The 57,671-nt window shown below is 53.5% G+C and carries 51 protein-coding genes, 2 tRNA genes and 1 rRNA gene (1 of these 54 running past the window's edge); 32 read left to right on the top strand and 22 right to left on the bottom strand.

Annotated elements, in window-relative coordinates:
• Nucleotides 1–1,097 carry the 3' portion of a lyase family protein gene (locus tag D467_RS0109255; RefSeq protein WP_018917230.1) on the top strand. The gene continues 280 nt to the left of window position 1, outside the view, so 1,097 of the gene's 1,377 nt are visible here — the last part of the coding sequence; its start codon lies beyond the left edge, outside the window; its stop codon occupies nt 1,095–1,097.
• Nucleotides 1,098–1,139: 42 nt separating this feature from the next.
• On the opposite strand, the gene D467_RS0109250 is transcribed toward D467_RS0109255, so the two are convergent.
• Complete coding sequence (locus D467_RS0109250; RefSeq protein ID WP_018917229.1) at nt 1,140–2,213, bottom strand: endonuclease/exonuclease/phosphatase family protein; 1,074 nt, start codon at nt 2,211–2,213, stop codon at nt 1,140–1,142.
• A 180-nt stretch (nt 2,214–2,393) separates the two neighbouring features.
• Between D467_RS0109250 and D467_RS0109245 the strand changes: the two genes are divergently transcribed.
• The 3 genes from D467_RS0109245 to D467_RS0109235 all read left to right on the top strand — a co-directional run bounded on the left by D467_RS0109245 (nt 2,394) and on the right by D467_RS0109235 (nt 3,135).
• Nucleotides 2,394–2,470, top strand: a tRNA-Val gene (locus D467_RS0109245).
• A 19-nt stretch (nt 2,471–2,489) separates the two neighbouring features.
• Nucleotides 2,490–2,566 (top strand) — tRNA-Val (locus D467_RS0109240).
• A 293-nt stretch (nt 2,567–2,859) separates the two neighbouring features.
• Nucleotides 2,860–3,135, top strand: coding sequence for a hypothetical protein (locus D467_RS0109235; protein ID WP_018917228.1), 276 nt, complete (start codon nt 2,860–2,862; stop codon nt 3,133–3,135).
• On the opposite strand, the gene msrC is transcribed toward D467_RS0109235, so the two are convergent.
• The 4 genes from msrC to D467_RS0109215 form a co-directional block, all read right to left on the bottom strand.
• The gene (gene msrC, locus D467_RS0109230) at nt 3,132–3,599 is read right to left on the bottom strand and encodes a free L-methionine (R)-S-oxide reductase MsrC (RefSeq protein ID WP_018917227.1); all 468 of its coding nucleotides are present in this window, start codon (nt 3,597–3,599) and stop codon (nt 3,132–3,134) included. The two genes, D467_RS0109235 and msrC, sit on opposite strands and share 4 nt — an antisense overlap.
• Before the next feature lie 67 nt (nt 3,600–3,666).
• On the bottom strand, nt 3,667–4,458 hold the full coding sequence (locus D467_RS0109225; RefSeq protein ID WP_018917226.1) for a MetQ/NlpA family ABC transporter substrate-binding protein: 792 nt from the start codon (nt 4,456–4,458) through the stop codon (nt 3,667–3,669).
• Between the two features lie 104 nt (nt 4,459–4,562).
• A complete protein-coding gene (locus D467_RS0109220) occupies nt 4,563–5,216 on the bottom strand; it encodes a methionine ABC transporter permease (RefSeq protein WP_018917225.1) in 654 nt (217 codons plus the stop codon).
• The gene (locus D467_RS0109215; RefSeq protein ID WP_018917224.1) at nt 5,197–6,240 is read right to left on the bottom strand and encodes a methionine ABC transporter ATP-binding protein; all 1,044 of its coding nucleotides are present in this window, start codon (nt 6,238–6,240) and stop codon (nt 5,197–5,199) included. The genes D467_RS0109220 and D467_RS0109215 overlap by 20 nt, the downstream gene beginning before the upstream one ends.
• 468 nt (nt 6,241–6,708) lie before the next feature.
• Here D467_RS0109215 and D467_RS0109210 point away from each other — a divergent pair, with 468 nt between their 5' ends.
• From D467_RS0109210 to moaE, 10 genes are all read left to right on the top strand, one after another.
• The gene (locus tag D467_RS0109210) at nt 6,709–7,335 is read left to right on the top strand and encodes a riboflavin synthase (protein ID WP_018917223.1); all 627 of its coding nucleotides are present in this window, start codon (nt 6,709–6,711) and stop codon (nt 7,333–7,335) included.
• A gap of 198 nt (nt 7,336–7,533) precedes the next feature.
• On the top strand, nt 7,534–8,832 hold the full coding sequence (locus tag D467_RS0109205) for an NCS2 family permease (protein ID WP_018917222.1): 1,299 nt from the start codon (nt 7,534–7,536) through the stop codon (nt 8,830–8,832).
• Between the two features lie 38 nt (nt 8,833–8,870).
• On the top strand, nt 8,871–9,416 hold the full coding sequence (locus D467_RS0109200) for an adenine phosphoribosyltransferase (RefSeq protein WP_018917221.1): 546 nt from the start codon (nt 8,871–8,873) through the stop codon (nt 9,414–9,416).
• An 8-nt stretch (nt 9,417–9,424) separates the two neighbouring features.
• On the top strand, nt 9,425–9,913 hold the full coding sequence (gpt, locus tag D467_RS0109195) for a xanthine phosphoribosyltransferase (RefSeq protein ID WP_018917220.1): 489 nt from the start codon (nt 9,425–9,427) through the stop codon (nt 9,911–9,913).
• A complete protein-coding gene (ung, locus tag D467_RS0109190) occupies nt 9,906–10,589 on the top strand; it encodes a uracil-DNA glycosylase (RefSeq protein WP_018917219.1) in 684 nt (227 codons plus the stop codon). The genes gpt and ung overlap by 8 nt, the downstream gene beginning before the upstream one ends.
• Nucleotides 10,590–10,686: 97 nt before the next feature.
• Nucleotides 10,687–11,316: a uracil phosphoribosyltransferase gene (gene upp, locus D467_RS0109185; RefSeq protein WP_018917218.1), complete on the top strand. Its 630-nt coding sequence runs from the start codon at nt 10,687–10,689 to the stop codon at nt 11,314–11,316.
• Between the two features lie 105 nt (nt 11,317–11,421).
• The gene (locus D467_RS0109180) at nt 11,422–12,654 is read left to right on the top strand and encodes a uracil-xanthine permease family protein (protein WP_018917217.1); all 1,233 of its coding nucleotides are present in this window, start codon (nt 11,422–11,424) and stop codon (nt 12,652–12,654) included.
• A gap of 41 nt (nt 12,655–12,695) precedes the next feature.
• Entirely contained in the window at nt 12,696–13,244 is a 549-nt protein-coding gene (mobB, locus tag D467_RS0109175; RefSeq protein WP_018917216.1) for a molybdopterin-guanine dinucleotide biosynthesis protein B, read from the top strand.
• Between the two features lie 29 nt (nt 13,245–13,273).
• Nucleotides 13,274–14,074, top strand: coding sequence for a cyclic pyranopterin monophosphate synthase MoaC (gene moaC / locus D467_RS0109170; RefSeq protein ID WP_018917215.1), 801 nt, complete (start codon nt 13,274–13,276; stop codon nt 14,072–14,074).
• A 3-nt stretch (nt 14,075–14,077) separates the two neighbouring features.
• Nucleotides 14,078–14,533 carry a molybdopterin synthase catalytic subunit MoaE gene (moaE, locus tag D467_RS0109165; RefSeq protein WP_018917214.1) on the top strand — a complete coding sequence of 152 codons (456 nt, stop codon included), beginning with the start codon at nt 14,078–14,080 and terminating at the stop codon, nt 14,531–14,533.
• Between the two features lie 53 nt (nt 14,534–14,586).
• On the opposite strand, the gene D467_RS0109160 is transcribed toward moaE, so the two are convergent.
• Nucleotides 14,587–16,164, bottom strand: a complete 1,578-nt coding sequence (locus D467_RS0109160) for a ribonuclease J (protein ID WP_026285692.1) — start codon at nt 16,162–16,164, stop codon at nt 14,587–14,589.
• Between the two features lie 336 nt (nt 16,165–16,500).
• Between D467_RS0109160 and purU the strand changes: the two genes are divergently transcribed.
• On the top strand, nt 16,501–17,355 hold the full coding sequence (purU, locus tag D467_RS0109155) for a formyltetrahydrofolate deformylase (protein WP_018917212.1): 855 nt from the start codon (nt 16,501–16,503) through the stop codon (nt 17,353–17,355).
• 175 nt (nt 17,356–17,530) lie between these two features.
• Here the strand turns inward: purU and lexA are convergent, their stop codons facing one another.
• Nucleotides 17,531–18,205 (bottom strand): transcriptional repressor LexA, encoded by a 675-nt coding sequence (lexA, locus tag D467_RS0109150; protein ID WP_018917211.1) that lies wholly within the window; start codon nt 18,203–18,205, stop codon nt 17,531–17,533.
• A 317-nt stretch (nt 18,206–18,522) separates the two neighbouring features.
• Here lexA and D467_RS0109145 point away from each other — a divergent pair, with 317 nt between their 5' ends.
• The 4 genes from D467_RS0109145 to D467_RS0109130 all read left to right on the top strand — a co-directional run bounded on the left by D467_RS0109145 (nt 18,523) and on the right by D467_RS0109130 (nt 21,415).
• The gene (locus D467_RS0109145) at nt 18,523–19,200 is read left to right on the top strand and encodes a TetR/AcrR family transcriptional regulator (RefSeq protein WP_018917210.1); all 678 of its coding nucleotides are present in this window, start codon (nt 18,523–18,525) and stop codon (nt 19,198–19,200) included.
• Nucleotides 19,178–19,720 carry a L,D-transpeptidase gene (locus tag D467_RS0109140; RefSeq protein WP_018917209.1) on the top strand — a complete coding sequence of 181 codons (543 nt, stop codon included), beginning with the start codon at nt 19,178–19,180 and terminating at the stop codon, nt 19,718–19,720. Before D467_RS0109145 ends, D467_RS0109140 begins: the two co-directional genes overlap by 23 nt.
• A 62-nt stretch (nt 19,721–19,782) precedes the next feature.
• Nucleotides 19,783–20,787, top strand: a complete 1,005-nt coding sequence (gene nagZ, locus D467_RS0109135; RefSeq protein ID WP_018917208.1) for a beta-N-acetylhexosaminidase — start codon at nt 19,783–19,785, stop codon at nt 20,785–20,787.
• Nucleotides 20,788–20,836: 49 nt separating this feature from the next.
• Complete coding sequence (locus D467_RS0109130) at nt 20,837–21,415, top strand: hypoxanthine-guanine phosphoribosyltransferase (RefSeq protein ID WP_018917207.1); 579 nt, start codon at nt 20,837–20,839, stop codon at nt 21,413–21,415.
• A gap of 26 nt (nt 21,416–21,441) precedes the next feature.
• Here the strand turns inward: D467_RS0109130 and ppsR are convergent, their stop codons facing one another.
• Nucleotides 21,442–22,275, bottom strand: a complete 834-nt coding sequence (gene ppsR / locus D467_RS0109125; RefSeq protein ID WP_018917206.1) for a posphoenolpyruvate synthetase regulatory kinase/phosphorylase PpsR — start codon at nt 22,273–22,275, stop codon at nt 21,442–21,444.
• A gap of 229 nt (nt 22,276–22,504) precedes the next feature.
• Here ppsR and ppsA point away from each other — a divergent pair, with 229 nt between their 5' ends.
• Nucleotides 22,505–24,880: a phosphoenolpyruvate synthase gene (ppsA, locus tag D467_RS0109120; protein ID WP_018917205.1), complete on the top strand. Its 2,376-nt coding sequence runs from the start codon at nt 22,505–22,507 to the stop codon at nt 24,878–24,880.
• A 118-nt stretch (nt 24,881–24,998) separates the two neighbouring features.
• A complete protein-coding gene (gene ggt, locus D467_RS0109115) occupies nt 24,999–26,789 on the top strand; it encodes a gamma-glutamyltransferase (protein WP_018917204.1) in 1,791 nt (596 codons plus the stop codon).
• Between the two features lie 55 nt (nt 26,790–26,844).
• Here the strand turns inward: ggt and D467_RS0109110 are convergent, their stop codons facing one another.
• Nucleotides 26,845–28,731, bottom strand: a complete 1,887-nt coding sequence (locus tag D467_RS0109110) for a glycerophosphodiester phosphodiesterase family protein (protein WP_018917203.1) — start codon at nt 28,729–28,731, stop codon at nt 26,845–26,847.
• Nucleotides 28,732–28,922: 191 nt separating this feature from the next.
• Entirely contained in the window at nt 28,923–31,526 is a 2,604-nt protein-coding gene (gene acnB, locus D467_RS0109105) for a bifunctional aconitate hydratase 2/2-methylisocitrate dehydratase (RefSeq protein WP_018917202.1), read from the bottom strand.
• Nucleotides 31,527–32,051: 525 nt separating this feature from the next.
• On the opposite strand from acnB, the gene D467_RS0109095 reads away from it, so the two are divergent.
• Together D467_RS0109095 and D467_RS0109090 are read left to right on the top strand one after the other, a co-directional pair.
• Complete coding sequence (locus tag D467_RS0109095; protein WP_018917200.1) at nt 32,052–32,708, top strand: MiaE family protein; 657 nt, start codon at nt 32,052–32,054, stop codon at nt 32,706–32,708.
• A gap of 30 nt (nt 32,709–32,738) precedes the next feature.
• On the top strand, nt 32,739–36,638 hold the full coding sequence (locus tag D467_RS0109090) for an ATP-binding protein (protein WP_018917199.1): 3,900 nt from the start codon (nt 32,739–32,741) through the stop codon (nt 36,636–36,638).
• Nucleotides 36,639–36,663: 25 nt separating this feature from the next.
• Here the strand turns inward: D467_RS0109090 and D467_RS0109085 are convergent, their stop codons facing one another.
• Genes D467_RS0109085 through queC form a run of 4 tightly spaced genes read right to left on the bottom strand, consistent with a single transcriptional unit; the run spans nt 36,664 to nt 39,135 of the window.
• The gene (locus D467_RS0109085; RefSeq protein WP_018917198.1) at nt 36,664–36,948 is read right to left on the bottom strand and encodes a YkgJ family cysteine cluster protein; all 285 of its coding nucleotides are present in this window, start codon (nt 36,946–36,948) and stop codon (nt 36,664–36,666) included.
• Nucleotides 36,945–37,778, bottom strand: a complete 834-nt coding sequence (locus D467_RS0109080; RefSeq protein WP_018917197.1) for a 6-pyruvoyl trahydropterin synthase family protein — start codon at nt 37,776–37,778, stop codon at nt 36,945–36,947. The genes D467_RS0109085 and D467_RS0109080 overlap by 4 nt, the downstream gene beginning before the upstream one ends.
• Nucleotides 37,778–38,422: a 7-carboxy-7-deazaguanine synthase gene (queE, locus tag D467_RS0109075; protein WP_018917196.1), complete on the bottom strand. Its 645-nt coding sequence runs from the start codon at nt 38,420–38,422 to the stop codon at nt 37,778–37,780. The genes D467_RS0109080 and queE overlap by 1 nt, the downstream gene beginning before the upstream one ends.
• A complete protein-coding gene (gene queC / locus D467_RS0109070; RefSeq protein WP_018917195.1) occupies nt 38,422–39,135 on the bottom strand; it encodes a 7-cyano-7-deazaguanine synthase QueC in 714 nt (237 codons plus the stop codon). Before queC ends, queE begins: the two co-directional genes overlap by 1 nt.
• 246 nt (nt 39,136–39,381) lie before the next feature.
• Here queC and D467_RS0109065 point away from each other — a divergent pair, with 246 nt between their 5' ends.
• A complete protein-coding gene (locus D467_RS0109065) occupies nt 39,382–39,798 on the top strand; it encodes an SRPBCC family protein (RefSeq protein ID WP_026285689.1) in 417 nt (138 codons plus the stop codon).
• Nucleotides 39,791–40,456: a VTT domain-containing protein gene (locus D467_RS0109060; RefSeq protein ID WP_018917193.1), complete on the top strand. Its 666-nt coding sequence runs from the start codon at nt 39,791–39,793 to the stop codon at nt 40,454–40,456. Before D467_RS0109065 ends, D467_RS0109060 begins: the two co-directional genes overlap by 8 nt.
• Nucleotides 40,457–40,477: 21 nt before the next feature.
• On the opposite strand, the gene D467_RS0109055 is transcribed toward D467_RS0109060, so the two are convergent.
• The 8 genes from D467_RS0109055 to D467_RS0109020 all read right to left on the bottom strand — a co-directional run bounded on the left by D467_RS0109055 (nt 40,478) and on the right by D467_RS0109020 (nt 48,933).
• Entirely contained in the window at nt 40,478–40,717 is a 240-nt protein-coding gene (locus D467_RS0109055) for a DUF2789 domain-containing protein (RefSeq protein ID WP_018917192.1), read from the bottom strand.
• A 69-nt stretch (nt 40,718–40,786) separates the two neighbouring features.
• Complete coding sequence (locus tag D467_RS0109050) at nt 40,787–41,857, bottom strand: asparaginase (RefSeq protein WP_018917191.1); 1,071 nt, start codon at nt 41,855–41,857, stop codon at nt 40,787–40,789.
• A 57-nt stretch (nt 41,858–41,914) separates the two neighbouring features.
• Complete coding sequence (locus tag D467_RS0109045; protein WP_018917190.1) at nt 41,915–43,114, bottom strand: MFS transporter; 1,200 nt, start codon at nt 43,112–43,114, stop codon at nt 41,915–41,917.
• Between the two features lie 6 nt (nt 43,115–43,120).
• Entirely contained in the window at nt 43,121–43,624 is a 504-nt protein-coding gene (locus tag D467_RS0109040; protein WP_018917189.1) for a hypothetical protein, read from the bottom strand.
• A gap of 78 nt (nt 43,625–43,702) precedes the next feature.
• Nucleotides 43,703–44,956 (bottom strand): DEAD/DEAH box helicase, encoded by a 1,254-nt coding sequence (locus tag D467_RS0109035; protein ID WP_018917188.1) that lies wholly within the window; start codon nt 44,954–44,956, stop codon nt 43,703–43,705.
• A gap of 335 nt (nt 44,957–45,291) precedes the next feature.
• The gene (locus D467_RS0109030; RefSeq protein WP_018917187.1) at nt 45,292–45,906 is read right to left on the bottom strand and encodes a PqiC family protein; all 615 of its coding nucleotides are present in this window, start codon (nt 45,904–45,906) and stop codon (nt 45,292–45,294) included.
• Between the two features lie 13 nt (nt 45,907–45,919).
• Nucleotides 45,920–47,593: an intermembrane transport protein PqiB gene (gene pqiB, locus D467_RS0109025; RefSeq protein WP_018917186.1), complete on the bottom strand. Its 1,674-nt coding sequence runs from the start codon at nt 47,591–47,593 to the stop codon at nt 45,920–45,922.
• Nucleotides 47,593–48,933 (bottom strand): PqiA/YebS family transporter subunit, encoded by a 1,341-nt coding sequence (locus D467_RS0109020; RefSeq protein WP_018917185.1) that lies wholly within the window; start codon nt 48,931–48,933, stop codon nt 47,593–47,595. Before D467_RS0109020 ends, pqiB begins: the two co-directional genes overlap by 1 nt.
• Before the next feature lie 187 nt (nt 48,934–49,120).
• On the opposite strand from D467_RS0109020, the gene D467_RS0109015 reads away from it, so the two are divergent.
• The 7 genes from D467_RS0109015 to D467_RS0108985 form a co-directional block, all read left to right on the top strand.
• Complete coding sequence (locus tag D467_RS0109015; protein ID WP_018917184.1) at nt 49,121–50,095, top strand: calcium/sodium antiporter; 975 nt, start codon at nt 49,121–49,123, stop codon at nt 50,093–50,095.
• A 204-nt stretch (nt 50,096–50,299) separates the two neighbouring features.
• Nucleotides 50,300–51,715, top strand: a complete 1,416-nt coding sequence (locus D467_RS0109010; RefSeq protein WP_018917183.1) for a cytochrome ubiquinol oxidase subunit I — start codon at nt 50,300–50,302, stop codon at nt 51,713–51,715.
• A gap of 2 nt (nt 51,716–51,717) precedes the next feature.
• Nucleotides 51,718–52,719, top strand: coding sequence for a cytochrome d ubiquinol oxidase subunit II (cydB, locus tag D467_RS0109005; protein WP_018917182.1), 1,002 nt, complete (start codon nt 51,718–51,720; stop codon nt 52,717–52,719).
• 15 nt (nt 52,720–52,734) lie between these two features.
• Nucleotides 52,735–54,399, top strand: a complete 1,665-nt coding sequence (cydD, locus tag D467_RS0109000) for a thiol reductant ABC exporter subunit CydD (protein ID WP_018917181.1) — start codon at nt 52,735–52,737, stop codon at nt 54,397–54,399.
• On the top strand, nt 54,389–56,116 hold the full coding sequence (gene cydC / locus D467_RS0108995) for a thiol reductant ABC exporter subunit CydC (RefSeq protein WP_018917180.1): 1,728 nt from the start codon (nt 54,389–54,391) through the stop codon (nt 56,114–56,116). The genes cydD and cydC overlap by 11 nt, the downstream gene beginning before the upstream one ends.
• Nucleotides 56,117–56,147: 31 nt before the next feature.
• Nucleotides 56,148–57,149, top strand: coding sequence for an adenosine deaminase (locus D467_RS0108990; RefSeq protein ID WP_018917179.1), 1,002 nt, complete (start codon nt 56,148–56,150; stop codon nt 57,147–57,149).
• Nucleotides 57,150–57,499: 350 nt separating this feature from the next.
• Nucleotides 57,500–57,671 (top strand): 16S ribosomal RNA (locus D467_RS0108985); the annotation flags it as partial.

Raw genomic sequence — 57,671 nt, 5'->3', positions numbered from 1 at the left:
AAACGGGGTCAGGCACATCGACCAATATGAACGTCAATGAAGTGTTGGCTACCCTGGCAAGCCGTGAAGGTGTTGAAGTAACACCTAATGATCACGTGAATATGGGGCAGTCAAGCAACGATGTGATCCCGACGGCTATTCATGTTTCAGCGGCAGTTGCCGTGAATGAGTCGCTACGGCCTGCGCTTGAGCATTTAAAAGCGTGTATTGATCAGCGCGCGAGCGAACTTAAGCATGTTGTTAAAACAGGGCGTACGCATTTGATGGATGCCATGCCGCTGCGTATGGACCAGGAGCTTGGGGCATGGTCAAGCCAGTTAGGCCAAGCCATTGAGCGTTTTGATAGCGCGATGAGTCGTCTGTGTCGTTTAGCGCAGGGCGGAACGGCAGTGGGTACCGGTATTAATGCGCCGGAAGGCTTTGCCGATCAGATTGCCAAGGAGCTAAGTGAGCAAACCGGATTAAGCTTTGCCCCTAACGATAGCTTTTTTGCCAGCCTCTCCTCCCAGGATGCGGCCGTTGAGCTTTCCGGCCAATTAAAGGGCTTGGCCTGCGTCATCATGAAAATTGCCAATGATCTGCGCTGGATGAATTCAGGTCCTTTAGCAGGCTTGGGTGAAATAGAGCTTGAAGCGCTGCAGCCGGGAAGCTCGATCATGCCGGGCAAGGTCAACCCTGTGATCCCAGAATCGGCTGCCCAAGCGGCGGCTCAGGTCATTGGCCTTGATACGGCCATTACAGTGGCGGGCCAGAGCGGCAACTTCCAGCTAAATGTCATGCTGCCGCTGGTGGCGACCAATCTGCTGACCTCCATTACCTTGATGAGCAATACCTCACGGCTGCTTGCGGACCGGGCAATTGCAACGTTTAAGGTGCGGGAGGACAACCTGCAGGGGCCTCTGGCGCGTAACCCTATTTTGGTGACGGCGCTCAACAGTGTGATTGGCTATAACGCGGCGGCCGCCATCGCTAAAAAAGCCTACCAGGCAGGGCGTCCGATTATTGATGTGGCGGAAGAGCAAACCGACCTGGATCGGGAAACGTTGGAAAGATTGTTAGACCCAACGGTGCTGACCCAGGGTGGTATTCCTGAATAGATTATCGAGAAGAAGTAACCCCTTTTAGATCGCCAGTGGGACTCAGGTTTTCTGTTTTTCTGTTTTACCCTGTTGTATGGTTTCGCTGGCCTCTTTGCGCTCTTCGTTGTCTGCTTGAGGCTTCTCCTGCTCAGCCTGCCGCGAAGGCTGGTAGCAAAAGGTTGCCAGGATAGGGAAGTGGTCAGATCCAAACGCTCCCAGCCGCTGCATGTTTACCAGCGTGAAATGGTTGGTCACGAAAATATGGTCAAGCGGCCAGCGCAACAGTCGATTCTTGGCGTGAAAGGTACTAAACATACCGCGGCCCCGCCGCGGGTCGAGCATACCGCTAATACGGCAGAATAACTGCGTGGTTCTTGACCAAGCCACATCGTTAAGATCACCCGCCACTAGCGTAGGCTGAGGTTTTTTGTGGACTTCTTGGCCCACCCATAAGAGCTCGGCATCCCGCCATAACGATTTTTCACTTTCCGCCGGGGCAGGGGGGCGGGGGTGAACGCCATACAGACGAATAGAGTCGCCATTTTCAAGCGTTACCATGGTATGAATGGAAGGAATATCTTCCTGAATTAGCCATTTAACCGAGGTGTTTTCCAGCGGGAGGCGTGAATAAAGGTGCATGCCATAGAGATTGTCGAGCGGTACTTTAACGCTATAGGGCCATTTTTCATCGAGTTTGGGATCTAGCTGATCCTGCCACCACTGATCTGATTCCAGGGTTAAAATGATATCCGGCTGATGCTGTTGAATCATTTCTATCAACCCCTCAACGTGCCGGTTGGGAGTCAAGACATTGGCAATTAAGAGCGTAATGTGGCGAGTACGGGAGGTTTCTTTAGCAGCTGTTTTAACTTGAACGCGCCAAAGGCGTGTCCAGGGTAAAATATAGCGACCCTGCAAGCCCACCGTAATAAGAACGATAATCCAGGCGGCTGAGCGCCAATCGCTGGGTTCTAAAAACACTAATGCCATTAGACCGCAGAGGAGTGAGAGGAGCGCTATTTGCACGCGAGGAAATTCAAAACACCGTATCCACCACCAGCGCAGTGGTACGCGTGCGACCATTGTCGCCAGTAAGGGCAACAGTGCAAGGCACGTAATCAGTGGAGCAAGCATATTTGGTCTTCCTAGTGAGTAAGGTAACTAAAATTAATTTTATTAGTTGTTTATAAATATTAAACACGCTATCAAGCCATGATTTTATCGAGATATACAGCGTAAATCTGGTTATTGCATAAGAAAAAAGTTTCTTGCAATACCGTGATAAATAAGTAGAATACGCATCCGTTGCACGACAGGACCATAGCTCAGTTGGTTAGAGCGCCACGTTGACATCGTGGAGGTCGGCGGTTCAAATCCGCCTGGTCCTACCATTCTTGCAACCCATTTTTCAGGACCATAGCTCAGTTGGTTAGAGCGCCACGTTGACATCGTGGAGGTCGGCGGTTCAAATCCGCCTGGTCCTACCAAATTGTTAGCCCCGTGCTTTTTAAGCGCGGGGTTTTTGTTCGTTTAGCGTTGTTTTCATACCGTATCCGTTTATTTCGCGCAGCAATTTGATTCAGGCATCCTCATCATCAGACTTAGCGTCTGGTGATGAGGATGCCTGGCAAGGGGTAGTTACGTGCGTGAGATGGCGCCTGTCACGATAACGTCATGCTGTATAATGTATAATACGCGTATAGAAATTAGTACGAAGTTGTACTGGAATTCGCGCTGTGATGAACTATTTTACCTATGAACATAATTCAAGGATGAAGCTATGTACCTTAATTTAATGCCCAGCTGGGCCTCTGCTTTGGGTGGCTTAAAATCAGGCCTCAAGTCATCAAACAAACCGTCGCTAATGCGTGATGGCGTTGAGAGTGCGGAGCTGGATGAATATTTCCATACGGCCCAAGAGCTAGGGTTGAGTCGCTATAAGGCAGAAGAAATATTCAACCATACACTTAGAAAAGCGCGCCGCCGCTCTGATCTATCTATGAGCGACGTTATTTTTCGCGCTTACTGCACCATCCACCTGCATACTTATCATTAATGGGGCGACAGATCCGTTTGGCGCTGAAAAGTAGCTATTAGTGCTTCGATTCCAGCCTGGTCGTCTTCAGTAAAGCGGGCAGGTAATGGGCTATCCAGGTCTAGAACGCCCCACAAGTAGCCTTCAAGAACGACAGGAATCACCAGTTCGGAGCGAGAGTCCGCGTCGCAGGCAATATGGTCTGCGACGGCGTGAACATCATCGACCCGCTGTGTTTTCTGCTGGCGCGCTGCGGCTCCGCATACGCCTTTACTAAAAGGGATCGGGTGGCAGGCCGGTTTGCCCTGAAAAGGCCCGAGTCCCAAGACCTCAGGTTGGCGCTGAAGATAGAACCCCACCCAGTTCAGGTTAGGCACTTCCTGCTGAATAAAAGCGCAGGTTTGCGCGCTATTGGTAAGCCAATCGCGTGTATCAAGCAGGGCTTCAAGCTGGCGGTTGAGTAGTGCGTAATCAGTGGTCGGCATCATCATCTCGTCATAAACGCATCAGGCCGACGCTAAGGTCGGCCTGAACAAGTGCTTTCTAAAGGGGTTATTCAGTCCAGCCCGGTACGGCAGCGCCTTTAAACAGCTCTTCGGCTTTAGCCGCTACTTCATCGCGCTGATAGGCATCAACCAGTTGGCGAATGTCCTCACGCTCTTCATCACCACCGCGTACGGCAATAAGGTTCACATAGGGTGATTCAGGGCCTTCTTTGATCAGGGCATCGTCAAGCTTCAAGCCTGCGGGCTGGGCGAAGGTGTTATTAATAAACGCCATATCCACATCGCGCAGTACGCGGGGAAGCTGGGCGGCCTCAATTTCACGGAAGCGGAAGTTGCGCGGATTCTCGGCGATATCGATTGGCGTGGCTTCCAGGTTTTCCGGATCGTTCAGCGTGATCAGGCCTTCGTTATGCATCAAAATCAGCGCGCGACCTTCGTTGGACGGGTCATTGGGCAGTGCAATCTGCGCACCGTCGGGCAAATCTTCAATGCTATCGAATTTTTCTGAATAAGCACCAATCGGGTAAACAAAGGTATAGCCCGCAACGGCAAGATCATAGCCGCGATCGTTAACCATCGCATTCAGGTAGGGTGCGTGCTGGTAAGCATTGGCATCAAGGCTGCCGTCTGCTAGCGCCACATTGGGCGTTACGTAATCGGTAAATTCGATAATTTCGACATTAAGGTCGTATTCTTCTTTAGCAATACGCGCCGCTACTTCCATGACTTCGGTTTCAGGGCCAGCAACGGTGCCCATCTTGATCGTACGGGTTTCTGCATTTGCAACGTTTACTGCCAGTGCCAAGGCTGTCAGGCTACCAATTATCAGTTTTTGCATGTAAGTCTCCTAATGCGTTTTGTCATCATGGTTTGATAATGCTGGAATAAGAAAAATAATTCTAATGTTTTTTTGTTATAAGTCCGTATAGGCAATGGCTATCATTATTTACGATCGCTTTTACGCACCAGGTAGTCACCCAGGCTTTGAAAGCCTTGCACTAGGACTACCAAAATAACCACGGTAATCAGCATGATAGTCGGATTAAAGCGGTTATATCCGTAGCGGATGCCTAGATCTCCCAGGCCGCCGCCACCGACCGCGCCCGCCATTGCCGAGTAGCTGACAAGCGTTACCAGGGTAATGGTAAGGCCCGTAATAATGCCGCCCCGCGCCTCCGGGATAAGCACCTTGCGAATAATTTGCCAAGGGGTTGCGCCCATGGATTGCGCAGATTCAACCAAGCCTGGGGATACCTCATTAAGCGCACCTTCTATCAGGCGCGCCACAAAAGGAATGGCCGCAATGGTCAGTGGAACCGACGCGGCATTGATCCCTATAGAGGTGCCCACCAGCATGCGCGTGAAGGGGATGATGGCTACCATCAATATAATGAAGGGAATCGAGCGGCCAATATTGGTAATAATGCTTAACGTCTGATTAAGCACCGGCTGGGCTAGAATTTGGCGTGGGCGCGTTACGTACAGCAATACGCCTAACGGTAGGCCGAGCAGCGTCGAAATGACGCCGGAGATAGCCACCATATACAGCGTATCCAGCGTGGCCTGTAAAATAAGGTCAAACATTGCGCTGGACATAACCAAGTACCTCGACTTCTAACTGGTGAGACTGAAGATAATTCATCGCTTTTTGCGTCTGCTCGGTGGTGCCGAGTAGTTCCGCAATCATAAGCCCTAAGGTACGGTCCTGAATGGACTCCACCTTGGCCTGTAGAATGCTGACATCTACATTGCATTCACGCGCCAGGCGCGAAATAAGCGGTGTCGAAACGGCATCGCCCGAGAACGTCAGGCGCACCACAGGATGAGTGGCCTCGTTTGGCGTTGCGCTCAAGCGCTCAATAAGCTCCTTGGGCGGGCTGAGTTGAAGAAAATCGTTCAGGAACTCACGACCCAGCTGGGTGCGTGGCGCGGTAAAGAAGTCGCCGACTTCCGCATCTTCCACCAGTTTGCCGTTAGAGATAAGGCTCACTCGGTGGCAAATTGACTTAACCACTTCCATTTCATGGGTGATCAATAAAATAGTGATACCCAACTGCTGGTTGATATCGCGCAGAAGCTCAAGAATGGAGCCGGTGGTTTGCGGGTCGAGCGCTGACGTTGCTTCATCGCACAGCAGGACGTTGGGCTTGCTGGCCAGGGCGCGAGCGATAGCAACGCGCTGCTTTTGGCCGCCCGAGAGCTGAGCAGGATACTGTTTGGCTTTATCAGCCAGCCCTACCATTTCAAGTAATGGCAGTACGCGGCTTTGAATGGCGCTGCGCTTTTCACCCATCAGTTCAAGCGGCAGGGCAACGTTATCAAACACGTTACGCGTGGTCAGTAAGTTGAAATGCTGGAAAATCATGCCAATGCGATGACGCGCCTGGTTCAGGGCGCCGCCGCTCAAGCGGGTCATTTCCTGGCCATCTACCGTGACGCTGCCTTGGGTAGGGCGCTCAAGAAGGTTCACGCAGCGAATTAGCGTTGACTTGCCCGCACCGGATAAGCCGATAACGCCATGGATAGTGCCTTTGGGCACACATAAATTAACATCGCTCAGAGCATGAACGGCACTGTCGCCGCTGCCATAGGTTTTACTAACGTTACTAAGTTCAATCATAGCGTCTGCCTTAATGGGAGGCCTTAGACGGAGTGCGAGGGAGCAAGCGTAGGGCGGGATATAAAAAAAAGGCCACCCTTACGGGTGGCCATCAACGCTGGACACACCCTTTTAGCTGCACTTCACCAAATCATTGATTTGGTGGACGCCCGCAATATGGGTACAAATCGGCGTCATTACATGGGCCAAAAGTCTAAAGAGCAGCCCCCAAGTTGTCAATTGAAACCGGCTGGTTTTACGTTGGGCGTCGCTTCGTCAGAAGTATTTGGCAAATTTAGCCACTGTTTTGGTGTATTTAACTTTTCATAGCTCAATCAAAGCTGATAATTATCGCCAGAGCGAGCCATATATTCTTAGGCTTATTAGCCGCGCGATAAGCGCATTATTCTCTTCAGGAGCGTAAACTTGCGCCTTTGTTAATTCATGTTTGAATAAGCGCTTTCAAGATGACGTACTAGAGGATTCATTATGTTTACCGGCATCGTGCAGGGTATCGCGACCGTAGTAGAGGTGCATGAGCTTGACGAGTTTCGAACCCATGTAGTGGCTATGCCTGCGGCCATGCGCGAGGGATTGGAAATTGGTGCCTCAGTGGCCCATAACGGGGTGTGCCTCACCGTTACCGGGATTAACGGTGATAACGTTAGTTTCGACTTGATGCGGGAAACCCTGCGATTGACTAATCTTGGTGCACTTGCACCGGGAGGAGGCGTCAATATTGAGCGTGCCGCCCGGTTTGGTGATGAGATTGGTGGACACTCCATGTCTGGCCACATTATTTGCATGGCAAACGTAGTGGCCATTGAGGAAGCACCTAATAATCGTCGGCTATGGTTTGCCTTACCTGACACGATTGGCCGCTTCGTTTTTGAGAAAGGCTATATCGGGGTGGATGGTATTAGCTTAACGGTTGGGGATGTACGTCGTGCATCAGACGACAGCGGTATTGAGTTCAGCGTTAATCTGATTCCGGAAACGCTTTCTCGCACGATGCTCAGCGAGCGTCTGCCTGGTGATGACGTCAATATTGAGATTGACCCGCAAACCCAGGTCATTGTTGAAACCGTTGAGCGTGTGTTGGCTAAGCGCCCATAACGATTTGGAACCAAGCTAACTGACCGATTGGTTAGTTGATGGCCTGAAGATTGCTAGCGTTATTACTGGCGGAGGCTCTTCCGCCTCAACTGGCTGCGCGTTTGGTACTCGCATCACACGGTACCTTTCGGTAACATGTGCGGCTTTTCTCGCTCCAAGGGGACGCATTTTGCGTTTGCGCGAAGGATAAAAACATTCATGAAACTTCTGGATAACTATTTCAATCTGACCGAGCTGAACACGAATGTGAAGACGGAGGTTGTTGCCGGGATCACAACGTTCCTAACCATGGCCTATATCATATTCGTGAACCCCAGCATTTTGTCAGAAGCGGGCATGGACTATGGTGCTGTCTTTGTGGCGACCTGCTTGGCGGCGGCGATTGGCTGCTTCGTAATGGGGTTTTGGGCTAATTACCCCATCGCTCAGGCACCCGGCATGGGGCTTAACGCCTTTTTCACCTATGGCGTGGTACTGGGCATGGGCTACACCTGGGAAGCCGCACTGGGCGCGGTCTTCTTTTCGGGCCTGACCTTTTTCTTGCTGAGTATTTTTAAGATTCGCGAGTGGATCATTAACTCCATTCCCATGTCGCTGCGTTTAGGGATCGCGGCGGGGATTGGTCTTTTCCTGGCCATGATTGCGCTTAAAAACTCCGGCATTGTGGTCGCTAACCCAGCGACCTTTGTCTCAATGGGCGATCTTTCACAGCCTGCGCCTTTATATGCCCTGCTAGGCTTTTTTGTGATCACTGCTCTGTCTTACCTGAGGGTCAAAGGTGCAGTGTTGATTGGTATCCTGGGTATTACTCTGACAGCGATGCTGTTGGGTCACAATGAGTATGCAGGGTTGATGTCAATGCCGCCGTCTATCGCGCCTACCTTTATGGCGATGGATTTGATGGGCGCATTGGATGTGGCGATGCTCAGCGTTATCTTCGCGTTTTTGTTCGTGGATCTGTTTGATACATCCGGCACGCTGGTGGGCGTTGCTCACCGGGGCAAGCTGCTGGATAAAGATGGTAAATTGCCGCGTATTGGGCGTGCCATGATGGCGGATAGTACCGCGTCCATGGCAGGGGCGGCGCTGGGCACCTCGACCACCACCAGCTATATCGAATCAACCGCGGGTATCGCCTCTGGTGGACGAACCGGGTTAACCGCTGTAGTGGTTGGCGTGCTGTTTTTAATCAGCCTTTTCTTTGCGCCTCTGGCGGGCTCCATTCCCGCGTATGCCACGGCAGGCGCGCTATTGTATGTGGCGGTTCTTATGGCCGGCAGTTTGGCCCATGCGAACTGGGAAGATCCGACCGATGCAGCACCGGTACTGATTGCTGCACTGGCAATGCCGCTCACGTTCTCTATTGCTGACGGTATTGCCTTAGGGTTTATAAGTTTTGTAAGTATTAAAGCGCTGTCTGGCCGGTTTAGTGACCTGAACCCGGCCGTTGTGATTCTTGCATTGCTGTTTGCAGCGAAGTTTCTATTCTTGGGTTAAATGCCCAGGCTACTTATTATTAATCTATGAGAGACGCGATGAGCATCTACGGCGACTACATTAAGTCGGTTATTCGCACCGTTCCTGATTGGCCTGAGCAGGGGGTGAACTTTCGTGATATCACTCCGTTGCTACAAAACAGTGCGGCGTTTCGCAAATTGATCGACAGTTTTGTGCATCGCTATCAGGAAATGAACCTAGATGCCATCGCGGCGGTTGATGCGCGTGGTTTCATTATTGGTGCGCCGCTTGCCTATGAGCTGGGCTGTAGCTTTGTACCGGTTCGCAAAAAAGGCAAACTGCCTTTTAAAACGATCAGTGAAACCTACAAGCTGGAATACGGTCATTCTGAAGTAGAACTACATTCTGACGCTTTTCAGGAAGGCGACCGGATCCTACTGATGGATGACCTGATTGCCACCGGTGGCACCATGTTGGCCGCCGCCAACCTTATTCAGCGCTCTGGCGGGCAGGTAGTAGAAACCGCCACTATTATTGACCTACCCGAGTTGGGCGGTTCTCAGAAAATTCGCGATGCTGGTTTTAGCGTATTCGCGGTATGTTCTTTCAACGAAGACGAGTAACGCCTCTCATGAGCAGCGAACGCTATCACCAGCATTTCACCATTTCCTGGGACCAGTTGCACCGCGATGTGCGCCAGCTTTGTCATCAGATGATCGAGCGGGACTTCAAAGGCATTGTAGCGATCACCCGGGGTGGATTGATTCCAGCGGCACTCATTGCCCGCGAATTGAACGTGCGCCTGATTGATACGATCTGTATTAAAAGCTATGACCATATGGATCAAGGCGGCCTGAATATCATGAAGGGCGTTGACCATGACGGCGAAGGTTGGCTGTTGGTCGATGACTTGGTGGATACCGGCAAAACCGCGCGTGCAGTGCGTGAAATGATGCCGAAAGCCCATTTTGTGACTATCTATGCTAAGCCAGAAGGGCGTCCTTTAGTGGACCAATATCTCACTGAAGTGGCTCAGCAATGCTGGATTCAGTTCCCTTGGGATATGGGCGTTGCGTATGTAGAGCCACTTGTTGACCAAGTAAAAAGGAATTATGACTAATCCACTGACGAACGACTGGGGCCAATGGCTCGGTGATGAGTTTCAAGCCGACTATATGAAGGCTTTGAAACAGTTTTTGGCCCAAGAGAAAACGGCTAAAAAAGTTATTTATCCCCACTCTTCCAATTGGTTTCGGGCGTTTGAGCTGACTCCATTGAAAGATGTAAAAGTCGTTATCCTCGGTCAGGACCCCTATCACGGGCCTAACCAGGCGCATGGATTAAGCTTTTCCGTTCAGTCGGGGGTGAAAATCCCCCCGTCACTTGTCAATATTTATAAAGAGTTGGCAAGCGATGTAGGCTTTAAGCCGGTACGCCATGGCAGCCTGGTTAGCTGGGCTACCCAGGGCGTGCTGCTGTTAAACACGGCCTTGACCGTTGAGCAGGGTAATGCCGCATCTCACCGGGGAAAAGGCTGGGAGCAATTTACGGATCGAGCAATCGAAACGGTAAGTCAGCATGCTCCGCCGTGCGTGTTTTTATTGTGGGGCAGCCATGCGCGCCAGAAAAAAGCGCTAATCGATCAGCAGCGCCATTTGGTATTGGAGTCGCCCCATCCTTCGCCGCTGTCTGCCCATCGTGGCTTTTTTGGCAATCACCAGTTTTCTCAAGCGAATCAGTTCCTGATAGAGCAGGGGCGTTCGCCTATTGACTGGCAACTGCCCGAAAGCGCTTAACCTGATGGTCAGATACAGGTAGAATGGCGCGCAATTTTGTATGCCTGAAGATGCGACGTACGTCGCCATCCTGATATCCCTGCAGTGAGGAAGCCCCATGAGTGTCTACGCCATTAACCATCCGCTTGTTCAACATAAGCTGGGACTGATGCGCGAAGTTGATTTAAGCACTAAGAGCTTTCGTGAACTGGCAGGTGAAGTGGCCAAGCTCTTGACCTATGAGGCGACCAAAGGGCTGGAGCTTGAAGACCATGAGATTCAAGGTTGGAATGGCGAACCTATCGCCACGCGCCGCCTTAAAGGTAAAAAGGTCACCGTAGTGCCTATTCTGCGCGCCGGTCTAGGTATGCTTGAAGGCGTGACGGATCTGATTCCCAGCGCGCGTGTCAGCGTTGTGGGCCTTTATCGTGACGAAGAGACTCTGCAGCCGGTTCCTTACTTTGCGAAATTCGCCAACGATATTGAAGAGCGTATGGCACTGGTCATTGATCCGATGCTGGCAACTGGCGGCTCGATGGTCGCAACGCTTGATATGCTGCGCGAGCGTGGCTGCGAGCATATGAAAGTGATTGTTCTTGTCGCGGCACCAGAAGGGATCAAACGGGTGCAGGAGGCTTATCCCGATGTTGAAATTTATACTGCGTCGGTAGACGACCGGTTGGATGAAAACGGCTATATCGTTCCGGGCTTGGGAGATGCCGGAGACAAGATTTTTGGAACGCGCTAAGCGCTCCGTCTGATATTGCCCCTTGCGCTTCGCGCTAGGGGCATTTTTTTGCCTTCTCAATTTTTGCCCCCTCAATATGAATAACAAATCCTTAGGAGTTGTGTGATGAGTGATGCTGTCAGTCAGCCAGAGTCATGGCCAAAGGTACTGCTGACCGGTGCGCAAATGCTGTTTGTCGCCTTTGGCGCGTTGGTGTTAGTGCCGCTATTAACCGGGCTGGATCCAAGCGTCGCGCTCTTCACTGCCGGTGTGGGTACGTTGGTATTTCACGCGGTCACGAAAAAGACGGTGCCGGTATTTCTGGCCTCCTCGTTTGCCTTTATCGCGCCGATACAGGGCTCCATTGCAAGCTTTGGGGTATCGGCCACCATGGGCGGGTTAATGGTGGCAGGCTTGGTGTATGTCGCCATTTCTCAGGCCGTGCGTCTGCGCGGTGTCGGCTGGCTTAACCGCTTACTGCCTGCTGTCGTGGTTGGGCCGGTCATCATGGTGATTGGCTTGGCGCTGGCGCCTGTCGCGGTAAGCATGGCAACCGGTGAAACCAGCGATAACATCAGCTATGGACAAGCCATTTTCTTATCGATGGCTAGTCTGCTGGTCACCTTGGTCTTGGCGGTCTTCGGCCGTGGCCTGTTACGCCTGGTGCCCATTATGGGAGGGATTTTTACCGGTTATACGCTGGCGTTGATTATGGGAGTCGTCGATTTCACCCCGGTTCGCGAAGCGGCCTGGCTGGCGCTACCCAGCTTTACCGCGCCCAGTTTTCATTGGGCGGCCATTTTATTCATGATTCCTGTCGCCATTGCGCCTGCGGTCGAACATATCGGTGATATGGTCGCGATTGGCTCGGTAACGCGGAAAAACTATCTGGAAAAACCGGGCCTGCATCGCACGTTATTAGGCGATGGTTTGGCGACGACAGTCGCGGCGCTGTTTGGCGGGCCACCCAATACAACGTATTCCGAAGTGACCGGAGCGGTAACGCTAACCCGTGCCTTTAACCCTACCTATATGATTGTGGCAGCCGTACTTGCCATCGTACTGGCGTTTGTGGCCAAGCTGGGGGCGCTTTTGCAAACCATCCCTGGCCCCGTGATGGGCGGTATCATGACACTGCTGTTTGGCTCAATCGCCGTGGTGGGAATGAATACGCTGGTACGTGCCGGGCAGTCGTTAACGGCGCCACGTAATCTGGTGGTGGTCTCCTTGATTTTGGTTTTCGGTATTGGCGGCATGCAGTTTGGCGAAGGCCAATTCACGCTACAGGGCGTTAGCCTGGCCGCGCTTGTGGGTATTGCGTTAAATTGGCTGCTACCCCGCGAGCGGGAAGGTGAGTAAGCGGCGCTACGCTAAACCCTGTTAAAAGGAGTGCGGGTAGAATGGTAGGCAAAATAACCACGACGTTTCCTGTGCTAGGCATTGCCGCCTGGAGTGGCACAGGTAAAACCACGCTACTTACGCAATTGCTGCCGCGATTACGCGAGGCAGGGCTGAATGTGGGCGTTATCAAACACGCCCATCATGACTTTGATATCGATAAGCCCGGCAAAGATAGCTACCGGCTGCGCAGTGCCGGGGCATCGCCTATGTTGATCGCATCACGCCAACGCTTTGCACTGATGCAGGAAACGCCCGACCAGGAGGAGCCTGACCTGAACGCATTATTGGCGATGATGGCGCACCACCAGCCGGATCTGGTCATCGTGGAAGGGTTTAAAGCGTGGCCCATTCCCAAGCTTGTGCTGTATCGTGCAGGTATTGGAGAGGCATCAATTCTCGCTGATGTGACGGTGCAAGCCGTTGCGCTCGACACAGAGGCTCCGATTGAGCTTAGCCCGTCAGTGGCTCAGTTAGACCTGAATGATCTTGATGCGATTACCCGCTGGGTGCTTGCCTGGGCGAGCACCCAACTCAACAGCCCAGCTTAAAACGATAGCGTCAAACGATAGGTGAAAACATGCAGCTAACCCACCTCAATACGCGTGGTGAGGCTAATATGGTCGATGTTGGTGACAAGCGTGAAACGCGCCGTGAGGCAGTCGCCTCGGGGCGGATTATCATGCAGCCTGAAACGCTCAAGCTGTTAAGTGACGGCGAGCTTCCCAAAGGCGATGTTATTGCTACCGCACGCATTGCCGGCATTCAGGCCGCCAAGCGTACCCATGAGCTGATTCCGCTTTGCCACTCGCTGGCGCTTTCCAAAGTATCGATAGAATTTGAGATTGACCAGGAGGGCAGCTGCGTCAACGTGACGGCGCTTTGCCGTTTGAATGGGCGTACCGGCGTTGAGATGGAGGCGCTGACCGCGGTATCGGTTGCGTGTTTGACCCTTTATGACATGTGCAAAGCCGTCGATAAGGATATGCGCATCGATGCAGTCCAGCTGGAAAGCAAACACGGCGGCGTGCGGGGAGATTATCAGCGTGATGCTCGCCCAGCGATGCCTATCGTGACAGGTGAAGGGGCGACGGGAGAGGTGACCTTGGGAGAGCGCTGTGCATCGCCCTGCGTTCGGGTGAAGTTCTTGGCCGAACTGCGTGAGCGTGTAGGCGTGAGTGATATCGTGCTCGATCTGGAGCAAGTGCCCAGCTGCGATATTGCCGGCTTAAAAGCTGCGCTAAGCCAGCGTGATCCGCGCTTTAGCGTGCTTGCCGACCAGCGTACGCTATGCGCGATTAACCAGGTCATGGCCAACGACAGTGCGCGTATTACCAACGAGGATGAGGTGGCGTTTTTTCCACCGGTGACCGGAGGCTAGATCATGAATATCCGGGTGTATGTTCAGGCTACGCCATTTGCGTTAGCGGATGGCTATGAGCAAGTGCTGGCACAGCGTACCGACATTGGCGCTGTCGTGAGTTTTACCGGCTTGGTGCGTGATTTCAATGAAACCCCCGATGTGACGGGGTTGACCCTTGAACACTATCCGGGCATGACAGAGCGAACGCTGGAAAGTATTGGTGAGCAGGCCTGGCAGCGTTGGTCGCTGCAGGCCGTGTACATCGTTCATCGCGTTGGGTATCTCACGCCAGGCGACCCGATCGTACGCGTGCTAGTTGCCAGCGCCCATCGCCGCGAGGCGTTTGAAGCGTGCGATTTTATAATGGATTTTTTAAAAACCCAGGCGCCATTCTGGAAGAAAGAGCACTCGGGACAAGGCGAATACTGGGTAAAAGAGCGCACCACAGATACCCAGGATGCGGCTCGCTGGACGTAGCTCAGATTTAGCGCTTTGAAAATCAGCTTTCAGCCCATGAGCAGGGCTTAAGTTCATAGCGGCGCTTCGGCAGCCATAATTTGCAGATGTACCTCAGGCATATGCTGCATATGTTCTGCCAGCCAATGAATCAAGCGTGGCTGGAGTGCAAAGCGCAGGTCAGCCAGCGTATCGGCTTCAATATCCTCAAGCTGGTCGTCCAGCCATTCACTAAAGCTATCTTCATCCAGGGGGCTTGCGCTGCTGGTATCCAGCATCAGGCGGCCTATACGCCACCAGCCTGTCTCACTTGCCGTGACCGGTAGTGCAAGATACAAACTTCCTCGGCGGGCCGTGGCTTTAGCGTTTTCCAAACCTGGATGCGGCACAACGCTATTTTGATTAACGATGCAGGGTGGTTGTGGGTGGCGGGCTTCACAGCGGAGTCCCTGACCATCCAGCACGATAATGTCGCCATTCACGGGCGCTAAAGGCGCGCTAATATCGAGGGCTTGGGCAATGGCCTGATGCGCCTGCTGATGACGAGCCTCACCGTGTACCGGAATAAGATGTTTTGGCCGTACCCACTGATAAAACTTGGTTAGTTCTTCCTGCGCCGGATGTCCGGTAGCATGCAGCTCCGGGTGATTTATCTCATCAAAAATCGTCACACCTAACTGCTTTAGACGCCGCTTTAGCTGCTCAATAGGGCGTTCGTTACCCGGAATGGCTTTGGCGGAGAAAATAACGTTATCGCCGGGCTCAAGGTCAATAAACGGATGGCGCCCTTGAGCAAGCCTTTGCAGGGCTGCACGCGGTTCACCTTGGCTGCCTGTAGCGATAATGACCACTTCATCTGGAGGTAAATAGCCAAGATCATGCGATGGAACGAGGGCTGGCAAGTCATCCATATAGCCAAGGCCTCGTGCAATGCCCACCATCCGCTCCATGGAACGACCCATTAAACTAATTCGGCGTCCACACTGATGCGCCGCCCGGCCAATGGCTAATACTCGCGCTAGGTTGCTTGCAAAACAGGAAACCACCACGCGCCCCTTGCACTCACCCAAGGTTTTAGCCAGCGCTTTAGCCACATCGCCTTCACTGCCCGAGTGGCCCGGCAGAGGGGCGTTGGTTGAATCTCCAACCACTAAATCAACCGGAGCGAGCGCCCGAAAATGGGCCGCATTAATGGGATCACCAATAATAGGGTTAGGGTCCAGCTTCCAGTCACCGGTATGCAGTACTCGGTAGCCGCCAATCAGTATCATCAGCGCGCAGCTTTCAGGAATCGAATGGGTCAGAGGCATGTAGCGTACCGAGAACGGCATGCTTTCCATTGCTTCGCCGGGCTCGATTACCTTGATGGCCGTACTGCTTAACTGGTGTTCGGCGAATTTTAAGCGTAACAGGCCCGCGGCTAGCGGCGTGGCATAAATTGGGCAGTTCCATTTGGGCCATAGCCAGGCAACCGCGCCAATATGGTCTTCGTGGCCATGGGTGATAAATAGCGCCTGGGGAGTAATACCCAGTGCCTCCGGGGTATCCAGATTGGGCACTTGAAGCGGCGAATTGGGCAGATCCTGGCGAATCATCATGCCGCAGTCGACCGCGATCCAATGATCGTCGTATCCATATAGCGTTAGATTCATGCCAATTTCACCACACCCACCCAGCGGCAGTAGGCGCAGAGGAGGGCGACGGCGGGGACGAAGTTGAACGCGTGGTGGATGCATCAGTTATGAAAAGCCTAAAAAGTAATGTCTTAACTATACGGGAAGGCAGGGGCGGCTAACAATGACCAGAGCATTTGATATCGGTGCTTCGCGAAAGGTGTTCCGGTACACTAGGCGATCTTATTGGCGGAGCGGTTATAGGTGTGTTCGCTGCGCCGTTGCACTGCCTTTTGCATTATCCTTTGCGTTATCCATTGAACTATCTACTGCTTTACGTCAGAAGTATTTCGCAGGTTGTCAAGAGTATCCCGTATGTCTCACTATTATCGTTTAGTCGTTTCCTGCCCTGATCAGGTAGGCATTGTTGCCCGTGTATCCAGTTTTATAGCTCAGCAGGGCGGTTCGATTACCGAAGCCAGCCAACACTCTGACTTGCAAACGGGCCGGTTTTTTATGCGTTACGAAATATTGGCCGATTCACTGGGTATGTCCGCCGAAACGTTGCGCAGTGCCTTTGAGCCAATCGCTCAAGAGTTTTCTATGCAGTGGTCGCTGGTCGATACCCAGAAACGCCGTCGGGTGGTGCTGATGGTCTCGCGTGAGTCCCACTGCCTGGTGGATCTGCTGTATCGCTGGCAGGCGGGTGAGCTGGATTGCGATATTGCCGGTGTGATCTCCAATCACGAAGACATGCGTTCAATCGCCGAATGGTACGGTATTCCTTATCACCATGTGCCGGTTGATCCGAACAATAAGGAAGCGTCGTTTGCCCAAGTGCAAGAGCATATCGATCATGCGCGTGCGGATTGCATCGTGCTGGCACGTTATATGCAGATTCTGCCGCCCTCACTATGCGAGCGGTATGCCGGTCAGGTGATCAATATTCACCACAGTTTCCTGCCCTCTTTTGCGGGTGCCAAGCCTTATCATCAGGCCTATGAGCGCGGTGTAAAACTGATTGGCGCGACCTGTCACTATGTGACCGAGGAGCTGGATGCGGGGCCGATTATCGAGCAGGATATCCATCGCGTGAGCCATTGCCATACGCCCACTGATCTGGTTCGTTTTGGCCGTGATGTGGAAAAAGCCGTGCTGGCACGTGGCCTGCGCTGGCACCTGGAAGACCGCGTATTGATTCACGGTAATAAGACGGTGGTATTCAGCTAAACGCTCGTAGTTGCGTGTAAGCCACCAAAAAAGCGGGTGGCCATGGAAGTGGCCACCCGTTTGAAAGCTATCAAGACGCTGTATTCTCAATACGCTATGTTCTTAAGAAATTATGTTCTTAAGAAATTATGTTTTTAACACGATGCTCTGCCGCCAACTCACCACAAGCGGTACATTAGCCGAGGGCTTGACCGTTGCCACCCCGGATAACGCCCACCCCAACTCCTTCAATATCCAGCGCCTGGGTGCGCAAGTCGATTTCGATAGGGGCAAAGTCAGCGTTTTCGGCCATTAACGTTACCTGATGGCCCTGACGCTTAAAGCGCTTCACGGTAACCTCATCTTCCAGACGCGCGACAACGATTTGCCCGTCGCGTACGCGGTCAGTGCGATGCACTGCCAGCAAGTCGCCTTCAAGAATGCCAACATCTTTCATCGATAAACCGCGCACGCGCAGCAGGTAGTCGGCTTTGGGCGTGAAATACTCTGCTGGCAGCGGGCAGTAACGATCGATGTGTTCAGCCGCCAGAATGGGGCTACCCGCGGCGACTTCGCCAATAACGGGCAAGCCGGCCGGCGGAAGGTCGCTATTAGCTGCCACAGGAGCAGGCGAATCGCTCACTTCCTGAACATCCTGATTAGGCAGGCGAATCCCGCGCGAGGTGTTACGAATAATACGGATTACACCCTTGCGCTCAAGCGCGCGCAAATGCTCTTCAGCGGCATTGGGCGATTTAAACCCCAGCGCTTTGGCAATTTCTGCGCGAGTGGGTGGATATCCAAATTCACCCATGGTCTTTACGATAAAATCAAAAACATGCTGTTGACGTGCTGTGAGTGGTCGAGACATACCAAACTCCATAAACGATAAAAGACAGTCGGTATCTGCCTGCTTGAACAATATGTGTTTAAGTATACAGTATGTTCCTCTGTCCAGTATATGGATAAAAATAGCGCTTAGTTGAGGTTAGACAAGGGCCTGCTGGCATTTTACTAATGGTTAAGTACAAACGTCAGCAACCCCTAAATAAGCGATACGATGTTTGAATTAATTTTAATGAGTTTTCTCATCGATTACAGGAGCTTCTCGTATCTAGGATTGAGCCTGTTAGGGTTATGGCATACTATTTCGGCATGTTTTAAACACTCGTTTTTCTGGAGGCCGAAATGGCACAATCTGATACGGTGTCGCGTATTCTTGATACCGCTGAGGTGCTGTTTGCAGAGCGTGGTTTTGCTGAAACGTCGCTGCGCAACATCACTAGCAAAGCCCGGGTCAATTTAGCGGCCGTCAACTATCACTTTGGCTCTAAAAAAGCCTTGATTCAGGCGGTCTTCTCACGCTACCTGGATCCCTTCACTCAGCGCTTTCATACTGCGCTAGACGAGCTTGAAGCCCGCTATGTCGATAGCCATATTCCGCTGGAAGAACTGCTTGAAACCATGGCTACTACGGTGCTGGCAGTGCCCGCTGAGCGCAATAGTCTAAAAGTGTTTATGCGCTTGCTTGGGCTGGCCTATAGCCAGGCTCAAGGGCATTTACGGCGACATATTCAAGAGCAGTATGGCGAGGTGTTCGCGCGCTTTACTGAACTGGTCCGCCAGGCCACCCCGGATCTGCCAGATTCAGAACGCTTCTGGCGGCTACACTTTATGCTGGGTACCGTCATCTTTACCTTGTCGGGTCTGGACGCTCTGCGTGATATCGCCGCCAAGGATTATCAAGAGCAGGTCACCGTTCGTGATCTGGTACGTCGACTGCGGCCAGTGGTCGTCGCCGCCATGAACGCACCATTACCCCCGGCTGTAGAAGAGGGTCATTATGCGAACACCAACGCTAGCTGAACTGCCGCCCAGCGAAACTGGCTGGATCGAGATTGATACCGACACACAGCAGTTGCGTTGGTGGCAGGGACGAACGGTGTGCTTTGAGTGCGAAATATCGTCGGGTAAAGCCGGGGTAGGCCAACAGGAAGGGAGCGGCCAAACGCCGCATGGTTGGCACTATGTGCGAGCGGCGATTGGCAAGGACCAGCCGGTCGACGCGGTATTTAGAGGCCGACGTTTTACCGGCGAGGTGTTTTCAACGCAGCTGGCCGAAGCAAACCCAACGCGTGACTGGATTTTGACACGCATTTTATGGCTGTGCGGGCTGGAGCGAGGATTCAACCGCGCAGGCTCGGTCGATTCCCAGCGCCGTTATATCTATTTGCACGGTACGCCACCCGATCAGCCGATGGGAACGCCGGCCTCCCATGGCTGTATACGCTTGCGTAATCAGGACCTGCTGAAAGTCTTTGAACGCGCGTTACCTGGCACCCCCGTATGGCTGCATGGTAGCGGTCGGTCGCAGTGTGTGGGATAAGGTTTTTTGACTCTGAGCGTTGATCGTCTAAAATCACCGGCCCTTTTGTTGGATCCATGATAATGACTCAACCTATTGGCCCGGTCATGCTCGACCTGGAAGGGCCGCGATTGAACAGCGCTGAAAAGCGCTTACTGCTTGAACCCGCCGTTGGTGGTGTCATTCTGTTTGCCCGTAATGTGGAAGACGCCTACCAGGTGCGCAAGCTGTGCAGTGATATCCGGCGCGTGCGCGGTGATCTGCTGCTGGCGGTAGACCAAGAGGGAGGCCGCGTTCAACGCATTAAAAAGGGGCTTACCCGGCTGCCAGCCATGGCCCGCATTGGTGAGCGCTATGTTCAGGACCCCGAAGAAGGCACCTTGCTTGCCATTGATGCGGGCTGGCTGCTGGGTATGGAAATGGCCGCATGCGGGCTGGATATCAGTTTTGCGCCGGTACTGGATGTGGATAGCGGTATTTCCAGCGTGATTGGCGATCGAAGCTTTAGTGGTGACCCTCACCACGTAGCTCAACTAGGCGCGGCCTTTGTGGAAGGCTTGCACCAGGCAGGTATGGCGGCGGTAGGTAAGCATTTTCCTGGCCACGGCGGCGTAGCTGCAGATTCCCACGTTGCCTTGCCTGTCGATGAGCGTTCAATGGAGACGATTAAGCAACGCGACCTTGTCCCCTTTGAACGGCTTGCCCCTCAGCTTGATGGCATCATGCCCGCGCATGTGATTTATCGAGCGTTTGATACGCGCCCGGCGGGTTTTTCGCCCAGCTGGTTGGGTATGCTGCGCGAATCACTGGGCTTTAAAGGCTGCATTTTTTCGGATGATTTAAGTATGGCGGGCGCTCATGAAGCGGGCGAGCCACGTGAGCGTGCTGCCGCTGCCCTCGCGGCTGGTTGCGACATGTTGTTGGTATGTAACGACCGCGCCGCCGCCCTGGATGTGATAGATGCCTGCCAGGGGGTTGCCAATAAGCGCCCTGCAAAACTGCGCTATGGGCGTGCACGCCCAGACCTGGATGCGCTGACCGCGCTGGGGCGCTGGCGACGGGCGCATGCCAAGCTTGAAGCGCTTTAATCCCGCCTGATTTTTTTCGTAACACTGCTACGTTTTGGGGAGCAACCCAATGTCTAAACTGGATAAAGAAGCCCTTGAGTCGCTGGACTCGATGCGCCAGCTCATGGATACCGCCGACTGCTTGATTTCCCAGGAGCAGGTTGAGCGCGCTCTGGATCGCATGGCCGAAGCGATCACCAAGGATTTAGGCGATAAACTGCCGGTTTTTTATTGTGTTATGAACGGTGGATTAATCACAACCGGCCATTTGCTGACCCGCTTGGGCTTTCCGCTGGAAGTTGACTACCTACACGCTACGCGTTACCGCAACGAGCTACGCGGCGGCGAGCTTTTTTGGCGTGTATCGCCTGAAGTGCCGATGGCCGGGCGCCATGTGGTGATCGTGGATGACATTCTGGATGAAGGGTCGACGCTCGCCGCAATCCTTGCCTATTGCAAAGAAGCCCAGGCTGCCAGCGTGACCACGGCCGTGCTGGTAGATAAGCAGCATGATCGAAAAGCGGTGCCGGGCCTGAAGGCTGATTATTGCAGCCTGGAAGTCGCGGACCGCTATGTGTTCGGTTTTGGTATGGATTACAAAGGTTACTGGCGTAACGCCCCGGGTATTTTCGCCCCTAAAGGAATGTAGTTGTAACACTATGATCCAATGTCGGCTTAGCGAGGGGAGAAACGCCTCGCTAAGCCGGTCTCGGCGATCATCCGTGTCGAGATTTCTTCTACAGAAAAGCGCGTCGCATCGATAAATGGGATATGCATAATCCGGTAAAGCGCTTCGGCCTGTTCGACTTCCTGCAAACACTGATCCATTGAACTATAGCGGCTGTTCGGCCGACGTTCATTGCGTATGGCGGATAGCCTGCGGGCATCGATAGTCAATCCAAACAGCTTGCGCCGGTGGGGGACTAATGCCTTGGGCAGCTTAAGCGTGCCGTCTTCGTCAAGATCGTCCTCGGTAAGCGGGTAGTTAGCCGCTCGAATACCAAACTGAAGCGCCAGATAAAGCGACGTTGGCGTTTTTCCGCAGCGCGATACGCCCACTAAAATAATGTCGGCTTTGTCGTATTGATGCGTGCGGGCGCCATCGTCGTTATCGAGTGCAAAATGCACCGAATGAATCCGGTCCATATACACATCGTCGCTGCCAATCGAGTGTGTTCTTCCCACACTGTATGAGGAGTGGGTGCCTAACTCCTGCTCCAGTGGCTTCAAAAAGGTAGAAAAGATATCCACTTTGAAGCCCGGCGCCTGGCGAATCACATCGCGTATCTGCTGATCAACAATGGTGTCGATAATCACCGGCTGCTGCCCATCACGAGCAGCAGTGGACTCGATAATCTGAGCAAGCGCTTCGGCTTTCTCAAGCGTATCGATATAAGGCTTGGTCAGCATGTTGATCTCGACATCGCTGAACTGGGCGAGCAGGCTTCGGCCCAAACTCTCGGCCGTAATGCCGGTGCCATCAGAAATAAAAAAAGCTGTCCGCTTCATAACCACGTCCGCCAATCAATAATAGGTACACTATTGTGTGCCGCGAGTTCGCTAAGCACAACGTTCCATGTCACTACATAAATCGCCCGTATAAGCGTCATGTTGTAAAAATCCTCCACTCTCTTCGCTATTAGACCAATGGCGAATAGGATGGCGCGGTGATAGGGTGACACGGTCAATGATTAGCGGTCTAAAAGATTGCATCAACGTCTTAAAGCGAGGGGGTTGCGTGGAAGAGTACATTCTGTGGTTCGATCAGCTAGGTATGGCGGACGTCGAACGCGTGGGTGGTAAGAACGCCTCGCTTGGCGAGATGATTTCCAACTTGTCAGGCGCAGGGGTAACCGTACCGGGTGGGTTTGCCACTACGGCTCACGCTTATCGTGAATTTCTCTCTCATGAAGGGCTTAACGAGCGCATTAACAGCACGCTAGCGCGCCTCGACGTTGATGATGTCAAAGCACTGGCGGAAGCAGGTAGCAATATTCGCCAATGGGTCATCGATACGCCGCTGCCGCCCGCTTTTGAAAGCGCGCTGCGTCAGGCTTATGAGCAGCTGCAGGAGCAACACCCTCAGTTAAAAGTGGCGGTACGCAGCTCGGCAACCGCTGAAGACCTGCCGGATGCCTCCTTTGCCGGTCAGCAGGAAACCTTTCTGAACATTGAAGGTTTCGACAACATCAAGCGCGCTGTCCACGAAGTATTTGCATCGCTGTTTAATGATCGCGCAATTTCTTACCGCGTTCACCGCGGCTACGCCCATGAAAACGTCGCACTGTCGGCGGGCGTTCAAAAGATGGTGCGCTCTGAAACGGGTGCCTCAGGGGTTATGTTTACCCTGGATACTGAGTCGGGTTACCGCGATGCCGTGTTCGTAACCGCCTCGTGGGGGCTAGGCGAAACCGTCGTGCAGGGAGCCGTTAACCCTGACGAGTTTTATGTTCATAAAGGCACCCTGGCAGCCGGTCGCCCAGCAGTTTTAAGGCGTAACCTGGGCTCCAAGTTAATTAAGATGGTTTACGGTCAGGAAACCAGCGCCGGAAAGTCTGTTGAAACCGTTGACGTGCCGCTTAGCCAGCGCGGCCGTTTCTGCATTAACGATCAGCAGGTAATGGATCTTGCCCGCCAGGCGGTCACTATTGAGCAACACTACCAGCGCCCCATGGATATCGAGTGGGCACTTGATGGTGATGATGGCGAGCTTTACATCGTTCAGGCGCGTCCTGAAACAGTGGTCTCACAGCAGGAAGGCGGCAAGTTAGAGCGTTTCCAGCTGCGCGAGAAGGGGCGTACCCTGATTACCGGCCGGGCGATTGGTCAGCGCATTGGTAGCGGCACGGTCAAAGTGGTCATGAGCCCGGAAGATATGGATAAGGTTCTTGACGGTGACATTCTGGTGACCGACATGACCGATCCAGACTGGGAGCCCATCATGAAGCGGGCTTCAGCCATTGTTACCAACCGTGGTGGGCGTACCTGCCATGCGGCGATTATTGCTCGTGAGCTGGGCATTCCGGCGGTGGTCGGCTGTGGTGACGCCACGCAGCAGCTCAGAGAAGGCACCGATGTTACCGTTTCCTGTGCCGAAGGCGATACAGGGCACGTTTACGAGGGGTTGCTGGATTTTGACTGCAAAGTTTCAAGCGTCGATGCCATGCCTGAAATCCCGTTCAAGATCATGATGAACGTGGGCAACCCTGATCGCGCATTTGGGTTTGCCAGCCTGCCCAACGCCGGTGTGGGCCTTGCTCGCCTAGAGTTCATCATCAACCGCATGATTGGCGTTCACCCCAAGGCGCTGCTGGATTACGCAACGCTGCCCGCTGACCTGCAGCAGGTGATTGATCTGCGCACGTCTGGCTATGCCGACCCGGTAACCTTTTACGTCGATAAGCTGGTGGAAGGTATTTCTACGCTGGCGGCAGCGTTCTATCCTCAGCGGGTCATCGTGCGTCTGTCTGATTTTAAATCCAATGAGTACGAGAACCTGATTGGCGGCAAGCTCTACGAGCCGGGTGAAGAGAACCCGATGCTGGGCTTCCGGGGTGCCTCTCGCTACATTTCGGATTCGTTCCGCCCCTGTTTTGAACTTGAGTGTCGCGCATTGAAATATGTGCGTGAGGAGATGGGGTTCGACAACATCGAAATCATGGTGCCGTTCGTGCGCACCACCGGCGAAGCTAAAGAAGTCGTTGACCTGCTAGCGGCCAATGGCTTGGCGCGCGGTGGTGATAGCGGCCTGAAAGTCATCATGATGTGTGAGCTGCCGGCCAATGCGCTGCTTGCCGACGAATTCCTTGAATATTTTGACGGTTTCTCGATTGGCTCTAACGACCTGACACAGCTAACGCTGGGACTGGATCGTGACTCGGGTATCGTGGCCCATTTGTTTGATGAGCGTAACGCCGCGGTCAAAAAGCTGCTGGCAATGGCGATTCAAGCCTGTAAAGCGCAAGGCAAGTATGTCGGCATTTGCGGGCAGGGGCCTTCGGATCACCCCGATCTGGCTAAATGGTTGATGGAACAAGGAATCGATTCGGTTTCCTTGAACCCTGACGCAGTGCTTGAAACGTGGTTCATGCTGGCAGGCGAAACGATTAGCTAACGCTGAGTATGAGCCAGTAATTTTGTGCCCGGCCATTGTGCCGGGCACAAGCGTTTTATAGGCTACGCTTTGGTTTGGTTATTGCCTTGATATTCCTAAGACGCAAGAGGGTGCTGTAATGTCCCCAGTAAAGGTTAGTTTAACGCTATCAGGTTTGCTGCTAGTGCCACTGTATAGCTTTGGATTTAGCTATGAAGCGCCATCAGTAACCCCGGAAGTCGGATCGGGCTATGAGGAGAAACCCGGTTGGTCAACTGAATCATTCGCTGTCGCGGCGGCGAATCCGCTGGCCACTGATGCGGGTTATCAAGTACTTGCCAATGGCGGTAATGCCGTTGATGCGGCGATTGCCGTGCAAATGGTACTAACACTTGTGGAGCCTCAGTCCAGCGGTATTGGCGGCGGTGCCTTTTTAATGCATTACGACGGCTCTGACGTTCAGGCCTACGATGGCCGCGAAACGGCGCCCGCGGCGGTAACCGGTGAGCTGTTCATGCAAGACGGCGAGCCGCTGCCTTTCATGGATGCCGTGGCGAGCGGGCTTTCAGTCGGCGTGCCGGGAACGGTGCGAATGCTGGAGCAAGCTCATAAAGAGCATGGCAAGCTAGCTTGGGAAGAGCTGTTCGTACCCGCAATTACGCTTGCGGAAGAAGGCTTTGCGGTTAGCCAGCGTCTGAATACCAGCCTGGCAAGTGATGAAGCGTTAAAAAACGATCCACTAGCGGGACAGTTTTACTATAACGCAGATGGTGAACCGCTAGCCGTTGGCGATACGCTGAAAAACCCTGCGCTAGCCGAGATACTGCGCCGTATAGCTTCTCAGGGAAGTGCCGCGCTTTATGAGGGCGAGATTGCCGAAGATTTAGTCAATCGCGTGCAGAGCCATGATGTTCGCCCAGGCAGCATGACGCTGGAGGATATTCAGGGTTATCAGGCGGTTGAGCGAGACCCGTTGTGTACCCCTTGGCAGCAGTGGGAAGTATGCGGTTTCCCACCGCCTTCCTCTGGGCATATCACGGTCATGCAGATACTCGGTATGTTGGATCAGCGGCCTCTGCTGGAAGCGCCCTTGGATAACGGCGTATCAAGCAGTGGCTGGCTGCATCAGTTTCTCGAGGCCTCGCGGTTGGCGTTTGCTGATCGAGGCCGCTATATCGCCGACCCTGACTTTGTCGAAGCGCCTGGCGGTGATTGGACGTTGATGCTGGCGCCGGATTACCTGGCTTCACGCAGTGAGCTGATTGGCGACACCAGCATGGGCGACAGCGCGCAGCCGGGCAACCCAGGCGAGTTGAATGTCAGCTGGGCTTCTCAGCCAGCGCAGCCTGAGTACGGCACCAGCCATATCAGTATCGTCGATGTCGATGGCAACGCTGTTGCCATGACGACTTCTATTGAGCAAGCGTTTGGCTCGCGCATCTTGGCCGATGGCGGCACTGGATTGCCGGGTGGCTATTTGCTTAACAATGAACTCACGGACTTCTCTTTTGTACCCGAAGTCGATGGCGAACCTGTTGCCAACCGCGTTGAGCCGGGTAAACGCCCACGTTCGAGCATGAGTCCTACGCTAGTGTTTGACGGGGAGACGGGTGAGTTGGTAGCGAGCCTTGGATCGCCGGGCGGTGCTGCGATTATTCATTATACGGCGCGTACCCTGGTCGCCATGCGTGATTGGGGCATGAATGCCCAGGAGGCGCTTAATCTGCCCCATGCAATTACCACCGGTGGCGATGTCTATCTCGAAGAGGGCCGCTTCCCCGATGCAACCAAGCAGGCGCTTGAAGCGTATGGCCATACGATAAGCGAGCGTGAACTGACTAGCGGACTACAGGCGATTCGCCGCCTTGAAGACGGTACGCTGTTTGGTGGGGCAGACCCACGTCGCGAAGGCGTCGTAATGGGCGACTAAACCATTGGCCTTATCAGTGACGTGCAAAAACAGGTAGTTCAGCCCGTCTTGCACGTCACTGACGCAGCCAATTACGCAGTTTCACCAGCAGCAACGACCCATCACTTAGCGCTTTACGCTCCTCAATAAGCTCACGTAGGCGGCTTGGGTGGTCCGTAATGATAGCGTCAACGCCTAAATCAATCAGCGTTGACATGCGGGCACGGTCGTTCACCGTCCAGGCATGTATTTCATAGCCATAAAGCGCTGCCAGACGCACTTCCTCTTCACTAATGCGGTTATGGCGAAGCCCTAATGCATCGAAGCTGCGCCGGTCCAATGTGCCGGGCAGAATCAGCTGGGCAAGCAGTGTGACGCGCAGCTCTGGAACGTAGTCTTTTATATACGTGACCAGCGTAGGCGATACGGTTGCAACCCGCATATCTCTGAGCGCATCAGGAAAACCACACTGCCCATAAGCGGCCAAAGGGTCGTTGCTTGCAGCCCAGCACGCGTAGCGGAAATCCGTTTCTGCTCGCAGCTGCTCGATCACCGCGTTAGCTAGCGCCTGCTCTTGGCCGGGCAATGATTTCATATCGATCATTAATCCGGCTTTCCCCCGTACGTGGTCCAGTACTTCTTCAAGGCTTGCTATGGGTTCATTCTGAAAGGCATCCCCAAACCAGCTGCCTATATCGTATTGGCTAAGTTCCTCGCGGGTCAGGTCACCAAATTCACGATTATCACCCGTTAATCTTGCCAGGCTGCGATCATGATAAATCATGACCTGCTCATCGGCCGTCAGGCGTACATCCAGCTCAACATAGTCGGCCCTGTCGATCAGGGCCTGATCCACGGCCGCCAGGGTGTTTTCGGGCGCTACCATGGAGCTACCGCGGTGAGCGATCACCTCGACGTTATCGCGTAGTTCAAAGCTATTCAGAATCCACCAGGCTTGTAAGCCAGCAAAGAGCAGAACGCTAAGCTCCACAGCCCAGGCGAAACGGCCGGGGCTGGCGCTTTCGGGTGGGGGCGCTGGGCGCATCTCACGGTGAGCTAACTGAAGATACAAGCAGGCGCAAAGCAGCGCATTGGCCACAATGCCGATAAACGTGATCGCCAGCGTTAACAGCAGATAGCCGGTCAAATAGGCAAACATGGCCGGGATCAAAAACGCGTTATGTTCGGGCAGCCACCAGAGCAGCGGTGTTACCAGCGAATCAAACGCGATGGTCGTGACAATAGGTAGCGCAATAATAAGCAGTAGCAGGGTAAGTACGGCGGCGCCTATCGAGCGGTGCCATCCGCGCGTCAAATACACGCTGCGCTTTAGAGCGTGTAGCGGGTGGCAGTTTTCCAGGGCTACCAGAGGGAGTGCCAGCAGCCAGCGTAAATAAAGCCAGGCAGCTAACCCCATCCAGGTAAAAACAAGCGGCAGCGCACAGGCGATAAAGTACCAGAGCACAGGCGGCTTTACGCGCTGCAGATAGTAAGGGTCAATGCCGCTTAACCAGACATCGTAAAGCCAGGCGAGGCCCGCCATAAAGGGTGCCAGCAGCAGCAGATGTGTGCCTACCTGCAGGACAACCAGCCCGGCAAGCGCTGGCAGGCGGCGAAAGCTTAGCCAGAGGGCCTCAAAGGCAAGCCGGTAATGATTGCCGCGCGGGCGCACGGCGACCTGAAGCATACCTGCCTGTTGCCAGTAAATGATCAAAAACGTAAAGCCTAGACCTACCAGCATGCCAGCAAGGCCTAAAGGGCTGAATATCAGGCTGATCAATTCATCGTTGGTGACGACCGTGCGTTTTAGCTGGGCAAGCAGGCCCTGGGTTATCCACCCAATCAAGGGTAATAACAAGGCAGAGGCTAGTAACGTAAAAAACAGGTGATAGGCGATCAGAGGCCGCAGATGGTCGCGCAGTGTTCTCAGTAAGGCCGAGCCAAGGTGGGTCAGTGGCTGCATTGTCTTTTTAAATCATTAGGATGAACCCACAGAGTGGCAGTATCTGAGGGCGCCCGCAAGTCGTGGCACAAAGTGTTGAGCATAAAAAAACGCCCCACGACTATGCATAATCGTGGGGCGTTCGGTCATCGGCTCAGAAGTAATGAATCGTCATCTCTTCTGCGATGTTGCGAGCATCGGCGATAGAGTGGTTACGCTTCTTGTGCAACCGGAATCACGTTTGAGGCAATCTTCTGATATTCCTCAATTTCGTGGAAGTTCATGTAACGATAGATCTCTCCCGCCATGGCGTCAAATTCACTCATGTAACGCTGATACTCTTCAACGCTTGGCAGGCGACCTTCAACCGCGGCAACGGCGGCTAGTTCCGCTGAGGCAAGGTACACGTTGGCACCATCACCCAAACGGTTCGGGAAGTTACGTGTAGACGTAGACACTACGGTGCTTTTTGCAGCAACGCGGGCCTGGTTACCCATACACAGCGAACATCCCGGCATTTCCATGCGCGCACCGGCACGACCATAAATGCCGTAGTAACCCTCTTCGGTCAGCTGGTGCTGATCCATTTTGGTCGGCGGTGCCAGCCACAGGCGAGTTTTCAGGCTACCTGCAGGCTGCTTTTCGAGAAGTTTACCCGCTGCGCGGAAGTGACCAATGTTGGTCATGCACGAGCCGATAAACACTTCGTCAATTTTTTCGCCTGCTACATCTGACAGCAAGCGAGCGTCGTCAGGATCGTTAGGCGCGCAAAGTACCGGCTCCTTGATCTCGGACAGATCGATTTCGATTACTTCGGCGTATTCGGCATCCGCATCGGCACGCATCAGGCTCGGGTTGGCAAGCCATGCTTCCATGCCTTCGATACGACGGCTTATCGTACGTTCATCGCCGTAGCCGTTGGCAATCATCCACTTCAGCAGAGTGATGTTGGATTTCAGGTATTCAGTTACGCTCTCTTCCGATAACGTAATGGTACAGCCAGCAGCAGAGCGCTCAGCAGAGGCATCGGAAAGTTCGAACGCCTGCTCGACCGTCAGGTCTTCAAGGCCTTCAATTTCCAGTACGCGACCAGAGAACGCGTTCTTTTTGTTGGCTTTATCGACCGTCAACAAACCGTGCTTAATGCCGTAAAGCGGAATGGCGTGAACCAGGTCGCGCAGGGTAACACCGGGCTGGCGTTTACCTTTAAAGCGAACCAGTACGGATTCCGGCATATCCAGCGGCATAACGCCGGTAGCGGCTGCGAACGCAACCAGGCCAGAACCGGCCGGGAACGAGATACCCAGCGGGAAACGGGTGTGAGAGTCGCCACCGGTGCCCACTGTGTCAGGCAACAGCATACGGTTCAGCCAGCTGTGGATGATGCCGTCGCCAGGACGCAGCGATACACCGCCACGGTTCATGATGAAGTCAGGCAGGGTGTGATGAGTGTCCACGTCAACCGGCTTGGGATAAGCGGCAGTGTGACAGAACGACTGCATGACCAAATCAGCCTGGAAGCCTAAACAAGCCAGATCTTTCAGTTCGTCACGGGTCATCGGGCCCGTGGTGTCCTGAGAGCCGACCGTGGACATTTTAGGTTCGCAGTACATACCCGGGCGAACGCCTTCCAGACTACAGGCTTTACCGACCATTTTTTGCGCCAGGGTGAAGCCTTTGCCGGTATCTTTAGGTTGGTCGGGCAGACGGAATACGTCAGACGCTTCCAAGCCTAAAGATTCGCGGGCTTTACCCGTGAGGCCACGGCCAATAATCAACGGAATACGGCCACCGGCACGTACTTCGTCCAGAATCAGCTGGGTCTTCAGTTCAAACGTGGTGATTACTTCGTCGGTGCCGTGCTTGCATACTTTGCCTGCATAGGGGTAGACGTCGATTACGTCGCCCATTGCCAGCTTGGTGACGTCCAGCTCAACCGGAAGTGCACCGGAATCTTCCATGGTATTGAAGAAGATCGGGGCAATCTTGCTGCCAAAGCAGAAGCCGCCAGCGCGCTTGTTGGGAACGTAAGGGATATCGTCACCAAAGAACCATAGCACGGAGTTGGTGGCTGATTTGCGTGAAGAACCGGTACCCACTACGTCACCGACGTAAGCGACCGGGAAGCCTTTGGCTTTAACTTCTTCAATCTGCTTAAGCGGGCCCATGGAGCCGGGTACTTCAGGCACAATGCCGTCACGCTCGTTTTTGAGCATGGCATTGGCGTGCAGCGGGATATCCGGACGTGACCAGGCATCGGGTGCTGGTGACAAGTCATCGGTATTGGTCTCACCCGGTACCTTAAAGACGGTCAGGGTGATCTTTTCTTCTAAAGCAGGCTTGGAAAGGAACCACTCTGCTTCAGCCCAGGACTGAATAACGTCCTGGGCGACGCTGTTGCCATTTTTGGCGCGCTCTTCGACATCGTGGAAGGCGTCAAACATCAGCAGGGTATGCTTGAGCTGCTCGCCCGCTTCACGTGCCAGCTCTTCGTTGTCAAGCAGTTCCACCATGGAAACGATGTTGTAGCCACCTTGCATCGTACCCAGAAGCTTAACCGCGTGGATCTTATCGATCAGCGGAGAAGACGCCTCGCCTTTGGCAATAGCGGTAAGAAAGCCCGCTTTCACATAAGCGGCTTCATCAACACCCGGCGGAACCCGGTTGGTAATCAGGTCAAGGATGAATTCTTCTTCACCGGCCGGTGGGGTTTTCAGCAGCTCAATTAAGGCGGCAACTTGCTCGGCGTTTAAAGGCTTGGCGGGTACGCCCTCGGCGGCGCGTTCCTCGACATGTTGGCGATATGCTTCAAGCACGTTGGGGCCCTCTCATCTGCTTTATGGTGGCGAACACACACTTTCACGGTATTAAAGCGTGCGCTCGGACACATGACATACGCTTGACAAACAGCGTCTGGTTGGATGGCACGGATTCTACGGGAAACTGTCGACAATGTTAAGAAGAAGGGTTGGCTCGCATGTTGTACTTTATATGAAGGGGAGAAGCGGTGATTTTAAAATGTCTGTATTTTTAATCAGTTAACCACTAAAACGACGCTATCAAGCTTAAAACGTTCAATGAATAGGGCGATAAAGATGCGATGGGCGTTACAGCGCGTTACCATAACCTACGCTTTATAACGCTAAGATTATTTTGCTGCTTGTGTAAAAAAGCGCCAAAGCATCACAAACGGTATTTTTGACATTAGCGTTTTGCTATATAAGAAGTGTTACAGCGTGCTTACGTAGACGATTTATTTAGTATACAAGTAATGAGATAGGTCAAACGCCCTCAGCGTTTATGTATTGTACAATAGTGAAATAAACGCTCGGAAAAATGTTATGTTGATACAACTTAATGAATTAAAAACAGCGGATCATGGCGTTCAAGCAAACGATCTACTGCCAGAAAGCCTTAATGCATTTCTTGCATGCCAAACGCCGGATAGCTGGCTTCAGTGGGCATTGAGTAATCCGGAAATACTGCTTATCGATCACGCTCAATGTGAGAAAAAAGCAGCTTCGACCGCCATGAGCCTGCTGTATCGCTATGTGGATCAGCCCCTTTTATTAAGCAAAATGTCGCAGCTGGCACGTGAAGAACTCCTGCACTTTGAGCAGGTAGTTGGCTTAATGGAGAAACGTGGCGTTGAATACCGACACTTAACGGCTTCACGCTATGCCGAAGGTTTGCGGCGCCATGTTCGCAGTAATGACCCTGAGCGCTTGATTGACGTGTTGATTATTGGGGCGTTAATTGAAGCGCGTAGCTGTGAGCGGTTCGCGCGGCTGATCCCGTATTTGGATGAAGAGCTGGCCAAATTTTACCGTACGCTGGTGAAGTCTGAAGGGCGCCATTTTGAAGACTATCTTTTGCTTGCGCAGCAACAAACCAACGATTCAATTGATGAACGAATCGCTTTTTTTGTCGCCCAGGAAGCAGAGCTGATAACGTCACCCGATACGGCTTTTCGTTTTCATAGCGGTGTGCCTGCTTAATGCACCGCTAGCCCAGTCAGGATATGTATCATGCGCGATGCTCGTGAGTCTGATCAGCTAATCCTTTTTGGCCATTTTTCCCTTTCCCAGGGCGATGATGTGCTGACCCACTTTAGCTATGACAAAGTCAAAGCGCTGCTGGTGTATTTACTGCTTCATCGCCAGCCGGTGAATCGCGCGGTACTGGCCGAGCTGCTGTGGCCAGACCAGGGGCTTTCATCTGGCCGAACCAACTTACGTCATGCGCTGCACTGCTTGCGTCATTCGTTGGGTAGTAACGCTGAGCAGATTCTAAACGTTTCGCGTCAAACCATCGCGTTCCAGCTGCCGGTCTCCTGGCGGGTTGATTTACATGAGCTACAGCAGCTATTGGAAGGGCCGCGGGATCTGTCAACGCTGACAGCGGTATTAACCTGCTACCAGGGGGACTTGGTCGAGGAACTACAGCTTGCCAACTGTAGCGAATTTCAGCGTTGGCTCGTGCAGGTACGTAATGAATGGCGCCAGCGCGTCATTCGGTTTGCTGAGCAGGTACTGGAGGCGCATGAAGGCGTGCCGGATGCGATGCTTGAAGGCTTGGTCAGCCGTTTTTCGGGCTACGCGCCGTTTCATGAGCGCTGGGTACGCCAACTCGCCGAGCAGAATCAAATCGCCGCCGCGCATGAACAGTACAACGGTTACCTGCAGTTGCTGGCGCTCTCGGGGCAGCAGCCAGAGCCCAGCTTTCTGCAATTAGCCAGCTATTGGTCAGATGGATCGCACGACCCGCGTGCCATGAGCCCGCAGGGGGCTTTTTCGCGCGTGCTGGCCGCAGACAGCAAACCTCTGCGCGATGATGAAATTGAGCTTCGCCAGCTTTCCGTGATGGCAATTCGATTGCGCCTGCGAGGCGACTGGCAGGAGCGCACGGCTACGCGCAACTGCCTGGCTTTGCAGCTGGAACTGTTGCGCTGGCTTGAACAACAGTGCCATCACCTGGGCGGCTTCTGGCTACCCGGCGCGACCGGCGGGTTGGGGCTTGCCTGTTTTGGCACCCACGGCCCTGCGCATCAGCTTGCCGAGCTGGTGGCGCTTTACGAGCACTGCCAGCAAGCGCTACCGCAGGAGTCGGCCCGCTATTGGGAAGGTGAGGGCGTACCTCCCACCTTTGAACTGGCGGCTGGATTAAATAGTGGTCAGGTGGTCTATCTGCCCGAGCGTCAGCTAGCCGACCCTCTGGGTCAAGTGACTCAGGTGTCCTTGGAGCTGATGAGTGCCGCCGAAGGCAGCGAGCTGGTGATTTCCCAGGAAGCTAGCCAGCACATGCCGCCAGCACTTGATCTACAGCCTCGCCTGGTATCCCGCCTGGTGGCAAGCGATGGGCGCGTACGCCTGCGCGCGCTGGTGCTAGGCCAGAATGAAGGCGGGCGGGATGCGTTACCGCCGAGCTTAGTAGGCCGCGAAACTTCACTGCGCACGCTTCGTGATGCGCTGGCCAGGGCCGGTATTGGTCTACGTCAGAGTGTGTTGGTACGTGGCGCCTCAGGCATGGGTAAATCTGCGTTAATGGTGGGCTTTCGTCAGCTGGAACTGAGCCGTGATGCGTCGATTTGCTGGCAGCCGACGACCCGATTATCGGTACTTGAGCCCTATGGCGTGGCGCGTCATTTGGTGGCTTGGTATCTGGATGCGCCCCCTACGCTGGAAACCCTGACTAACCTGCAGGCAGCGCTGGGCCTAACGCAGACCAATGAAAGCCGTCAGCATTTGCTTGAGGAAGCGCTTGGGGTTCGTGATGTTCAGGAAGTGACCCAGCTTGCCCAAAATGGCGAGGCGGTGGAGATGGTTGTGCAGCTGCTTCATGGGTTGATCGATCGTCAAACCCAGGAGCGCACGCTGGCATTGATGATTGATGATTTACAGTGGATCGATGAGCCTTCCTTTAAAGTGTTGGCAGGGCTGCAGGCACGCCTGCCTATCAATACCGCCTTTATGCTGGTCGCAAGCCATCATGGGCGTGAGCCGTTGCCAGTCAAGCTTCATTGGGATCAGCAAATCAATCTGAGCAAGCTGGATGCGCTACAGTCATCGCGCTTGCTTTCCCAGCTGTCGCGACGTTATCGCATCCATTTAAGCCCACGGCTGCGCAACCAGATTATCGAGCGCTGCGATGGTGTTCCACTTTATATGCAGGAAATCTGTCGGCGCCTGGATATGGATCGTCGCGAAGGTCGCAGCGTTCAGTTCGATGAATTGCCCAAGGGGCTGCTTGGCCTATTGGCCAGCCGGATTGATCAGTTGGAAACGGATCGCGCAATTGCCCATGTGGCCGCGGTACTTGGCCGACGCTTTCGATTGGATTTTCTGCTCGAATGTAGCGGTTGGGAGCATAGCCGGTTAGCCCAAGCGATTGAGCATATGCGTCAGCTGGAAATTATCGAGCCCATCAATAAGGAAGAAGGCGAGCAAGAGTACCAGTTTATCCATCAGCTACTTCAGGAAGCCGCCTACCTTTCCTGCCCACGCGATGTGCGGGTTAAGCTTCACCAGCAGGTTGTTACGCTTATCGAAGAGCGCTTTCCAATGTGGATTAGCCGCCACCCGGGCGATTTCGCGACCCATTTACGCAGAAGCGGCCACTATGCGCGTGGGGCGCGTTATTTCGAACTGTCTGCCCGTGAGGCATTGAAGGTAAGTGCCAACCGCACGGCGCTGCGTATGGCCGACGCAGGGTTGGCCAGTTTACGCCACGTTGAACATCAAGTAGAGCGAGAAGTCAGTCTGCTTACGGTACGCGGCCAAGCGGCGTTTGCACTGGAAGGGCACGGTTCACCCATTGCTCATGAAAGCTTTGTGCGTGCCCGTGAACTGCTGCGCGAATCGGGCAGCGATATGCTGGACGACCCGGAAGAGCTAGAGCAGGTGTTCCTGGTTAAATGGGGATTATGGGTAGGGCGCAGCCAGCGCTATGCCCATGCGGATGCCTTTGCGCTGGCCTCGACCCTTACCGATATTGCCGAACGCCTGGAAGACCCGCGTTATCGGCGCCTGGCGGATTATGCCCGGGCACAGTGCGAGTATTGGGCGGGGCGGATTCAGCAGGCCCATGACCATTTGGATGAAATCGATCCGCTTAATGCTCAGATGATGATCGAATGGCTGCCGTTCTCGGATCATCCTCAGGTAACCGCCGCCTGTTTCCAGGGCTGGACACTCTGCTTACGCGGGGATTACCAACGTGCTGAGCGTCAGGTCGCGGCGGCGCTTCGTCTGGCAGAGAAAATTGGCCATCCAGGTACTCTGGCCATGGCGCTGCTTTTCGCCGCTGCTTTATATCGTCAGCTGGGCCATGTGCATCTTGCAGCGCGTCATGCAGAGCGCGCCGCGGCTATGACCGGCACGCCCGATTTGCAGCTGTGGCAGATCTCTGCGCAGGGCGTGATTGGCTGGCAGCGTGCCTTGGCGGGAGATCAGAATGGCCTTGTTCAAATCCGCGAAAGCCTGGATCAAATGACCGAGCTTAAAGGGCGCGATCGTTATCAGCGGCCATCTCTATGGTATATCGATGCCTGTATTGAGCTTGGCGAGCTGCAGGCCGCTGAAGACTATCTCGACCAATGCCTGATTATCGCCCGTGACCGAACGACACTGTTCTTACCTGAGCTTGCCACGCTCTTGGCGAAAGTGCGCCATCAGCTTGGCCACCCCGCAAGCGAAGTCAGAGCGCTTGCCGAAATGGCGATTAGCCAGGCGCGAGATCATGGCAACCGACATCAGGAGTTAGAGGCATTGGAGCTATGGCTAACGCATATCGAGCCGAGTGACCTTCAGGCCAAAGAGGCATTTCGGCATTTGCTGAAGGACGTTAGCCACAGCGATGCACCGGTGCTGGTGCGCTGGGTAAGCCTGCTTGATCGTCGTTTAACTCAGCCTGCGGGTGTAGAAGGATAGGTGGATAGAAGGGTAGCTTGAATTCTTAGCGTGTCTCGGCCTCAAGGTAGGCCAATGTGGCGAGCGCTTGTTCACGCTGCTCGCCACATACGCTGATATCAAATTGAAAGTTGCCGCACACCTCGGGCCTGCGCGGATCACCAAATAGACGACATAAATTGCCTTCATCTAACTGAATGCAGCGTACCCCGGCGGGCTTGCCCTGAGGCATGCCGGGGATCGCTGAGCTGATAGAGGGCGCGATGCAGCACGCGCCGCACCCCGCCCGGCAGCCTGATGGCTGTTTTGCAATGATGTCGTCATCGCTCATGGAGCCGCTTCCGCAAACGCGCCTTTATTAATGCCCTCGAACGCCTGTACATGGGTTGCCTGACCACTATCTTGGGCGATGCTGCGTGCCAGCCAAATAGCAATATTTTCAACCGTGGTGGGCCCCGGAAGGACCGCGCAGCGGTTTATCGGCAGGCGAATGGTAAAAGCCCCCTGGGCGGCCTGGTAGCTGCAGGTTAAAAATTCATCATCTTGGTGTTCAATATCGGCCTGTTCGAGCAGATACCGGTTATCCAGCCAGTTGGCCCAGTGTGTTTCTAACCCCGATTGGCGCTCACCTGATTGCCAGATAGCGAGCCGTGAGCGGTGCCCATGGGCAATCCGCTGGCAGTTACCCTGATGGCGTTTCAGGCCATGGCTGTAGCCATAGGCTGCCCCGTTAATCGCCTCATCACTCAACGTCAGCGTGACGCGGTCAACGTTGGCCGGGCGCTGCTCGGTTAGCGTGTGGCTTAAATACTTGGCTACCTGTTCAAGCGTAACGCTTTCCCAGGGAAGTAGGCTAAACGCTTCGGCAGGCCCGCGCACTTCCATGGGGTAGGGGGTCGTTGTGCGGATACAAAGGCCTTCGTCACATTCGGTGACGGTAATGCCCGGCGCTTGAGTAGGAATCAGCAGCGTATGATCAAGCCCACCATCCAGGGTGCGCTTGATCCAAGGCTTTACTTCACCAAAATCAAACAGCATGCCGTCTTCACCCAGCGCTCCTTCAAGGAGTGCGTCCACCTGCCAGCTGCAGCCTACAAGCCCACGCTGAGGGCACCATAAAGACACATCAATATGGGTTAACTGATTTACAAATAAAGCCATTAGTCAAACCCTGCTATTTTGTGCATTTGAAGCGAAAGGCGCCACTGGGGGTTAGCCATGCAATACTGTGTGGCACTGGCAATGGTATCGGCTTGCTGGCCCAGCGGGCTTACATCCATGGGTTGCAAAAAGAAGTGGTCAAAAGCCAGGTGTTTAAACTGCTCAGGCTGTGCGTCCACTTGCGGAAAGACCAGCTTCAATTCACTTCCCCCGCTAACTGCCAGTGCGTTATTGCCCTTTGGGCTCACGCATAGCCAGTCAATGCCGGGGGGAGGCGGTAACGTGCCGTTGGTTTCAACGGCGATTTCAAAGCCTTCATCGTGAAGCATGTCAATTAATGGCGCGTCCAGCTGAAGCAGCGGCTCTCCGCCGGTAAACACCACGTACGGTACGGCGTTTGAAGCGTCTTTTGGCCATAACGCACGGATGTGAGCGGCTAAATCAGCCGCCGTTATGAACCGCCCACCGTTTTGCCCATCGGTGCCGATAAAATCCGTATCGCAGAACGTGCATTTTGCGGTGGCGCGATCAGCCTCACGCCCCGACCACAAATTACACCCGCTGAAGCGGCAAAAGACGCTCGCACGACCCGCTTGCGCTCCTTCACCCTGCAAGGTGTAAAAGGCCTCTTTAACATGATACATCAGCGGCTTTCCTGGGAAGTCTGAGGGGCGTATGGCAGTGGGTCGACGGCATTGTTCGCCGCAAAGGCATCCAGACGTTCACGGCAGCTACCGCACTCACCGCAGGCCAGTTCGCGCCCTTCATAGCAGGTCCAGGTATGTTGATAGTCCAACCCCATAGCCAGACCTTCGCGTAAAATGTTGGTTTTGGACGTGCGCAGGTAAGGAGCGTGCAGTGATACAGACTCAAAGTTGGCAATGCCCGCAACATGATTCATGGCGTCGACAAACTCAGGCCGGCAATCGGGATATAAAACGTGATCACCGCCGTGGGCGCCATAATCTACACGGCCTGCACCGATATTGACCGCCTTGGCAATCGCCAGGGATAACAGAATCATATTCCGGTTGGGGACAACGGTGGCCCGTAAATTATCATCCGCGTAGTCACCTGTGGGCATGGCTTGGTCGGGATTGGTCAGGGCTGAATTATCAATCAAGCTGTGAATGGCTCGAATGTCCACGATTTGATGGGGAATATTCAGCTGTTTGCAGACGCGCGCTGCGACATCCAGCTCGCGGGCATGGCGTTGCCCATAGTCGAAAGACAGCGCGTGAACATCCAGGCCTTCGCGAATCGCGCGATGGAGTATCGTATAGGAATCCATGCCGCCAGAATAAATGACCACCGTGGAAGTTGGTAAAACAGAGGGGGTAGAAGAAGTGCTAGACATACTTGATACTCGTTGTCGGAGAATTTTTCGTGCAGCGTAAGCGCTGAACAAAGTGCCGGGGTCCGGTCCGGAAGGGCGGCAGTTTACGCAATGAGAACGCATCTGACCAGCGCAAGTCCTGATAGCTGCTATTTTTTTATTCGATATTTTGGACATTTGACGTTGCGGGGTGACTGCGGTGAAACGTCAGCAGGCCCCGATTTGCGCAACATGCTAAGCTCATATTTTGAGCGGTTAGAGGCAATTATGGCCACTATAGAACACAGTGAAATTATTAACGCACCGCCCGAGCGCGTGTTTGAGTTATTACGTCGAGTGGAAGATTTTGCTGATTATTCCGACTTAATACGCTCTATCGATACGTTGGGTAATAATCACTACCGTTGGCATGTACGTGCCGTGGGTATGGATTGGGCATTTGAAGTAGCGGTGACGGAGATTCAGGCGCCGCATGTGCTTGCCTGGGAGTCCATTGACGGGGTGAAAAATCAGGGACGTTATCAGCTACGTGAAGTGCCTGAAGGAACGGAAGTGTCATTAACGCTTAGCTATGAAATCGGTAACCGGTTAATGGAAAAAGCCGTTAACAAGGCCGCCAAGCCGTTAGTGGGTAAGGTAAGCCGGCAGATTCTGGAGCGCGTTGAGGCGCGACTGAATGTATAGAGCTTTAGGCCTTTACTGGCGCTTGGGCGTAGCAGCTGGTTGTATTGCCCTGGTGGCCTTCTTATGGATTAGCTATTCACCGGATTTAATGACCGTTAAGTACGGCATGTCACAATGGATGCATCATCCAGTAGTCGTTGCTGGTGTGGTCGTTATTATGGCGGTTACGTTGGCAACCGGCTTGCCGTCAAGTATCGGCTTATGGTTGATAGCACCTTTTTATCCTCCGCTTATCGCCACTTGTCTGTTAACACTGGGAAGCGTTGCTGGTGCATTTGGCGGCTATCAATTGGCGGCACGCACCAGCGCTGCGTGGCAGCCGAAAGGGCTGACTCTTAAAATAATGAAAACGCTTCAGGATAGAAGTGATTTGCTCACTCAGTGCGCGCTGCGCATCCTGCCCGGCTTCCCTCACGCGGTTATCAACTTTGCGGCGGGATTAAGCCGTATTCCGCTAACGGTTTTTTTGCTTGCGGCGGCCATTGGCCTCTCGGTTAAATGGGCGGTTTACAGCAGTGCTATATACGGGGCAATTGAAGCTATAGAGGAGGGAGATCCGTTACAGTTTGACGTGCTGCTACCGCTTCTTGCATTAACGCTTCTTTTATTGGTTGGGGCCTGGTTCAAGCGCCGCTCGAGAGCAGCGCCCAAAAGTTAAGCTCTATGGTAATAAAAAAACTTAACCGCCCTGGTGCATTGCTACATCGAGGTGGTCAACCAACTCCGCCCAGTCGGCATCGTCTTCAATCGCTTCGCGAAGAAAGTCGGCCTGGCCTTCGTTCCAGCAAGGAGCGTCGGCAAGCAACATCTCTTTGGGTAAGGGGCGATGACGCTTGATAAATTGCTCAATCGAATCGGGATCTGAAGGTAGGCCTAGCTGTTCAAAAAGATCACTAAAAAAATGCACCGGCTTTTCCATAATTATGCGCTCCTTCAATGGGTTGCTACTGGTTAACCATAGCGTAAATTATTGATTTCGCAACCGCTATTAGCGCTCGCCCACTAGCGAGGTGAGAAAACGCTGGCGCTGCACATCGAAGCCAATGGGTTGGGCCAACAGATGCACCAGCTTGGTAAACGTGGCCTCAGGCGTCATGGCGTCTCCCGATAACACTCCGGCATCCGTCAATCCTTGGCCCGCCGCATAAGCGCCCATGTGGACGCTGCCTTCCGGGCAAAGACTGATAGCCGCCAATAGCTTCCCCTCACCGCTGGCTGCGGCCAAGAGGTTAAGCAACGCCGGGTCGTTGGGTAGATTGCCAGCCCCCCAAAGCTGTAAAACCGCTCCTTTAACACGTGGGTCACTTAGCCAGGCATCCAGCTGCCAGGCCGCCATACCTGGCCACAGCGCGATACGTACCACTTCCCCTTGGCTTAGGCCTTGGTAATCGGATAGCTCAAAGCGCGGCGCACCACGCTGCTGTAACCCCAGCCCACGGCTTGGATAATAAACGAAGTCGTCGTCTACTCGTTCGCCAAGTAGTGGGTAGTCGGGGGTCGAAAACGCTGTTAATGCGCTGCTATGTTGCTTTATCGCCCTTACGCCGCGCATCAGCCGGTTGGCGAAATAGATAGCTACTTCCTGTAGCTCGGCAGTGGCCGCAAAGCGTAGAGCGCCGTGCAGGTTATCCAGTCCATCGCTACCGGGCGCTTCCAGCGGCAGCATGGCGCCGGTTAATACGACGGGACGATCCACGCCCTGAAGTTGATAGGCGAGGCTGGCCGCGGTCCAGCTAAGCGTATCGGTACCGTGGATGATTACAAAGCCACGATACCCGGTTAAACGGGATGAAATATCGCCCGCCAACAGCTGCCAGTTAACTGGAGTGGCCGTACTGGAATCAATTAAAGTGGGATAGCTAATAACATCATAGGCTGGCAGTAACTGTTGCTGCGCGATAGGCAGTTGGCTTAACGCTTTTGCCATACGCTGAGCAAAATTACCGCCGGGGGTAAGCCCGTTATCTGCCTGCTGCATACCAATGGTTCCACCTGTATAAATCACCAAAAGGCGCTCTTGGGTGGGGGTGGCTTGGGCTAAGCGGGATAAGGTACTCATACGGTCTTCCTAACGCTTTCAATGATGTTTTTAAAATGCTTTTAAAGGCAGTACGGGTTAATGGCGGTGGACCTGAAGAACACCGTTTTGATCATCCAGCTGACGTCTGCGCCCCACCAGAAGGGCAAAACCGCAACAGATACCAACCAATAAAATCAACAGCCAGGCAATATGATCAGCGTGAATACCTGATTGAAGCAGCAAACCGACGCTAAAGGGGCCCAGAGCGGCGATCATATATCCTCCGCCTTGCACTAAGCCGGATAGCTGGCCTGCCAGGCGTGAATTGGCAGTGCGTAATACCAGCAGGCTAAGCGCTAAGCTGAAGCTGCCACCTTGCCCTAAACCTAAAAAGACAGCGCCGGGCCATTTCCATGCCAGGGGCGCAATCAGCAGCATCCAAAGCCCGGCTGCCGTGCTGAGTAATACCAGTAAAAGCGCAGGCCGCTGGTCACGACCCAGCCTGGCAAGCCAAGGTGCGCCCAGAGCTGAGCCCAACTGGCACATAATTGAAATAGCCATAGTCCAGCCCGCGCTGGCCTCATCGTAACCACGGTCGACCAGTAGTGTAGGTAGCCAGCCAAACACGATATAGGCCATCGACGATTGAATGCCCATAAACAGCATCACATGCCATGTGAGCGGTTTGCGCAGTAGCCGTAAAAGACCGGCATTAGGAACTTGAGGTGCATGCTGGGTGTGGCTGTTAGGCATCTGAAAGTGCCAAAGCGCGAGCGCAAATACGGCAAGCAATGCCCAGCTCATAAGACTTGCCTGCCAGCTCCCTAGCCAATCGGTGAGAGGTACGCTTAGACCAGCACCCAGTGCCCCGCCAAGGCAGAGCGCCATGGTGTAAAGGCCTGTCAGGAGATCAGCGCTTTCAGGTAGTTCGCGCTTAACAAGTGCAGGCAACAAGGTGCCGCTGATCCCAATGGCGCCACCGGCCATGGCCGAGCCTATAAACAGCACACCTGGCAGTGGCAAGCCGCGCAGAATTAAGCCTGCCGCAAGCAGTAAGAGCGCTGCGCTAAGCGCTCGCTCACTACCCAGGCGTTGGGCCAGCAGTGGCGCCATTGGCGCAGCTAAACCTAGGAACAGCACGGGAAGGGTGGTAAGGACCCCCGCGCTTGCGGCCGAAAGCCCTGCAGTTTCCTGTAAGCGAGTGAGCAGAGGTGCCACTGAGGAAAGCGCGGGGCGTAAATTCAGCCCCACGACAACCATCAATAGAATAAAGGTGAGCGAGCGACGGGAAATCATCAGTGTTTACTTGAGGTGGGGGCGTAAATCACCGCGAACTGCATCAAGTAGCGTGATGAAGTTGTAATCCTGTGGCGTTTCCAGGCAATCAACACGAACGCTGGTGCGCATGCCCTGATTGATATCCAGCTTGTCGTAGATTTCCAGCGTCACTTTTTGAGCGGGTTTGTCGCCCGGTGCAATAGTGCCGTCTTCCAGCGTAAATGTTTCAATCAGCGTGGCGCGTACGCGGGTGCTGTTGTCTTCACTCAAAACGCGGCGAATAAACAGCCAGCCTTCACAGGGCAGCGCTACATTATCATCACGTTCACGTAGAAACAGCGTGCGGTAGCAGGCGCCTTCAGTGGATGCTTTTTCCGCCATGCTGCGGTAAGCCTGGACGACCTGTTTTGAAGAGGCGCGAGCATCTTCCAGGCGTTGTGAAATCCCCTGGTGCTCACGGCTAAGCTGTTCTTGACGTTGAAAACTAAGCCACTGCCGGTAGTCAGCAATAAGTTGAGATGAGGACATGATCGCTCCCTGAAAATGTTTTAGTCAACGCATCGGAATATGCGAGGGCATAACCTTCGCATATTCCTTTCCGATGGGCTAGCGGCGCGCGCGCCGGCGGCGTTCACCGCTGGGTTTTGCGGCTTCGCCACTCGGTTTACGGCGCGCTTGAGGTTGGCGCTGACGACGGCCATTCTCGATGGGCTCGGGTTTGGCGTTCGGGTCGGGCTCAAAGCCGGGTTCGATATGCTTGGTCAGGTTTTGCTTGATTAAGCGCTCGATATTGCCCAGCAGTCCATGCTCATCGACACATACCAATGAAACTGCTGCGCCATTGCTGCCGGCCCGGCCTGTACGACCAATGCGGTGTACGTAGTCTTCGGCGACGTTAGGCAGTTCAAAATTCACCACGTGGGGGAGCTCGCTGATATCAAGCCCGCGCGCGGCGATATCGGTGGCGACCAGTACCTGTAGATCACCGCTTTTGAACGCACCCAGTGCTCGCGTACGCGCGCCCTGGCTTTTATTTCCGTGAATCGCCATGGCCGGAATATCTTGCTTGGAAAGCTGCTCGGCAAGCCGGTTGGCTCCGTGCTTGGTACGGGTGAAAACCAATACCTGAAACCAGCCATGGCGCTGGATCAGATGGGCCAGCAGTTCGCGCTTTTTATCGCGATCTACGCGGTAAACGGCCTGTTCGATTTTTTCGGCGGTCGTGTTACGCGGAGCAACTTCAATAAGCGCCGGATTATCCAGTAACTGCTGGGCCAGCGTTTGAATTTCATTGGAGAACGTGGCTGAGAACAGCAGATTTTGACGCTGCTTGGGTACCAGGCGCAGCACGCGTTTAATGTCGTGAATAAAGCCCATATCCAACATGCGGTCGGCTTCATCAAGCACTAAAATTTCGATAGCCGAAAGATCGACATGGCCCTGCTGCTGAAGGTCCAGCAGGCGACCCGGCGTGGCAATCAATACGTCCAGGCCGGCTTTAATCGCATCGACTTGAGGCTGTTGGCCGACGCCACCAAAAATAGTATGTGAGCGTAAAGAGAGGTGCTTGCCATAGGTGGATACACTTTCCCCTACCTGGGCTGCCAGCTCGCGCGTGGGGGTTAACACCAGCGCGCGAATCTGACGTTTTCCGGGGCGCTTGCCACCTGAAAGACGCTGCAGCATCGGCAGGGTAAAACCTGCCGTTTTACCTGTGCCCGTTTGGGCGCTCGCGAGTAAATCGCGACCTTCTAAAACAACCGGAATGGCCTTTAATTGGATCGGGGTAGGCTGGGTATAGCCTTGCGCCGTAATGGCGCGTAATAAATCTTCATGCAGACCAAGTTCAGAAAAGCTCATGCGTTCTCCGCAGTCGCCTAACAAGGCAACAGCTACTTAAAAAGCGTTGTTGCTAGGCGTATTTTTTTCAAAAGGCGAGGATAATAATCATCGCGGCAGCGAAGTTTGCCAGATAATTCGCTACACCGCGATGATCGTTGATTAGCCACGAATGACCATAACGAAATAGAGTGGTCAGTATGGAAGAGACGGGCATTTAACAGTGGATACTTCTGACAGCGGGTATTGCAATATGTTGCAACCCTAAATATGCCCGCCAGTGTAACATGAAGATTGTACAAGGCGGGCATACTTGTCGCGTTTGGTTGACGAGACTAGGCCTGGCGAAATCGTGATTAGTTAAAATAGTTGCCTTGACGTATCTGATCGGCAATTTGTTTGGCTACGTCATCCCAGCTGGCGCCTAAGGCGCGCACCAAAGCGGGGTAGCCATCGTCATCCAGCGCCGTCTGTGCTGAAAAGCTCTCCATGGCAAGCAGCTCGTTACTGGCACTGCGTAACTGCCATTGGCCGGTTGCAATCGCCAAGCCATCGTGACGCCCCTGGAACTGGTCGACTTCCAGGCGCAGGCTAAGTGCTTCGGGCTGGCTAATGTCGTCACGCACTACCCGAATCAGCGGTAGCTCTTGGGATAAACGCGTACGCAAACTGCGCGAAAGCTGTCGGCCAATGCTTTCAGCCCACTGATGTTCGCGTGCTTCGTTAAGCGTAATATCATCCAGCTGCATGATGATGCCGTCGACATCCAGGTAGTGAGCAAGCCGCGGCGAACTCAGCTGCAGTGTTCCCTGAGGATTGTTCGGCGTGTTGGCCAACTGACTGCTGGGTAGCATATAGCGCGCAGGAGGAGTGACGGTGCTTGCACAGGCGGTAAGCATAAGGCATAGGGCCAGCAGCGATAAGCCTTTTAAACCCAGCAGCGATAAGCGGTTTAAACATAGTAAGCGCATAACGTTGTCCTTCTTAGCGCGGTGCACGCGGTATCGGATCTTGAGCATCCAGGTTATCAAACAGCAGCGCCCGCGGATTATCATTCAGGGTGCGGGTTAGCGGTTGCAAATCACGCATTAACCGGTCCAGGCGCTCAATGGCTGAAGTAAGATCCTGGTACGCCGGTGACGAGGGTGAAACGCCTTGTAGCGTGCTGCGAAGTTCTTCAAGCGTCGCATTGAGGTTGCCACCCACCGCCTGGGTTTCAGGATCATTTAATAGCTGATTGAGCGAGGTGCTGACGCCCCGTACTTCATCAAGCATGCGCTCAGAAGCCTGCAGGTTGCGATCCAGCCCGGCAAGTAAAGGCTCCACTTCAAGCGCGTTTAGCTTATCCAGCAAGCTGGTAATTTGCGCCTGAATTTGGGCAAATCCTCCGGCCACAGTGGGAAATACCGTTCGATCTGAAAAAGTTTCAGCGATGTATCTCTCTTCGGAATCGCGTTGAAAGTTAAGATCGACAAATAGAGCGCCGGTCAATAGATTGCCGTTTTTAAGCGAGGCGCGAAGGCCTATGCTAAACAAACGGTTAAAGCGCGCCTCCCATTCATCCAGGTCGATATCTGAGTTTTCAATACCTAGGCGCTGGGGCTCAATGCGAATTAGCACGGGAATCGCAAAGCGGGCGCGGGAGTCGGGCTGTGGCGCGGTAAAGTTCCAGGGTACCGCCGCTACGGTGCCCATCCGAACGCCGCGAAATTCAACAGGCGCGCCGCGTGAAAGGCCGCGTACCGTATCGTCAACCAATAGGACGTATTCTAAATAGCGGTTAAAGGTGCCTTCGCGGGCATCATCTTCATCGGCATAAAGATTAAACCGGGCGCCGGGTTCTACCTTTCTGCCCATGGGCAAGTCTTCAGGCACGCCAAACGTGACACCGCCACCCAAAAGGGCCTCAAGCGATTCGACGTTTACCCGGAAGCCATTGGCATCCAGGCGAAAGTCTACGCCGCTGGACGACCAGAAGCGCGTGCTGTCGGTAACCAGCTGTGCGTAAGGCTCTTCAATAAAAATCTGATGCTGCATTGTACGCGATTCAGGATCAAAGCTGGCTTCTTCTACACGGCCAACGGTATAGCCTTGATAAGAAACCGGATCGCCCACGCGCAGTGAGTTGCCCAGTTGACTAATCAAGCTGATGTTGAGACCCGCCATGCCTGCCGTTGCGACCGGTGGCACATCGCTGACCGGGAATTCGCGGCGCTGCTCTTCAGAAGTTCCGGGTTCAAGCTGTATATAGGCGCCTGAGAGTACGGTACCCAGGCCGCTGATGCCTTCACGGCCAATACGCGGTTTGACGACCCAGAAACGACTATCCTCGCGCAGCAGTTTGTCGGCCTGTGGCTGAATGCGGGCCGTGATTACGGCACTGCTCAAGTCTTCAGAGAGCTGGACGTTTTGCACTAACCCAATCTCAACGTTACGGCTACGAATGAGGGTGTTGCCCGCTTCGATACCTTCGGCATTGTTCATGGTTAATGTTATCAGCGTGCCGCGACTGGTGTAGTTATCATATACCAGCCATAACCCAATAATGATCGCCACAATAGGCACAATCCAGATGGGTGAAAGACGCGTTTGTCGAGAAGACTTGGCCTTGTTCAGGTCAGGCTCTTGCTCATTGTTTATCGGGGTATCATTACCCATTAATGGCTCCCTGAGTGGCGATTATCTGATGTGGATGCCTTGGTTTTGGGGGCATCCCATATTAAACGGGGGTCAAAGGTCATGGCGGCGAGCATGGTCAAAACCACCACTGAGGCAAACGCTAGGGCGGCAGGGCCAGGGGTGATCGACATGAGTGAGCCGGCGCGAATCAAGGCAACCAGAATAGCCACCACAAACACATCAACCATTGACCAGCGGCCAATAAATTCGGTGATTCGATAAAGTTTGGTGCGGCTAATAGTATTGGGTCGACCGCTACGCTGTACCGCAATGCAAAGCCAGGAAAGCGCCAGCAATTTACCCACCGGCACGATAACGCTGGCAATAAAAATAACCGCCGCGACTGGCCAGGAGCCCATCTGCATGAGCTGAACCACGCCGCCAATAATCGTAGACGAGCCGCTGTGCCCTAGGCTGGTGGTGGTCATAATAGGATAAACATTGGCCGGAATATACATGATGGTCGCGGCGCCGAGCAGCGCCCAGGTACGCTGTAAGCTAAACGGTAATCGATGATGGAGCTTTTCATGACAACGTATACAGCGAGACTTATGCCCATGGGAAAACCCATTAATAAGCCCACAGGTAGGGCAGCCTGTAAGGCTTTGGCTGGCGGCCGTCATCCCGGTTTGTGTGCCTTCCGGAGCGAGGGGCTCGCCCTCTAAAGAGAACCACATCCAATCGGCATCAATCGATTGAGTGGTCATTAATAAAAGCACTGCAAAGACACAAAATGCCCAGAAAGAGATTCCCAGTTCGATGTCCGCAAGGCCAGCGACTTTGATCAAGCTCACCAGCGCCCCAATAATAAATACATCAGCCATCATCCAAGGAGTCAGATGAGCAAGGGAGCGCGCGACATCGCGACTAAACGCTAACGGTTTGCCATGTAAAAGACCGAACTGCAGCCAGATGACGCTGAGTAGGTAAACCGCGGGCAGCACGGCGATAGTCATAATGACAATGATGGCGACCACGGGCTGGTGGAAGGCAATCAAGGTTGTTGCCGTCTGCGCAAGCTCAATGCGGTTACCCACACCGCTGACGTTAAAACTCACAAACGGAAACGATACTGCCACTATTAATGCAACTAGTGCCGCAATGGCTAATGCCATACTACGCTGAGCTGGGTAGCGGTGACGTTTGACCAATACGTGCGAACAGCGCGGACAGCTGGCTTTTTCTCCAGAGCCTAAGGGAGGCAAGGCCGATACCCAGTCACACTCGTGGCACGCCCGCAAGCGCCTGCGCTGAACTCGGGTTTCGGGCGGTAAGCGATCTACCAGAGGCGTATTGACCGGAAGCGAAGGGCGTTTCATCAAACGATAGTGGGGCAAATGCGACACTCTCACTGCGAATTCAAAGTAAAACTAACAGAAGCTAGGCCGTTTAGCTGTCAAACCCGGCTTAGCCAAATAATAGCTTATATCGTACTTGACCGGAGCATCGGGTTAGTCAAGGATGCAGCCGCGATAGTGCCTAATATTTGTTCAATAAGGAAATGAAATGTTGCTTCCTGTTCTAGCGGTACTGGTGGGATTGGGGTTGTTGATCTGGAGTGCGGAGAAGTTTGTTGATGGTGCTGCCGCTACATCACGCTGGCTCGGCCTTTCCCCCTTATTGATCGGTATGCTGGTGATAGGTTTTGGTACCTCAGCGCCAGAAATGATGGTGTCCGTATTAGCGGCTATTCAGGGCAATCCTGGCTTGGCGGTGGGCAACGCCTATGGCTCCAATATTGCCAACATTGGCCTGGTGTTGGGCTTTGTCGCGCTCATTGCTCCCTTGGCCGTGCATTCAAGCGTCATCCGTAAAGAGATGCCGTTTCTCATCGTGGTCACGCTGCTTACTGGACTCATGCTTTGGGATGGTTGGGTTTCCCGTTGGGAGGCGGCTGTCTTGTTAGTGACCCTGGCTGTGTTTATTGGCTTTAGTATCATCCGCTCGAAAAAACAGCAGAACGACCCGCTCGTTGATGATGTGTCTGAATCGCTTGATAGCAAGCCCATGTCACGCGGTAAAGCGATTATGTGGACGTTGGTTGGCTTGGTGTTTTTGATTATCAGCTCGCGCATGCTGGTGTGGGGTGCGGTTGAAATTGCTCAGCACTTTGGGGTTAGCGATCTGATCATCGGTTTAACCGTTGTGGCGATAGGTACTTCATTGCCTGAACTGGCTTCTTCCATCAGTGCGCTGCGCCGTGGGGAGCACGATATGGTGCTGGGTAACGTTGTGGGTTCTAACTTGTTTAACAGTCTGGCGGTGGTAGGGCTCGCGGGTGTTATCGCCCCTATCGAGGCGGGTCGGGAAGTACTGGTGCGCGACTGGAGCATCATGACCTGTATGACACTGCTGATGATCCTGTTTGCATTTTCATGGCGCGGACGCCCACGGCGAATTAATCGTTTGGAAGGCGGTGTGCTGTTTACTCTTTTCATAGCTTATACCGGCTATATGGTAAGTATTGTGGTTTTATCTTGATGAATTCTTAGCATTATTTGATGTGCGTCAATGAGACACGTATTCAAAATAATAGGCCGGTGTATATTGGGTATCGAAGGAGTAGGATGACAATATAAGTAAAGAATAAGCTTAGTGCTTATAACTAAAATGCAGCGCTTTAATGGCTCAACTAAGCTTGTCTTAATCTTAATGGGATATTAATTCAGGTCTTAGGAGCGCGTAATGGAACTTGATCCCTTGATGCTATCGCGAATCCAATTCGCATTCGTCGTGTGTTTTCATGCGATCTTCCCGGTGTTTACCATCGGGTTGGCCTCTTATATAGCCTTGCTGCAAGGGCTGTTTTTTAAAACGCAAAACCCTGCTTGGGACCGTTTGGCGCTATTTTGGACAAAAGTGTTTGCCGTGGTCTTCGGGATGGGAGTGGTATCAGGGATCGTAATGTCGTTTCAGTTTGGTACTAACTGGAGCAACTTCTCCTTGGCGGCCTCCAACTTCATAGGTCCCATGCTAAGTTATGAAGTGGTCACGGCGTTCTTTCTTGAAGCGGCCTTTCTGGGCATTCTGCTTTTTGGTCGTGGAAAAGTCCCCCAAGGCATCCATTTGCTAGCCGCCACGATGGTGGCGATCGGTACGTTTATTTCTGCTTTCTGGATATTGTCTGCCAATAGCTGGATGCATACACCGGCAGGTGTTGAGCTGATTGACAACCGTTTTCACGTGACCTCCTGGTCTGACGCGATCTTTAATCCCTCTTTCCCTTACCGCTTTATGCATATGGCGATGGCTTCTTTCATCACGGGTGGCTTTGTCGTTGCTGGTGTGAGTGCCTGGTTCTTGATGCGCGGCCGTGACCCTGAAGCCAATCGGCGCGCGCTGTCGATGTGCCTATGGCTACTGCTGTTCCTGACGCCTGCCCAAGCCGTGATTGGTGATTTTCATGGTTTGAATACGTTAGAGCATCAGCCTACTAAGGTAGCTGCCATGGAGGGTCACTGGGAAACGGCAACCAACGTACCGTTACTGCTATTTGCCATACCCGATCAAGAGGCCCAGGAAAACCGGTTTGCGATCGGCATTCCAAACCTGGCCAGCCTTATTCTTACTCACTCGCTGGACGGCGAAATTCCCGGCATTAGTGAAGCCGTGCCTGAAGAGCAACCCCCCGTCATGATTGTATTCTGGGCCTTCCGAGTGATGGTGGGGATCGGACTGTTGATGATTGCTACTGCGTTCGCGGGATTGCTGCTTCGTCGTAAAGGACGTATTTACGAAAGTCGCCTTTTCTTGAAAACATTAGTAGGGATGGTTTCACTACCCTTTATTGCGGTATTGGCTGGTTGGGTTGTCACCGAGTCAGGTCGGGCGCCTTGGCTGGTATATGGCATCATGACTCACGCCGAAGGTGTAACTCCCTCTCTAACAGGGTGGATGGCCTTGTTTACCCTGATTGGCTATATGCTGGTATATGCCGTGGTTTTCTACGCCGGTATTTACTACATCCTTCGCGTTGTGCGTAACGGAATGCTGCCTGAGCACGCGCAAGCATCGGCAGATAGAGATGCCGATCGTCCTAAGCGACCTCTTTCTGCTGCCCATACCCCTTTTGATGATGACGTTGACCCGGTGAGGAGCTGATCATGGAAATGTTCGATCTATCGATTATTTGGGCAGGTATCATCGGATTTGGCGTCATCATGTATGTATTGATGGATGGCTTTGACCTTGGGTTGGGGATTCTCTTTCCTTTCGCCCCCGATGAAGATGCGCGCGATGTCATGATGAACTCTGTCGCCCCAGTGTGGGACGGTAATGAAACGTGGTTGGTCTTGGGTGGGGCGGGGCTGCTGGCTGCCTTTCCGCTGGTTTACTCGATTTTTCTGCCGGCATTGTATATCGGCGTTTTCTTGATGCTGGCCGGATTGATTTTCCGCGGGGTAGCCTTTGAGTTCCGATTTAAATCGCGCCGCAACCGCCATTGGTGGAATCGCGCATTTTGCTGGGGCTCAGCGATTGCTGCTTTTGCGCAAGGCGTCGTGGTCGGGGCCTATATTCAGGGCTTTGAAACCGAAGGCTTTGTATATACAGGGGGTGCCTTTGACTGGTTAACGCCCTTTACCGTGGTAACGGGCCTGGGGTTAATGGCAGGTTATGCACTGTTGGGCTCTACGTGGCTGATTCTTAAGTCAGAAGGCCATATTCAGGATTGGGCTTATAAAATCACTCCCATGCTGTTGGGCATCGTGCTTGTGGTCTTTGCGATCGTCAGTATCTGGACGCCGTTTGTGAACCAGGTCGTTTGGGAGCGTTGGTTTGGTCATATACGCATCATTTGGATTTTCCCAGCGCTGGCGCTTTTCTTTGCTTTCCTGGTATTGCGTTCAGTTAAGCAGCGCCGCGAAAGCTATCCCTTTCTCGCGACAATCGGTATCTATGTGTTTACGTACCTGGGCTTGATTGTGAGCCAGTGGCCCATGATCGTGCCGCCTAATTACACTTTATGGGATGCAGCGTCGGCGCCTGAGTCACAGCTATTTCTTTTGATCGGTGTGCTTTTTGTTATTCCGATTATCCTGGTGTATACCGCATGGACCTACTGGGTATTTCGCGGCAAGGTGCGTGTGGGTGAAGGGTATCATTAAGCCAGGGGCATACAGATGATAGAGCAGTCATTGACCGCTCGCTCCTGGTTAAAAACGCTAGCAACATTAGAGCGGCGAAGATTACATCTCGCCGCTTTTCTTGGCGTTTTAGCTGGCGTGCAGACGGTGATTATTGTAGTCGGCCTAGCGTGGCTGGTGGAGCAGCTCACAGTCCATCAGCAGTCTCCTTCTCAGCTGGTTGGCGTGCTGGTCTTACTGGCACTGTGTGTGCTGGGGCGGGGTATATGCCAGTGGGCGCAAGAAACCATTAGCCTTGAGGCCAGTTTGTGCATCCGCCAGCACGCGCGGCGTCAAATGCTGGATAAGTATTGGTCGCTGGGGCCGGTATGGTTGGCTTACCAGCAAAGCGGTGCCTTGGCGACCCAGGCCGTTGAGAATATCGAAGCTCTGGACGGTTTTTTTGCACGTTTTTATACCCAACTGCGTATCGTCGCCATGCTGCCACTATTGATTCTATTAGTCGTGGTTAAGCTTGATTATCTGGTGGCTGTGTTTTTGTTACTCTCCGCACCCATCATTCCTCTATTCATGGCGTTGGTGGGTATGGGGGCTGAACGTATCAATCGCGATCAGTTTGCGGCGGTGGCACGTCTTTCCGCCCATTTTTTGGATCGCGTCCGCGGGATGAGTACGCTTCAGTTATTCGGACGAACGGCTAGCGCACATAAAGACGTATGGTGGGCAACCGATGACTATCGCCGGTTGAGTATGCGCACCCTTCGATTGGCTTTTTTATCTTCTGCAGTGCTTGAATTCTTTGCGTCGGTGGCCATTGCGGTGGTTGCGATGTATGTGGGCTTTGGCTTGCTTGGGTATATCGAGTACGGGCCAGCACCTTCATTAACGCTTTTTTCGGGCCTGGCCGTCTTGCTGCTTGCTCCAGAGTTTTTTCAGCCCTTGAGAACGCTTTCTCAGCACTATCATGACCGGGCGACGGCGCTGGGCGCAGCGGAAAGCCTGGTAACGGTGCTTAACGAGTCGAGTATTCAACGAAGCTTACTGAATGAGCCTGACGCGGCTGATGATATTGCCGTATTGAAAAATGTGAGCGTGGAATACGCGAGCCGTGGCCGGGTATTGGGGCCAATTGATCTAACGGTAAAAAAAGGCAGCGTTATTGCTATTAGCGGCCCGTCGGGAAGCGGTAAATCGACACTTCTGGCCCTGTTGGCTGGTTTTCTAACGCCATCTCAAGGCTCTCTGCAGTTAGCCCAACCCCGTTACGCATGGCTCGACCAGCAGCCAAGCCTTTTACACGGCAGTTTGGCTGACAATTTGCGCCTGGCTAACCCGGATGCAGATCGCTCAGCCATGCTGGTGGCGCTTCGTCAGGCAGGTTTGAAGGCTTTGTTAGATAAGTTACCCCATGGTTTGGACACACTGATAGGCGAGCGCGGGATAGGTTTGTCGGGCGGTCAGGCGCAGCGGCTTGCCTTGGCACGTATTTATTTAAGTGACGCCTCTTTGATTTTGCTCGACGAACCAACGGCAAGCCTGGATACAGAAACCGAAGAGGTGGTTATTCAGGCATTGCTGGTATGGGCGGCCCAAGGGCGCACAATGGTCATGGCGACCCATCACCCAGCTGCTATTAAGGCAGCTCAGCGGCATCTTGAAATGCGTAATGGCCATCTAGAGGAGATGAGTTATGAAACATGACACGTCGTCTTCTGTGTCCATGCTATCCCAAGCGCGCCGTGCGTTGTTGCCTTGGGTGACGCTAATAGTGAAGCGCCGGCAGCAGTTTATGCTGGGCGCTTTGCTTATTTGGTTAACCCTTGCTGCCGGTCTTGCACTATTAGGGCTTTCCGGCTGGTTTATTACTGCTTGTGCGTTAACCGGTATCGCCTTTTTATTGGGAATGCCCGCTAGATTGGATGTGTATGTGCCGGGTGGGGGGATACGGTTTTTTGCGCTGTTACGTACGGTTGCTCGCTACGTTGAGCGCCTTTACAACCACAACACAGTGCTGCGCCTGTTGGCCGATCTGCGTTATCGGGTTTTTGGTCAGTTAATGCAGTTAGATGAGGCTGCCTTACGACGCCAGCGTGTGAGCGATTGGTTGGGCCGCTTAACCGCTGATATCGATGCGCTGGATAATTTATATCTGCGGCTGTTGATGCCGCCGTTGGTAAGCCTGCTGATCATTGTTGGCGTAAGTCTCTTTATGGCCATTTGGCTGCCCGGCGTTGCGCTTTGGGTAGGGGGCGTACTGCTTCTCCTTTGGTTGGGCCTTACGTATGGAATGGCGCGCTTAAGCTTTGCGCATAGCCATCGTCAGGTGGCTGATCAAGAAGGGCTTCGCCGGTTAGTGGTTGATCAGCTGCAGGCATCCGCTGAGTTGATTGCTTATCGAACTGCCGCCTGGCATCGAAATCAGGTGGAGGCACATGAAGACGCAGCGCTGGATAATCAGCGTCGCCTTGGGCGCAGCGTTGCCGTGGGTAACAGTATTATCGGCGTCATTACCGGGCTTTTGTTGCTAGGGATGGTTTGGGTAGGCGGCATGATGGTGGCAAGTGATGTAATCGCTGGGCCTATTCTTGTGATGCTACTGCTAGTGCTTCTGGGGATTAATGAGGTTTTCGTTCCGCTTCCTGGCGCTTTTGCGCGCTTGGGAGGTAGCGTCGCCGCGGCCGAGCGTTTAAATGCGTTAGGACCTGATCGGGTATTGAATAAAGATCAGTCTTTACCTGCACACGGGCTTGGCTTGACGTTGGATCATGTCACTTACCGCTATTCCGCCAGTGTAGAGCCTGCCCTTGATAGTGTGTCATTTAAGTTGGCGGCAGGCGAGCAGGCACTTATTACGGGGCGATCCGGTGCAGGTAAAAGTACCTTGGCGGCGCTTTTAACTGGGCGTCTTGCGCCGTTTAGCGGCGATGTTCGCGTAGGTGGCTGCTTGCCTGTTAGGGTGCCTGAGTGCCAGCGATCCCAGCGTATTGCATTGCTGACGCAGCAGGTGGATCTTTTTGATGCTTCCCTGGAAGATAATCTGCGTCTAGGCAATCCTGATGCCAGCGACGACGCACTTTGGGATGTGCTCGAGTCGATGGCGCTGGATGAGTGGGTTAAATCACTTCCCAGGCAGCTGCAAACGCCGGTAGGTGAGCGGGGGCAGCAGCTCTCAGGTGGCCAGGCGCGGCGTGTTGCACTCGCTCGGCTATTATTAATGAATCCCTCGGTGGTTATCCTGGATGAGCCCTTCGCTGCAATCGATTATGACACTGCCGAAAAGGTGGCCAATGCGCTTGCTAAGTGGTTGGCAGGGCGCACCGTTATCTTTTTTGCTCACCACGGCTTTATTGGCGGACTAACTCAGCAGATAAAACATCACTGGCACCTAAGTGCTGGAGAGCTCAGTCAAAGAAAGTAATGCGCTTAATCTAAGGCGCTAAGGAAAAGTTATGCAGGATTTTTTACGCCATCTTCCTAAAGTCGAGCTTCATTTACACATTGAGGGCTCTCTTGAGCCAGAGCTTATGTTTGCGCTGGCGGAGCGTAATGGCATTACGTTGCCTTATACCTCCGTTGATGAGGCCAAGGCCGCATATCAGTTCAAGGATCTGCAGGGGTTTTTAAATCTGTATTACGAGGGTATGAGTGTCCTGTGCCACGAACAGGATTTTTTTGATCTGGCCATGGATTATTTCAAGCGGGCCAGTAGTGAAGGCGTTGTTCACATTGATATGCATTTTGACCCTCAGGCTCACTTACAGCGTGGCATAGCACTTGATGTTGTCATGGCCGGATTGTTACGTGCCAAAGAAGAAGCCGAGCAAACGCTAGATCTAAGTGTTGGCCTGATCATGGCCTTTTTGCGCGACCGGCCTGCCGATGAAGCGCTACAGGTGCTTGAGCAAGCCGCACCCTATTGGAAGCTGCTGGATGCTATTGGTCTGGATAGCGCTGAGCGTGATCATCCGCCCTCGAAATTTGTAGCAGTTTTCAATCGTGCCAAAGAGATAGGCTTGGCTCGGGTGGCCCATGCCGGGGAGGAAGGGCCTGCTGCGTATATTCTCGAAGCGTTGGATATGCTGGATGTATGTCGTATTGATCATGGCATTCGCTGCCTGGAAAGCGATGAGGTCGTGGATCGCCTCTATGAGCAGCAAACGGTACTCACCGTATGCCCGCTTTCCAATACTAGTCTTAAGGTGGTTGATGAATTAACCGACCATCCGCTGCCAGCACTTTTAGATAAAGGACTAAACGTCACCATCAGTTCGGATGACCCTGCCTACTTCGGCGGTGGGCTGCTGGCTAACCATATAGCTTGCGCGGAAGCATTTGGCTGGGATGAAGACGCTTTTGTCGAGTTGAACCGCAATGCCATCACCGAAGCCTTTACGGCTGAATCCAGGCGCCAAGAGTTGCTGGCGCGCTTGGCTGCCGTGAAGCCTGAATAGCTATAGGTAGCCGTAGCGGGGCGTTTCCCCATAGACGCACTATCGTCTTAAAAGAAATGCAAAAAGTGGTTGACCCTTCGGATAAATTGGGTAGAATACGCCCCACATCGAACGGGCAGCGTCCTTCGGTAGCTCTTTAATAATTTGATCAGGTAATTCATGTGGGCGTTTGCCGATGAGGGTGACAAGTCACCAAATATCAAGGCAGGCGAACACAGTAATACTCTTCATGTCGTTGCTTTTAAGTAACGGTGTGATATGAGTATCACAGTATAATTCGTTTGAACCTTGAGCCAAGTTTGATTCGCTTTTGTTACCTTCGGGTAACGAGTAAGAATCACAATGATTTTAAACTGAAGAGTTTGATCATGGCTCAGATTGAACGCTGGCGGCAGGCTTAACACATGCAAGTCGAGCGGTAACAGGTCTAGCTTGCTAGACGCTGACGAGCGGCGGACGGGTGAGTAATGCATAGGAATCTGCCCGATAGTGGGGGATAACCTGGGGAAACCCAGGCTAATA

It is taken from the genome of Vreelandella zhanjiangensis DSM 21076, assembly GCF_000377665.1.
Classification (GTDB): Bacteria; Pseudomonadota; Gammaproteobacteria; order Pseudomonadales; family Halomonadaceae; genus Vreelandella; species Vreelandella zhanjiangensis.
The sequence above is the reverse complement of the archived record's forward strand: the minus strand, read 5'-3'. Positions and strand labels throughout refer to the sequence as shown.

Bases quoted from the DNA above. Each gene is read 5' to 3' on its own strand.
- D467_RS0109250 (WP_018917229.1), bottom strand. From the start codon at position 2,213: ATGCTTGCTCCACTGATTACGTGCCTTGCACTGTTGCCCTTACTGGCG.
- D467_RS0109235 (WP_018917228.1), top strand. From the start codon at position 2,860: ATGTACCTTAATTTAATGCCCAGCTGGGCCTCTGCTTTGGGTGGCTTA.
- msrC (WP_018917227.1), bottom strand. From the start codon at position 3,599: ATGCCGACCACTGATTACGCACTACTCAACCGCCAGCTTGAAGCCCTG.
- D467_RS0109225 (WP_018917226.1), bottom strand. From the start codon at position 4,458: ATGCAAAAACTGATAATTGGTAGCCTGACAGCCTTGGCACTGGCAGTA.
- D467_RS0109220 (WP_018917225.1), bottom strand. From the start codon at position 5,216: ATGTCCAGCGCAATGTTTGACCTTATTTTACAGGCCACGCTGGATACG.
- D467_RS0109215 (WP_018917224.1), bottom strand. From the start codon at position 6,240: ATGATTGAACTTAGTAACGTTAGTAAAACCTATGGCAGCGGCGACAGT.
- D467_RS0109210 (WP_018917223.1), top strand. From the start codon at position 6,709: ATGTTTACCGGCATCGTGCAGGGTATCGCGACCGTAGTAGAGGTGCAT.
- D467_RS0109205 (WP_018917222.1), top strand. From the start codon at position 7,534: ATGAAACTTCTGGATAACTATTTCAATCTGACCGAGCTGAACACGAAT.
- D467_RS0109200 (WP_018917221.1), top strand. From the start codon at position 8,871: ATGAGCATCTACGGCGACTACATTAAGTCGGTTATTCGCACCGTTCCT.
- gpt (WP_018917220.1), top strand. From the start codon at position 9,425: ATGAGCAGCGAACGCTATCACCAGCATTTCACCATTTCCTGGGACCAG.
- ung (WP_018917219.1), top strand. From the start codon at position 9,906: ATGACTAATCCACTGACGAACGACTGGGGCCAATGGCTCGGTGATGAG.
- upp (WP_018917218.1), top strand. From the start codon at position 10,687: ATGAGTGTCTACGCCATTAACCATCCGCTTGTTCAACATAAGCTGGGA.
- D467_RS0109180 (WP_018917217.1), top strand. From the start codon at position 11,422: ATGAGTGATGCTGTCAGTCAGCCAGAGTCATGGCCAAAGGTACTGCTG.
- mobB (WP_018917216.1), top strand. From the start codon at position 12,696: ATGGTAGGCAAAATAACCACGACGTTTCCTGTGCTAGGCATTGCCGCC.
- moaC (WP_018917215.1), top strand. From the start codon at position 13,274: ATGCAGCTAACCCACCTCAATACGCGTGGTGAGGCTAATATGGTCGAT.
- moaE (WP_018917214.1), top strand. From the start codon at position 14,078: ATGAATATCCGGGTGTATGTTCAGGCTACGCCATTTGCGTTAGCGGAT.
- D467_RS0109160 (WP_026285692.1), bottom strand. From the start codon at position 16,164: ATGAATCTAACGCTATATGGATACGACGATCATTGGATCGCGGTCGAC.
- purU (WP_018917212.1), top strand. From the start codon at position 16,501: ATGTCTCACTATTATCGTTTAGTCGTTTCCTGCCCTGATCAGGTAGGC.
- lexA (WP_018917211.1), bottom strand. From the start codon at position 18,205: ATGTCTCGACCACTCACAGCACGTCAACAGCATGTTTTTGATTTTATC.
- D467_RS0109145 (WP_018917210.1), top strand. From the start codon at position 18,523: ATGGCACAATCTGATACGGTGTCGCGTATTCTTGATACCGCTGAGGTG.
- D467_RS0109140 (WP_018917209.1), top strand. From the start codon at position 19,178: ATGCGAACACCAACGCTAGCTGAACTGCCGCCCAGCGAAACTGGCTGG.
- nagZ (WP_018917208.1), top strand. From the start codon at position 19,783: ATGACTCAACCTATTGGCCCGGTCATGCTCGACCTGGAAGGGCCGCGA.
- D467_RS0109130 (WP_018917207.1), top strand. From the start codon at position 20,837: ATGTCTAAACTGGATAAAGAAGCCCTTGAGTCGCTGGACTCGATGCGC.
- ppsR (WP_018917206.1), bottom strand. From the start codon at position 22,275: ATGAAGCGGACAGCTTTTTTTATTTCTGATGGCACCGGCATTACGGCC.
- ggt (WP_018917204.1), top strand. From the start codon at position 24,999: ATGTCCCCAGTAAAGGTTAGTTTAACGCTATCAGGTTTGCTGCTAGTG.
- D467_RS0109110 (WP_018917203.1), bottom strand. From the start codon at position 28,731: ATGCAGCCACTGACCCACCTTGGCTCGGCCTTACTGAGAACACTGCGC.
- D467_RS0109095 (WP_018917200.1), top strand. From the start codon at position 32,052: ATGTTGATACAACTTAATGAATTAAAAACAGCGGATCATGGCGTTCAA.
- D467_RS0109090 (WP_018917199.1), top strand. From the start codon at position 32,739: ATGCGCGATGCTCGTGAGTCTGATCAGCTAATCCTTTTTGGCCATTTT.
- D467_RS0109085 (WP_018917198.1), bottom strand. From the start codon at position 36,948: ATGAGCGATGACGACATCATTGCAAAACAGCCATCAGGCTGCCGGGCG.
- D467_RS0109080 (WP_018917197.1), bottom strand. From the start codon at position 37,778: ATGGCTTTATTTGTAAATCAGTTAACCCATATTGATGTGTCTTTATGG.
- queE (WP_018917196.1), bottom strand. From the start codon at position 38,422: ATGTATCATGTTAAAGAGGCCTTTTACACCTTGCAGGGTGAAGGAGCG.
- queC (WP_018917195.1), bottom strand. From the start codon at position 39,135: ATGTCTAGCACTTCTTCTACCCCCTCTGTTTTACCAACTTCCACGGTG.
- D467_RS0109065 (WP_026285689.1), top strand. From the start codon at position 39,382: ATGGCCACTATAGAACACAGTGAAATTATTAACGCACCGCCCGAGCGC.
- D467_RS0109060 (WP_018917193.1), top strand. From the start codon at position 39,791: ATGTATAGAGCTTTAGGCCTTTACTGGCGCTTGGGCGTAGCAGCTGGT.
- D467_RS0109055 (WP_018917192.1), bottom strand. From the start codon at position 40,717: ATGGAAAAGCCGGTGCATTTTTTTAGTGATCTTTTTGAACAGCTAGGC.
- D467_RS0109050 (WP_018917191.1), bottom strand. From the start codon at position 41,857: ATGAGTACCTTATCCCGCTTAGCCCAAGCCACCCCCACCCAAGAGCGC.
- D467_RS0109045 (WP_018917190.1), bottom strand. From the start codon at position 43,114: ATGATTTCCCGTCGCTCGCTCACCTTTATTCTATTGATGGTTGTCGTG.
- D467_RS0109040 (WP_018917189.1), bottom strand. From the start codon at position 43,624: ATGTCCTCATCTCAACTTATTGCTGACTACCGGCAGTGGCTTAGTTTT.
- D467_RS0109035 (WP_018917188.1), bottom strand. From the start codon at position 44,956: ATGAGCTTTTCTGAACTTGGTCTGCATGAAGATTTATTACGCGCCATT.
- D467_RS0109030 (WP_018917187.1), bottom strand. From the start codon at position 45,906: ATGCGCTTACTATGTTTAAACCGCTTATCGCTGCTGGGTTTAAAAGGC.
- pqiB (WP_018917186.1), bottom strand. From the start codon at position 47,593: ATGGGTAATGATACCCCGATAAACAATGAGCAAGAGCCTGACCTGAAC.
- D467_RS0109020 (WP_018917185.1), bottom strand. From the start codon at position 48,933: ATGAAACGCCCTTCGCTTCCGGTCAATACGCCTCTGGTAGATCGCTTA.
- D467_RS0109015 (WP_018917184.1), top strand. From the start codon at position 49,121: ATGTTGCTTCCTGTTCTAGCGGTACTGGTGGGATTGGGGTTGTTGATC.
- D467_RS0109010 (WP_018917183.1), top strand. From the start codon at position 50,300: ATGGAACTTGATCCCTTGATGCTATCGCGAATCCAATTCGCATTCGTC.
- cydB (WP_018917182.1), top strand. From the start codon at position 51,718: ATGGAAATGTTCGATCTATCGATTATTTGGGCAGGTATCATCGGATTT.
- cydD (WP_018917181.1), top strand. From the start codon at position 52,735: ATGATAGAGCAGTCATTGACCGCTCGCTCCTGGTTAAAAACGCTAGCA.
- cydC (WP_018917180.1), top strand. From the start codon at position 54,389: ATGAAACATGACACGTCGTCTTCTGTGTCCATGCTATCCCAAGCGCGC.
- D467_RS0108990 (WP_018917179.1), top strand. From the start codon at position 56,148: ATGCAGGATTTTTTACGCCATCTTCCTAAAGTCGAGCTTCATTTACAC.